The organism is Acidimicrobiia bacterium (assembly GCA_040881685.1).
Lineage (GTDB): Bacteria > Actinomycetota > Acidimicrobiia > IMCC26256 > PALSA-555 > SHVJ01.
The window spans coordinates 33,415-90,463 of sequence record JBBECS010000002.1 but is presented as its reverse complement, the minus strand read 5'-3'; the positions used below and the strand labels follow the sequence as shown (position 1 = coordinate 90,463).

58 protein-coding genes, 1 tRNA gene, 1 pseudogene and 1 riboswitch (1 of these 61 cut by a window edge) are annotated in these 57,049 nt (G+C 68.9%); of the genes and pseudogenes, 50 read left to right on the top strand and 10 right to left on the bottom strand.

The annotated features are described in order from the left end of the window. The 17 genes from ftsH to WEE69_00605 all read left to right on the top strand — a co-directional run. Positions 1–1,350, top strand: the 3' portion of a protein-coding gene (ftsH, locus tag WEE69_00685; protein ID MEX1143812.1) for an ATP-dependent zinc metalloprotease FtsH. Its footprint begins 531 nt before the window's first position; the window shows 1,350 of its 1,881 coding nt (coding positions 532–1,881); its start codon lies beyond the left edge, outside the window; its stop codon occupies positions 1,348–1,350. Then, a complete protein-coding gene (folE, locus tag WEE69_00680; GenBank protein MEX1143811.1) occupies positions 1,347–1,934 on the top strand; it encodes a GTP cyclohydrolase I FolE in 588 nt (195 codons plus the stop codon). The genes ftsH and folE overlap by 4 nt, the downstream gene beginning before the upstream one ends. Positions 1,935–1,988: 54 nt before the next feature. Beyond that, entirely contained in the window at positions 1,989–2,843 is an 855-nt protein-coding gene (folP, locus tag WEE69_00675; protein MEX1143810.1) for a dihydropteroate synthase, read from the top strand. A gap of 138 nt (positions 2,844–2,981) precedes the next feature. Further along, on the top strand, positions 2,982–3,506 hold the full coding sequence (locus WEE69_00670) for a hypothetical protein (GenBank protein MEX1143809.1): 525 nt from the start codon (positions 2,982–2,984) through the stop codon (positions 3,504–3,506). Between the two features lie 16 nt (positions 3,507–3,522). After that, on the top strand, positions 3,523–3,873 hold the full coding sequence (gene folB / locus WEE69_00665; GenBank protein ID MEX1143808.1) for a dihydroneopterin aldolase: 351 nt from the start codon (positions 3,523–3,525) through the stop codon (positions 3,871–3,873). 44 nt (positions 3,874–3,917) lie between these two features. Beyond that, complete coding sequence (gene folK / locus WEE69_00660; protein MEX1143807.1) at positions 3,918–4,676, top strand: 2-amino-4-hydroxy-6-hydroxymethyldihydropteridine diphosphokinase; 759 nt, start codon at positions 3,918–3,920, stop codon at positions 4,674–4,676. Positions 4,677–4,811: 135 nt separating this feature from the next. Next, on the top strand, positions 4,812–5,612 hold the full coding sequence (locus WEE69_00655) for a Rossmann-like and DUF2520 domain-containing protein (protein MEX1143806.1): 801 nt from the start codon (positions 4,812–4,814) through the stop codon (positions 5,610–5,612). Next, entirely contained in the window at positions 5,609–6,517 is a 909-nt protein-coding gene (gene panC / locus WEE69_00650) for a pantoate--beta-alanine ligase (GenBank protein MEX1143805.1), read from the top strand. The genes WEE69_00655 and panC overlap by 4 nt, the downstream gene beginning before the upstream one ends. Positions 6,518–6,520: 3 nt before the next feature. Then, entirely contained in the window at positions 6,521–6,910 is a 390-nt protein-coding gene (gene panD / locus WEE69_00645; GenBank protein ID MEX1143804.1) for an aspartate 1-decarboxylase, read from the top strand. Between the two features lie 4 nt (positions 6,911–6,914). After that, complete coding sequence (gene nadB, locus WEE69_00640) at positions 6,915–8,492, top strand: L-aspartate oxidase (GenBank protein MEX1143803.1); 1,578 nt, start codon at positions 6,915–6,917, stop codon at positions 8,490–8,492. After that, complete coding sequence (gene nadC, locus WEE69_00635) at positions 8,489–9,355, top strand: carboxylating nicotinate-nucleotide diphosphorylase (protein MEX1143802.1); 867 nt, start codon at positions 8,489–8,491, stop codon at positions 9,353–9,355. The genes nadB and nadC overlap by 4 nt, the downstream gene beginning before the upstream one ends. Before the next feature lie 126 nt (positions 9,356–9,481). Then, complete coding sequence (locus tag WEE69_00630) at positions 9,482–10,246, top strand: type III pantothenate kinase (GenBank protein MEX1143801.1); 765 nt, start codon at positions 9,482–9,484, stop codon at positions 10,244–10,246. Beyond that, a complete protein-coding gene (lysS, locus tag WEE69_00625; GenBank protein ID MEX1143800.1) occupies positions 10,243–11,760 on the top strand; it encodes a lysine--tRNA ligase in 1,518 nt (505 codons plus the stop codon). Before WEE69_00630 ends, lysS begins: the two co-directional genes overlap by 4 nt. Continuing rightward, complete coding sequence (locus tag WEE69_00620) at positions 11,757–12,725, top strand: NAD-dependent epimerase/dehydratase family protein (protein MEX1143799.1); 969 nt, start codon at positions 11,757–11,759, stop codon at positions 12,723–12,725. Before lysS ends, WEE69_00620 begins: the two co-directional genes overlap by 4 nt. A 163-nt stretch (positions 12,726–12,888) precedes the next feature. After that, positions 12,889–13,635, top strand: a complete 747-nt coding sequence (locus tag WEE69_00615) for a hypothetical protein (protein ID MEX1143798.1) — start codon at positions 12,889–12,891, stop codon at positions 13,633–13,635. Further along, a complete protein-coding gene (locus WEE69_00610) occupies positions 13,635–14,459 on the top strand; it encodes an alpha/beta fold hydrolase (GenBank protein MEX1143797.1) in 825 nt (274 codons plus the stop codon). The genes WEE69_00615 and WEE69_00610 overlap by 1 nt, the downstream gene beginning before the upstream one ends. After that, positions 14,456–15,157 carry an SGNH/GDSL hydrolase family protein gene (locus WEE69_00605; protein MEX1143796.1) on the top strand — a complete coding sequence of 234 codons (702 nt, stop codon included), beginning with the start codon at positions 14,456–14,458 and terminating at the stop codon, positions 15,155–15,157. Before WEE69_00610 ends, WEE69_00605 begins: the two co-directional genes overlap by 4 nt. Here the strand turns inward: WEE69_00605 and WEE69_00600 are convergent. After that, on the bottom strand, positions 15,154–16,131 hold the full coding sequence (locus tag WEE69_00600) for a polyprenyl synthetase family protein (protein ID MEX1143795.1): 978 nt from the start codon (positions 16,129–16,131) through the stop codon (positions 15,154–15,156). The genes WEE69_00605 and WEE69_00600 overlap by 4 nt on opposite strands. A gap of 246 nt (positions 16,132–16,377) precedes the next feature. Between WEE69_00600 and WEE69_00595 the strand changes: the two genes are divergently transcribed. From WEE69_00595 to WEE69_00560, 8 genes are all read left to right on the top strand, one after another. Next, a complete protein-coding gene (locus WEE69_00595; protein ID MEX1143794.1) occupies positions 16,378–18,879 on the top strand; it encodes an ATP-dependent Clp protease ATP-binding subunit in 2,502 nt (833 codons plus the stop codon). Positions 18,880–19,032: 153 nt separating this feature from the next. Then, entirely contained in the window at positions 19,033–19,836 is an 804-nt protein-coding gene (locus WEE69_00590; protein MEX1143793.1) for a hypothetical protein, read from the top strand. A gap of 49 nt (positions 19,837–19,885) precedes the next feature. Beyond that, a complete protein-coding gene (locus WEE69_00585) occupies positions 19,886–20,071 on the top strand; it encodes a hypothetical protein (GenBank protein ID MEX1143792.1) in 186 nt (61 codons plus the stop codon). A gap of 191 nt (positions 20,072–20,262) precedes the next feature. Then, a complete protein-coding gene (locus WEE69_00580; protein ID MEX1143791.1) occupies positions 20,263–20,955 on the top strand; it encodes a response regulator transcription factor in 693 nt (230 codons plus the stop codon). Continuing rightward, positions 20,952–22,295, top strand: a complete 1,344-nt coding sequence (locus WEE69_00575) for a HAMP domain-containing sensor histidine kinase (GenBank protein ID MEX1143790.1) — start codon at positions 20,952–20,954, stop codon at positions 22,293–22,295. The genes WEE69_00580 and WEE69_00575 overlap by 4 nt, the downstream gene beginning before the upstream one ends. Before the next feature lie 27 nt (positions 22,296–22,322). Further along, the gene (locus WEE69_00570; protein ID MEX1143789.1) at positions 22,323–23,294 is read left to right on the top strand and encodes a methyltransferase domain-containing protein; all 972 of its coding nucleotides are present in this window, start codon (positions 22,323–22,325) and stop codon (positions 23,292–23,294) included. A 213-nt stretch (positions 23,295–23,507) separates the two neighbouring features. Continuing rightward, entirely contained in the window at positions 23,508–24,581 is a 1,074-nt protein-coding gene (disA, locus tag WEE69_00565; protein ID MEX1143788.1) for a DNA integrity scanning diadenylate cyclase DisA, read from the top strand. Between the two features lie 38 nt (positions 24,582–24,619). Further along, positions 24,620–25,360, top strand: a complete 741-nt coding sequence (locus tag WEE69_00560) for a dienelactone hydrolase family protein (protein ID MEX1143787.1) — start codon at positions 24,620–24,622, stop codon at positions 25,358–25,360. Here the strand turns inward: WEE69_00560 and WEE69_00555 are convergent. After that, positions 25,357–26,019 (bottom strand): Crp/Fnr family transcriptional regulator, encoded by a 663-nt coding sequence (locus WEE69_00555; protein ID MEX1143786.1) that lies wholly within the window; start codon positions 26,017–26,019, stop codon positions 25,357–25,359. The two genes, WEE69_00560 and WEE69_00555, sit on opposite strands and share 4 nt — an antisense overlap. Positions 26,020–26,147: 128 nt before the next feature. On the opposite strand from WEE69_00555, the pseudogene WEE69_00550 reads away from it, so the two are divergent. The 6 genes and pseudogenes from WEE69_00550 (at position 26,148) to WEE69_00525 (ending at position 30,288) form a co-directional block, all read left to right on the top strand. After that, positions 26,148–26,624: pseudogene (locus tag WEE69_00550) on the top strand (CarD family transcriptional regulator). A 156-nt stretch (positions 26,625–26,780) separates the two neighbouring features. Beyond that, positions 26,781–27,422: a 2-C-methyl-D-erythritol 4-phosphate cytidylyltransferase gene (gene ispD, locus WEE69_00545; protein MEX1143785.1), complete on the top strand. Its 642-nt coding sequence runs from the start codon at positions 26,781–26,783 to the stop codon at positions 27,420–27,422. 20 nt (positions 27,423–27,442) lie between these two features. Further along, positions 27,443–27,925 (top strand): 2-C-methyl-D-erythritol 2,4-cyclodiphosphate synthase, encoded by a 483-nt coding sequence (ispF, locus tag WEE69_00540; GenBank protein MEX1143784.1) that lies wholly within the window; start codon positions 27,443–27,445, stop codon positions 27,923–27,925. A gap of 23 nt (positions 27,926–27,948) precedes the next feature. Continuing rightward, positions 27,949–29,343 carry a cysteine--tRNA ligase gene (gene cysS, locus WEE69_00535; protein MEX1143783.1) on the top strand — a complete coding sequence of 465 codons (1,395 nt, stop codon included), beginning with the start codon at positions 27,949–27,951 and terminating at the stop codon, positions 29,341–29,343. 143 nt (positions 29,344–29,486) lie between these two features. Continuing rightward, the gene (rlmB, locus tag WEE69_00530) at positions 29,487–30,203 is read left to right on the top strand and encodes a 23S rRNA (guanosine(2251)-2'-O)-methyltransferase RlmB (GenBank protein ID MEX1143782.1); all 717 of its coding nucleotides are present in this window, start codon (positions 29,487–29,489) and stop codon (positions 30,201–30,203) included. A 12-nt stretch (positions 30,204–30,215) separates the two neighbouring features. Further along, positions 30,216–30,288 (top strand) — tRNA-Thr (locus WEE69_00525). 72 nt (positions 30,289–30,360) lie between these two features. Here WEE69_00525 and WEE69_00520 read toward each other — a convergent pair. Beyond that, complete coding sequence (locus tag WEE69_00520) at positions 30,361–30,789, bottom strand: cyclic nucleotide-binding domain-containing protein (protein ID MEX1143781.1); 429 nt, start codon at positions 30,787–30,789, stop codon at positions 30,361–30,363. A 49-nt stretch (positions 30,790–30,838) separates the two neighbouring features. Between WEE69_00520 and WEE69_00515 the strand changes: the two genes are divergently transcribed. The 3 genes from WEE69_00515 to otsB are packed head-to-tail and all read left to right on the top strand — an operon-like array spanning position 30,839 to position 32,421. Further along, on the top strand, positions 30,839–31,144 hold the full coding sequence (locus tag WEE69_00515) for a DUF3263 domain-containing protein (protein MEX1143780.1): 306 nt from the start codon (positions 30,839–30,841) through the stop codon (positions 31,142–31,144). Then, complete coding sequence (locus tag WEE69_00510) at positions 31,141–31,623, top strand: LytR C-terminal domain-containing protein (protein ID MEX1143779.1); 483 nt, start codon at positions 31,141–31,143, stop codon at positions 31,621–31,623. Before WEE69_00515 ends, WEE69_00510 begins: the two co-directional genes overlap by 4 nt. A gap of 9 nt (positions 31,624–31,632) precedes the next feature. Then, positions 31,633–32,421 (top strand): trehalose-phosphatase, encoded by a 789-nt coding sequence (gene otsB, locus WEE69_00505; protein ID MEX1143778.1) that lies wholly within the window; start codon positions 31,633–31,635, stop codon positions 32,419–32,421. On the opposite strand, the gene WEE69_00500 is transcribed toward otsB, so the two are convergent. Further along, positions 32,399–33,784 (bottom strand): trehalose-6-phosphate synthase, encoded by a 1,386-nt coding sequence (locus WEE69_00500; GenBank protein MEX1143777.1) that lies wholly within the window; start codon positions 33,782–33,784, stop codon positions 32,399–32,401. The two genes, otsB and WEE69_00500, sit on opposite strands and share 23 nt — an antisense overlap. Then, positions 33,781–35,055: a glycosyltransferase gene (locus tag WEE69_00495; GenBank protein ID MEX1143776.1), complete on the bottom strand. Its 1,275-nt coding sequence runs from the start codon at positions 35,053–35,055 to the stop codon at positions 33,781–33,783. The genes WEE69_00500 and WEE69_00495 overlap by 4 nt, the downstream gene beginning before the upstream one ends. A 19-nt stretch (positions 35,056–35,074) precedes the next feature. Between WEE69_00495 and WEE69_00490 the strand changes: the two genes are divergently transcribed. Further along, entirely contained in the window at positions 35,075–36,100 is a 1,026-nt protein-coding gene (locus WEE69_00490; protein MEX1143775.1) for a glycerate kinase, read from the top strand. Positions 36,101–36,161: 61 nt separating this feature from the next. Here the strand turns inward: WEE69_00490 and WEE69_00485 are convergent, their stop codons facing one another. Further along, positions 36,162–37,067 carry a glucosyl-3-phosphoglycerate synthase gene (locus WEE69_00485; protein MEX1143774.1) on the bottom strand — a complete coding sequence of 302 codons (906 nt, stop codon included), beginning with the start codon at positions 37,065–37,067 and terminating at the stop codon, positions 36,162–36,164. A gap of 48 nt (positions 37,068–37,115) precedes the next feature. Next, positions 37,116–37,234, top strand: a riboswitch (SAM riboswitch). Between the two features lie 88 nt (positions 37,235–37,322). Between WEE69_00485 and WEE69_00480 the strand changes: the two genes are divergently transcribed. Further along, complete coding sequence (locus WEE69_00480) at positions 37,323–38,552, top strand: threonine synthase (GenBank protein MEX1143773.1); 1,230 nt, start codon at positions 37,323–37,325, stop codon at positions 38,550–38,552. Between the two features lie 58 nt (positions 38,553–38,610). After that, positions 38,611–38,886, top strand: a complete 276-nt coding sequence (locus WEE69_00475) for a MoaD/ThiS family protein (protein MEX1143772.1) — start codon at positions 38,611–38,613, stop codon at positions 38,884–38,886. Positions 38,887–38,892: 6 nt separating this feature from the next. On the opposite strand, the gene WEE69_00470 is transcribed toward WEE69_00475, so the two are convergent. Further along, entirely contained in the window at positions 38,893–39,552 is a 660-nt protein-coding gene (locus tag WEE69_00470; protein MEX1143771.1) for a metal-dependent transcriptional regulator, read from the bottom strand. Between the two features lie 23 nt (positions 39,553–39,575). On the opposite strand from WEE69_00470, the gene WEE69_00465 reads away from it, so the two are divergent. The 12 genes from WEE69_00465 (at position 39,576) to WEE69_00410 (ending at position 53,737) form a co-directional block, all read left to right on the top strand. Further along, a complete protein-coding gene (locus WEE69_00465) occupies positions 39,576–40,637 on the top strand; it encodes an ABC transporter ATP-binding protein (protein MEX1143770.1) in 1,062 nt (353 codons plus the stop codon). 39 nt (positions 40,638–40,676) lie between these two features. After that, positions 40,677–41,705 (top strand): iron ABC transporter substrate-binding protein, encoded by a 1,029-nt coding sequence (locus WEE69_00460; protein ID MEX1143769.1) that lies wholly within the window; start codon positions 40,677–40,679, stop codon positions 41,703–41,705. A 4-nt stretch (positions 41,706–41,709) separates the two neighbouring features. After that, complete coding sequence (locus WEE69_00455; GenBank protein ID MEX1143768.1) at positions 41,710–43,344, top strand: iron ABC transporter permease; 1,635 nt, start codon at positions 41,710–41,712, stop codon at positions 43,342–43,344. 32 nt (positions 43,345–43,376) lie between these two features. Further along, a complete protein-coding gene (locus tag WEE69_00450) occupies positions 43,377–44,777 on the top strand; it encodes a protein kinase (protein MEX1143767.1) in 1,401 nt (466 codons plus the stop codon). 190 nt (positions 44,778–44,967) lie between these two features. Next, positions 44,968–46,614 (top strand): chaperonin GroEL, encoded by a 1,647-nt coding sequence (gene groL, locus WEE69_00445; protein ID MEX1143766.1) that lies wholly within the window; start codon positions 44,968–44,970, stop codon positions 46,612–46,614. Positions 46,615–46,931: 317 nt separating this feature from the next. Beyond that, complete coding sequence (locus WEE69_00440; protein ID MEX1143765.1) at positions 46,932–47,300, top strand: hypothetical protein; 369 nt, start codon at positions 46,932–46,934, stop codon at positions 47,298–47,300. 14 nt (positions 47,301–47,314) lie between these two features. Then, complete coding sequence (locus tag WEE69_00435) at positions 47,315–48,097, top strand: chlorite dismutase family protein (protein ID MEX1143764.1); 783 nt, start codon at positions 47,315–47,317, stop codon at positions 48,095–48,097. 62 nt (positions 48,098–48,159) lie between these two features. Then, on the top strand, positions 48,160–48,639 hold the full coding sequence (locus WEE69_00430) for a hypothetical protein (protein ID MEX1143763.1): 480 nt from the start codon (positions 48,160–48,162) through the stop codon (positions 48,637–48,639). Positions 48,640–48,944: 305 nt separating this feature from the next. Continuing rightward, positions 48,945–50,189, top strand: a complete 1,245-nt coding sequence (locus WEE69_00425) for an ammonium transporter (GenBank protein ID MEX1143762.1) — start codon at positions 48,945–48,947, stop codon at positions 50,187–50,189. A gap of 17 nt (positions 50,190–50,206) precedes the next feature. Further along, positions 50,207–50,545, top strand: coding sequence for a P-II family nitrogen regulator (locus WEE69_00420; protein ID MEX1143761.1), 339 nt, complete (start codon positions 50,207–50,209; stop codon positions 50,543–50,545). Positions 50,546–50,632: 87 nt separating this feature from the next. Beyond that, complete coding sequence (locus WEE69_00415; GenBank protein MEX1143760.1) at positions 50,633–53,023, top strand: ACT domain-containing protein; 2,391 nt, start codon at positions 50,633–50,635, stop codon at positions 53,021–53,023. A gap of 21 nt (positions 53,024–53,044) precedes the next feature. Beyond that, the gene (locus WEE69_00410) at positions 53,045–53,737 is read left to right on the top strand and encodes an NUDIX hydrolase N-terminal domain-containing protein (GenBank protein MEX1143759.1); all 693 of its coding nucleotides are present in this window, start codon (positions 53,045–53,047) and stop codon (positions 53,735–53,737) included. On the opposite strand, the gene pyrE is transcribed toward WEE69_00410, so the two are convergent. Genes pyrE through WEE69_00395 form a run of 3 tightly spaced genes read right to left on the bottom strand, consistent with a single transcriptional unit; the run spans position 53,734 to position 56,511 of the window. After that, a complete protein-coding gene (gene pyrE / locus WEE69_00405; protein MEX1143758.1) occupies positions 53,734–54,252 on the bottom strand; it encodes an orotate phosphoribosyltransferase in 519 nt (172 codons plus the stop codon). The genes WEE69_00410 and pyrE overlap by 4 nt on opposite strands. Continuing rightward, complete coding sequence (locus tag WEE69_00400) at positions 54,252–54,746, bottom strand: hypothetical protein (protein MEX1143757.1); 495 nt, start codon at positions 54,744–54,746, stop codon at positions 54,252–54,254. Before WEE69_00400 ends, pyrE begins: the two co-directional genes overlap by 1 nt. A 1-nt stretch (position 54,747) precedes the next feature. Then, the gene (locus WEE69_00395; GenBank protein MEX1143756.1) at positions 54,748–56,511 is read right to left on the bottom strand and encodes an acyl-CoA dehydrogenase family protein; all 1,764 of its coding nucleotides are present in this window, start codon (positions 56,509–56,511) and stop codon (positions 54,748–54,750) included. 57 nt (positions 56,512–56,568) lie between these two features. Here WEE69_00395 and WEE69_00390 point away from each other — a divergent pair. Beyond that, on the top strand, positions 56,569–57,049 hold a 481-nt coding region (locus WEE69_00390; GenBank protein ID MEX1143755.1), incomplete at its 3' end, for a hypothetical protein.

Below are 57,049 nucleotides of genomic sequence, written 5' to 3'. Positions count from 1 at the left end.
CCGGACAAGTTCCGTGACATCGGCGCCAAGATCCCCAAAGGCGTCCTGCTCTACGGGCCGCCGGGCACGGGCAAGACGCTGTTGGCCCGGGCCGTCGCCGGTGAGGCCGGGGTGCCGTTCTTCTCCATCAGCGGCTCCGACTTCGTCGAGATGTTCGTGGGTGTCGGCGCGTCACGCGTGCGCGATCTCTTCGAACAGGCAAAGGCGGCAGCACCGGCCATCGTCTTCGTCGATGAGATCGATGCCGTCGGGCGCCACCGCGGGGCAGGGCTCGGCGGTGGTCACGACGAGCGCGAGCAGACCCTCAACCAGCTGCTCGTGGAGATGGATGGATTCGACCAACGCACCGGCGTGATCCTGCTCGCGTCCACGAACCGCCCCGACATCCTCGATCCCGCGCTCTTGCGCCCGGGGCGGTTCGACCGACAGATCGTGGTCGACCGACCCGACCTCGAGGGCCGCAAGGCGGTGCTGTGTGTGCACGCCAAGGGCAAGCAAATCGCCGAGGGCGTCGATCTCGACGTGATCGCCCGCCGCACTCCGGGATTCACCGGTGCCGACCTTGCCAACCTGATGAACGAGGCCGCGCTGCTCTCGGCGCGCCACGATCTCAAGCTCATCGGTTTGCCGCAGCTCGAGGCCGCGACCGAACGCGTGATCGCCGGCCCTGAACGCAAGAGCCGCGTCATCTCGGAGCGCGAGCGTCGGGTCATCGCCTATCACGAGGGTGGCCATGCACTCGTCGCCCATGCACTGCCGAACTCCGACCCTGTGCACAAGATCTCGATCATCCCCCGCGGCCGCGCGCTCGGCTACACGCTCACGCTGCCCACTGAGGACAAATTCCTCGTGACGAAGAGCGAGCTGGTTGACGAGCTCGCGATGCTCATGGGCGGGCGCACGGCCGAGGAGATGATCTTCGCCGATCCGACCACGGGCGCACAGAACGACATCGACCGGGCCACGACCGTGGCGCGTCAGATGGTCACGGAGTTCGGCATGAGTGAGGAGCTGGGGCCGTTGCGCTTCGGGCAACCCCGCGGTGAGGTCTTTCTCGGCCGTGACTTCACCACCACGCCCGATTACTCCGAATCGGTGGCCGCGAAGATCGACGCCGAGGTCCGCCGTCTCGTCGACGACGCGCACCGCGTTGCGCGCGAGATCCTCGAGGCGAACCGTCCCGTGCTCGAGTCCCTTGCGGCCGAGCTCGTGGCCGACGAGACGTTGGAGCTCGAACGCGTGCAGGAGCTGTTCAAGGGTGTGCAACCCTTTACTGGGAGCGGGCTCGGTCGGATATCGAGCGCCGCAGCCAGCGAGACGTCGGTGCCACCGCGGAGAGGAACATCGTGAGCGAACCCATCGACACCGCCCGGATCGAGAAGGCCGTGCGCGAGATCCTGATCGCGATCGGTGAGGATCCCGACCGTGACGGGCTCCAGCGCACTCCCGAGCGCATGGGCGCGATGTACGCGGAGATCTTCGGCGGCCTGCACGAGAACCCCGCTGACCATCTGACCTGCACGTTCGAGGCCGACCATGACGAGATGGTCATGGTGCGCGACATCGCGATGCTCTCCAACTGTGAACACCACCTCGTGCCGTTCGCGGGGAAGGCGCACGTCGCGTACATCCCGGGGCCAGACGGTCGCATCACCGGCATCTCGAAGATCGCCAGGCTGGTCGACGGCTTTGCCCGCCGGCCGCAGGTGCAGGAGCGCTTGACCACGCAGATCGCCGACGCCCTAGTGGAGGTGCTCGAGCCCGAGGGCGTGCTCGTGATGATCGAGGCCGAGCATTTCTGCATGTCGATGCGGGGAGTGAAGAAGCCCGGCGCGCTCACGGTCACGTCGGCGGTTCGCGGCCTGTTCAAATCCAACCCAGCCACCCGGGCCGAGGCCATGAGCCTCATCACCCACCCCGGGAACCGGCTCTGACGCTGGATTTCGCCGACCACGGAGGGCGCGCGGCACCGGTACGCTGCGGCCGCGATGTTCGAGTGGTCGGTGGCTTGTGGCGCACGTCCCGCGGTGATGGGGGTTGTCAACGTCACGCCCGACTCCTTCTCCGACGGCGGCCGCTACCTCGACGCAGGAGCAGCCGTTGCCCACGGGCTCGACCTGGTCGCCGCGGGCGCTGACGTGCTCGATGTCGGTGGCGAATCGACCCGTCCTGGTGCCGAACCCGTCGACGAGCTCGAAGAGTTGCGCCGGGTCGTGCCGGTCGTGCAACGCCTCGCCGTCGAGGCCGGCGTGCCGGTGAGCGTTGACACCACCAAGGCGGCCGTGGCCGCCGCCGCGCTCGACGCCGGTGCCGTGATCGTCAACGACGTGTCGGCCGGCCGCTTCGCGCCCGAGATCCTCGAGGTCGCGGCTGCCGCAGGCGCCGGCTACGTCCTGATGCACATGTTGGGTGAGCCGCGGACGATGCAGGACGACCCCCGCTATGGCGACGTGGTCACCGAGGTGGGCGACTTCCTGGTGGGGCGCCTCGACGCGGCACGAGCGGCCGGGATCCACGAAGCTTCCCTCGCGGCCGACCCCGGCATCGGCTTCGGCAAGACGCTCGAGCACAACCTCACGCTTTTGGCGCGACTGCGCGACCTCTGCGACCGTGTCGGCGTGCCCGTCCTGGTGGGAACGTCCCGAAAGCGCTTCCTCGGCCAGATCGTCCGGGGCGTCGGTGGTCTCGGCGACGATCCCTCGGCCGCGGACCGCGACGACGCCACGTTGGCCACCGTCGTCTGGGCGATCGATCACGGGGCGCGCATCGTGCGCGTCCACGACGTTCGTCCAGCCGCCCGCGCCGTTGCACTCCTCCAAGCGATGGAGGAGGTGGCCGCGTGAGCGGCACGCGAGCGAGCGCCCGCGGCGCGGGTACCCTGCGCTGCAGCGAGCGAGCCATGGAGAAGGCGTGAGCGGCACGCGAGCGAGCGCCCGCGGCGCGGGTACCCTGCGCTGCAGCGAGCGAGCCATGGAGAAGGCGTGAGCGCGCCGTTGCGCGGTCGATGGGCTCAAGGTCTCGAACCGCGCGGGTTCGCGTGGATCGTCACCGACCGCTTGGCTGCGTCGGAGCGCCCCGGCGGGTTCGCGCGCAACCATCGCAAGGTGCGCCGTCAGGAAGAGCTGATCTGGCTCGTCGGGCACGGGTTCACCCACGTGCTGTCGCTGCTCGACTCGCCCCACAACCTCCACGCCTACGACGAAGCCGGCTTGCCATACGAGCATGTGCCGCTCGGCCGGCACGACGACTGGCCGCAATCACTCGAGCGCACGTTCACCACTCTCAAGAAGTGGCTGGACGACCCGGTGGAGCGTGTGCTCATCCATCACGAGGAGTTCGGTGAGCGCCTGGTGGGCGTCTTGACGGGTTACCTGCTGTTCGCCGGCGTCGTCGCCGAAGGACCGCACGCCATCGTGATGATGGAGAAGATCACCGGTCGCGAGCTCGGCGCCCCCGGACGCGAGATCGTGGCCACAACGATCGACGCGGGACTCGTCCACCCGTAGCTTGAAAGGGCGCGACATGGGTCGGATCGTGATCGCGGGATTGCGCGAGCTGGGTGTGCACGGAGTGCTGCCCGAGGAGCAGACGCGTCCGCAACCGTTCGAAGTCGATGTGGAGCTCACCGTCGACCTCGGTTCGGCCGGTGAGTCCGACGCCATCGAAGACACCGTTGACTACTCCGCGGTGTCCGAGGCGATCAGCCGCGTCGTGCGCTCCGAGCGGTATCAGCTGCTGGAGCGCCTAGCAACGCGCATCGCCGAGGTCTGCCGCACCGACGAGCGCGTCACCGGCGTCGTCGTCACCGTGCGCAAGCTGCATCCGCCCGTGCGCGCCATGGTCGACCACGTCGCCGTCCGCATCGAGCTGTGACCGGGAGCCGGGACGCTCGAGCCACAGATCGCTTTCGTGCTCGCGTGGAGTTCACCCGCGCGGACGGCGCGTTGGGCAGGTGGCGCGCCGCGGTGGCCGTCTTGCTGGGATGGGTCCCGCTAGTCGGCGACGTCGTGGGCTCGATCGGGGACCGGAACGTGTCCCTGCGGTTCCGCGACACGTCTGGTCGCGTTGTGCACCACATCGACTTCGCTGATCATTACAACGAGGCCAAAGAGGCCCTCGCACGAGCACGCGAGCGCTTGAGTCTCATGACGGTCAGAGAGTTCGAGAGCTGCTACGGGTTTGGCACGCATGCTTTCGGGCGTCGCAAGGCGTACCTGGGGATCGGATCGAACCTGGGCGAGCGGCTCGCAAACCTCCAGTCGGCAGTCGATGGGCTGGCGGCGATGGATGACATCGACGTGGTCGCGGTGTCGCCGGTCTACGCAACGGACCCGGTCGGCGGACCCGAGCAAGGTGAGTATCTGAACGCGGTCGTGGCGATCGAGACGGACCTCGATCCTCGCGAGCTGCTCGGCGTCGCGAACGACTTGGAGGCCGGTGCGGAGCGCGTCCGAGGTGAGAGGTGGGGGCCGCGCACGTTGGACGTCGACGTGCTGCTGGTTGGCGACGACGAGTTGCACGAGCCTGATCTCGAAGTGCCACATCCGCGCATGTGGGAGCGGGGCTTCGTGATGGTGCCGCTCGCCGACCTCGATCCTCAGATCGGGGCCATGGTGGAACCCGAAGGCGGCTGGCCCGGGGTGCGCCCTACCGATCTATCCTTGAAGTTGCCGTAAGAGGCGAGGATCAACGGCGCAGGTATCCGGCGCCGCCGAGCCGTGGCCTTGCGGCCCGGCGCCGCAGGCGCCAAGAGCACAAGGGAGAACCCAGGACCGGCACCCCGCATGGGGGCTGGATCGAGAGGGTTGCCAGTGGACATCGCGCTCGTCGGCCCGGGTCGTGCCGGCACCGCCCTCGCCGTCGCATTGCTCGGCGCGGGGCATCGCATCATCAGCGTCGCCGGCCGGACACCGGACGCGGAGTCGACGCGGGTGGGTGCCGCTCGATTCGATGCCCGCGCCGTGCCCGTGCAGTACGCCGGGCGCGGCGCCGCCCTTGTGTTGATCGCCACGCCGGACGACGCGATCACAGCCACTGCGCGTGCGATTGCACAGTCACTGGAGTCGGGCGCGCTCGTGCTGCATCTTTCCGGGTCGCACGGGCTCGACGCCCTCGCGGCGATCTCAATCGAACGCGGTGATGTGCGGGTCGGCGCGTTCCACCCGCTCCAGACCATCCCGTCGGCAGAGTCGCCGCTGAACGGGGCGTGGGCCGCCGTGGCCGGGCCTCCCGAAGTCGCGGAGGTCGCGCGCGAGGTCGGGATGCACGTGTTCGAGGTTGCTGACGCCGACCGCGCGATGTACCACGCCGCCGCGGTCATCTCCTCGAATCACCTGGTTGCTCTCTTGGGTCAGGTGGCGCGACTCGCTGCGGCGGCAAAGGTTCCGTTCGCAGCATTCGAGTCCCTGGCGCGAGCTGCGCTCGAGAACTCGTTCGCGTTCGGGCCCGTGGAGGCACTCACAGGTCCCGTTGCCCGCGGTGATGTCGCGACAGTGGAACGCCACCTCGCGGCGCTACCGCATGACGAGCACCGGGCCTACTCCGCGCTGGCCGACGCCGCGCAACGACTCTCGGGTCGCGACGATCCCGCGATGCGTGAAGTTCTCGCATGATCACGATCGAGCGGATCGCAGCAGTACGCGCTCGCTGCGATGAGTCTCGCCGCGCCAACGACACGGTCGGACTCGTGCCCACGATGGGGTTCCTGCACGAAGGGCACCGCGCGCTCATGCGGGCCGCACGTGCCACGAATGATCTCGTCGTCGTCAGCCTCTTCGTGAACCCCATCCAGTTCGGTCCGAACGAAGACCTCGATGCGTATCCCCGCGATCCCGAGGGTGACGCCCGTGCCGCGTCCGAGGAAGAAGTCGACGTGCTGTTCTCACCCCCGGTCTCGGAGATGTACCCCACCCCCGGCCTTACGAGCGTCAGGGTGGCTGAGGTGACCGACGGGCTGTGCGGCGCGTCGAGGCCCCACCACTTCGGCGGTGTGGCCACCGTGGTCACGAAGCTGTTCTCGATCGTGGGGCCGTGCACCGCGTACTTCGGCAAGAAGGACTTCCAGCAGCTCGTGGTGGTGCGACGGCTCGTCGCGGATCTCGACCTGCCAGTAACCGTGGTCGGGGTGCCGACGGTTCGCGAGATCGACGGCGTCGCGTTGTCGAGTCGCAACGCATATCTCGCGCCCGACGAACGTCCCGCCGCCACGGTGCTCTACCGGGCGCTCCAGTGTGCGCTCAAGACCGTGGCATCGGGCGAACGCGACCCCGCCCGCGTGCGTCATGCCGCGCTCGACCTCGTCGGCGCAGAGCCCCTTGCCAGGCTGGACTACGTCGAGGTCGTGCGGGCCGATGACCTTCGTGCCGTCGACCGCCTCGACGACGACGTCGAACACCTCGTTGCGGTGGCGGTCTTCATCGGAGGGCCGCGCCTCATCGACAACGCAACCTTCACCGTGAGTGGATCCGACGTCCGCGCTGACCTTCCCGGGTTCGACCCGACCGAACAGGAGAGCTGATCGATGCACCGCATCATGATGAAGTCGAAGATTCATCGAGCCACCGTGATCGCCGCCGACCTCAACTACGTCGGTTCAATCACGCTCGACCCGGCGCTGATGGAGCTCGCAGACATCGTCGAGCACGAGCAGGTTCACGTGCTCGACATCGACAACGGCGCCCGGTTCGAGACCTATGCGATCACTGGGAGCAAGGGTGACGTCATCGTCAACGGAGCCGCGGCCCGCCTCGTGCACCCGGGTGATCGCGTGATCGTGATTTGCTACGCGCACTACGGCGCGGACGAGCTCGAGCGATATGCCCCGCTGGTCGTCCACGTCGACGAGCACAATCGACCCGTGGGTCCGAGCTACGCGCCCTCTGATGCGCAGCGTGACAAGGCTTTAGGCTGAACCGATGTACGACGTGCTGGTCCTCGGCGGCGGTGTGGCCGGTCTTTCGGCCGCGGTCCGCGCCGCGCGTGTGGGCCGCTCGGTCATCGTGGTGACCAAAGACGTTCTCGGAGCGTCGGCGACTCAGTTCGCGCAGGGGGGTGTTGCCGCGGTCTTGGGAGACGACGCGAGCACACCCGACACGCCGGAGCTACATCGTTCCGACACGATGACCGCGGGCGCCGGACTGTGCGACGAGGACGCCGTGCGCATCTTGGTGTACGAGGGTCCCGATCGAGTTCGCGAGCTCGTGGAGCTCGGAGCCGAGTTCGACCGCCGTGACGGGGATGCTTACGCGCTGGGCCGCGAGGGAGGTCATTCGGCCGCGCGCATCCTGCACGCGGGTGGGGACGCGACCGGTGCCGAAGTCGAGCGCGCGCTCGTCGAGGGAGTGCGTGCGACGGCGGCGGAGGTGCGGGAGCGCTGGTTCGCGCGCGACCTGCTGGTAGGGAAGGCCACTGGGCGGGCAGCTGGCGTCCTGGCGCTGGACGCCGCCGGCACTGAGCACGAAATCGAGGCCCGCCACACCATCATTGCCACCGGTGGTGCTGGGCAGTGCTTCGCGGTCACGACCAACCCCAGCCTGTCGACGGGCGACGGGACGGCCATGGCTCTGGGGGCCGGCGTGGCGGTGGCCGACGTCGAGTTCATGCAGTTCCACCCAACCGCCCTGCACCACCCGTCGATGCCCCGGCCGCTGCTGTCCGAAGCGCTGAGGGGCGAGGGCGCGGTATTGCGCGACGAGAAGGGTGTCGCGTTCATGGCCGATGAGCATCCTCGCGGCGATCTGGCGCCGCGCGACGTCGTCTCTCGGGCAATCGCGCGCCGGCTCGTCGAGCGAAACCTGGACCATCTGTGGCTCGATGGCACGAGCATCCCGGACTTCGAGCACCGCTTTCCCACGATCTGGCGTGCGTGCACGGGCATTGGCCTGGACCCTACGAAGGACTGGCTTCCGTGCGCCCCCGCCGCGCACTACGTGTCGGGCGGCGTGTGTACCGACCTCGACGGTGCCACGTCGTTGCCGGGGCTCTGGGCGTGTGGCGAGGCAGCCAACTCGGGGGTGCACGGCGCGAACCGGCTCGCGTCGAACTCGCTCCTCGACGGGCTGGTGTTCGGTGCCCGGATCGTCGAGGCCATCGAAAGCGGCAAGGATGCGCCCGAATCCGCCGGCGTGCTCGGTGACTATCCCGGCGCGACGGGTATTGGCTTCGAAGTTCGCGACACCGGCGACGTGGCGCGAGAGTCGATCCAAGACCTCATGACGAAGTACGCCGGCGTCCTGCGCGATCGGACGAGTCTCCGTCATGCACTCGACGAGCTCGGCGCAATGCCAAGCCCCCGCGATCCCGAGGTGGGCAACCTCCACACGGTTGCCACAGCGCTGGTGCAAGCCGCGTTGGCCAGGAAGGAGTCGCGGGGCACGCACACCCGTCTCGACTTCCCTGATGCTTCCGATCGATTCCTCGGTCGTTTCTTCTTCGGCGTGCACTTCGGCAAGCCCAAGTTCGCGCCGCTCCACACGGTTGCCGCCACACGATGAACGAGTACGACCCTCCGATCCAAGCCGTCCGCGACGCCGTCGCTCGCGCGCTCAGCGAGGATCTCGGTCCGCTAGGCGACATCACGGCAGCACTCCTGCCCGAAGGTGCGCTCGGGAGCGCGACATTCGTCGCTCGAGCAGCTGGCGTGCTCGCTGGCACTGCGTGCGTCGAGGAGACGTACGCGCAGCTCGACGACGCGGTGAGGGTCACCTGGGCACTCGGCGACGGAGCGACGTTGGAGACCGGCGCGTTGATCGGGCGCCTCGACGGTCGGCTGCGATCACTGCTGACTGGAGAGCGGACCGCGCTCAACTTCCTGTGCCATCTCTCCGGAGTCGCCACGCTGACACGACGATTCGTAGAGGCCGCCGCAAGACGGGCACAGATCTGGGATACGCGCAAGACGCTTCCCGGGTTGCGCGCGCTCCAGAAGGCCGCGGTGCGCGCCGGTGGTGGCGCAAACCATCGCGGGTCACTCTCGGAGATGGTGCTCGTGAAGGACAATCACCTGGGGTCGCTCGGCGTGGCCGGAGCGGTGAAGCAGGCCCGTGAGAGCTGGCCAGGTCGTCGCGTCGAGGTCGAGTGCGACCACGCCGATCAGGTCCTGGAGGCGGTCGCCGCCGGAGCCGACATGGTCATGCTCGACAACATGACCCCCGCCGAGGCCGCCGACTGCGTGGGCCTCGTACGTGAAGGCACACGCCCGGACACCCTCGTCGAGGTGTCGGGGGGCATCACGCTCGAGAACGTCGCCGACTACGCCGGAACCGGCGCGGATCTCATCTCGACCAGCGCGATCACGCAGTCGGCTCCCGCGTTGGACATCGGCCTCGACGTCGCGCCCCAAGCGAATGGCCCGTAGGGCGGCGGCAGGTGACGGGTGGCTTTGCCGCCCGTCACCGGAGGAGACGGAGCCGGCCGAGTCGACCAGGGATGCAGGTACCCTGCCGCCGAATGAGTGCGCGATGTTGAAGGAGTAGCCGCTCTCATGCTGCTCTGCATCGACGCCGGGAACACCCAGACCGTCATCGGGCTGTTCAACGACCAGGACCTCGCCGACCATTGGCGCATCGCGTCGGTGGCCGAGCGCACCGCCGATGAGCTCGCACTGATGATCCAGCAGTTCCTCGGGTTTCACGGCTTCTCGTTCGAGTCCCAGATCAGCGGCGTCGCCATCTCGTCGGGCGTGCCGCGCGTCACCACCGAGCTTCGACAGATGTGCGAGCGCTACTTCGGGTTCCCCCCGCTCGTCCTCGAACCCGGGATCCGAACCGGTATGCCGATTCTCTACGACAACCCCAAGGAAGTGGGCGCCGACCGCATCGCCAACGCCGTCGCCGCGTACGACCTCTACGGCGGCCCGTCCATCGTCGTGGACTTCGGAACTGCGAACACGATCGAAGCGATCAGCTCCGACGGTGAGTACCTCGGCGGCGCAATCTTCCCTGGCATCGAGATCTCCATGGACGCGCTCTTCGAGCGCGCCGCCGCATTGCGACGGGTCGAGCTCGTCGAACCGCGCCAGGTGATCGGCAAGTCGACGGTGGAGTCGATCCAGTCTGGTGCCCTCTACGGGTTCAGCGGACAAGTCGACGCGCTCGTCGAGCGGTTCCAGAAGGAGCTGGGCGACTGCACCGTCGTCGCCACCGGAGGCCTCGCTGTCTCGATCATTCCGCACTCGCGCACGATCCAGCACTATGAACCGTGGCTCACCCTCCAGGGCCTGCGCATCATCTTCGAGCGCAACCAATGAGCGACGGGCCGATCGACGAGCGCGCGCGGCGGATCGCCAAGCTGGACGCGCTCCGGGCTGCGGGGATCGACCCGTACCCGGTTCGGTTCGACCGCACGCACACGGCGGCAGAGGTGCACGAGCACTGGGCCGACATCGAGGACGGGTCGGAGACAGCCGACGAGGTGCGAGTCGCGGGCCGGCTCTTGCTCGTTCGGCGCCAAGGGAAGCTCACCTTCGCCACGCTGCGCGACGGCACGGGCTCGGTGCAGCTCTTCGTGTCGCGTTCCGAAGTCGGCGACGACGTGCACGAAGCGTTCGACGACCTCGACCTCGGCGACTGGATCGGTGCCAGCGGCACCGTGATGAGGACGAAGAAGGGCGAGCTGTCGGTGAAGGTGCGCGACTTCGTGCTCCTCGCTAAGGCGCTCCGTCCGCTGCCGGAGAAGTGGCACGGCTTGAGTGACGTCGACACCCGATTTCGCCAGCGCTACGTCGACCTGATCGCGAACGACGATGCCCGCCGCGTGTTCGCCATCCGGTTCGCGGTGATCGCGACCATCCGACGAGTGCTCGCCGAGCACGGTTTCGTCGAGGTGGAGACCCCGGTGCTGCACGTGCAAGCCGGTGGCGCCACCGCGAAGCCGTTCGACACGTATCACAACGCGCTCGACATGCCGCTCGTGCTGCGCATCGCGCTCGAGCTCCATCTCAAGCGCCTCATCGTGGGCGGGCTCGAGCGCGTCTTCGAGATCGGGCGGGTATTCCGCAACGAGGGGCTGTCGACCCGTCACAACCCCGAGTTCACGATGCTCGAGCTCTACCAGGCGTTTGCCGACTACACGGACATGATGAGCATCGCCGAGGAGCTCGTCAGCCAGTGCGCGCGCGACGCCATCGGCACGACCGTCGTCGAGGTCGAAGGCGTCACCATCGACCTGACGCCGCCGTGGCCGCGTCGGCCGATGCTCGAGCTCATCAAGGAGCACGCCGGCGTCGATGTGCATCCAGCCAACGCTCTCGCCGATCTCGAGCGCGCGTGCGACGACGCGCGCGTCCCACACGAACCGGGTTGGGGACCAGGGAAGCTGGTGCTCGAGCTCTACGAAAAGACGGTCGAGCCCAACTTGGTTGGTCCCGTTTTCGTCATCGACTACCCCCGTGAGGTGTCGCCGCTCGCGCGTACTCACCGATCCGATCCGGATCTCGTCGAGCGCTTCGAGCCCGTTGTGCTCGGTCGCGAGCTGGGGAACGCGTTCAGCGAGCTCAACGATCCGATCGACCAGCTCGAGCGGTTCGAAGCGCAGGCCAAGCTCGCCGCGGCAGGCGACGACGAGGCGCACGGCGTCGACGCCGACTACGTGCGCGCGCTCGAGTACGGCCTCCCGCCCTGCGGCGGGCTCGGGATCGGCATCGACCGCCTGGTGATGCTGATCGCCGGGGTCACCACGATCCGGGAGGTCATCCTGTTCCCCCACCTGCGCCCCGAGGCCGGGCATGATGAACCCCCAGCAGGGGGAGAGAACCAGTTATGAAAGTGCTGGTCACAGGCATGGGCGGCGTGCTGGGCACGAAGGTCGCCCAGATGCTCGAGGCGCGTACTGACATCGACGAGGTCGCCGGCTGCGACTTCGTGCCGCCGCGGCGGCGGTTGCACCGGGCAACGTTCACCCGGATCGACCCGAGCGATCGCGATCGCCTCACGGAGTTCGTCACCGACTTCGCACCGACGGCGATCGCGCACATGGGCGTGTACGAGCCAGACGCGCGCGTCGAGCCGCACGAGGCCGCCCGCGCGACCGAGACGTGCACGGTCGTGGCGCTCCACGCCGCGACGCGCGCCGGACGGCTCGATCGGGTTGTGCTGCGCAGCGGTCTCGAGGTGTACGGCCGCGGCTCCGGCAGGCCCAAGCTCCCCGACGAGCGCGCGCCGCTCGCGCCTACCACGCAGTACGGCCGCATGCTGCTCGAGGTCGAGGCGATGGCGTCCGATCTGGCTCGCCGCGACGGGATCGCGGTCTGCGCGCTGCGATACGCCGTCGTGGCCGGCTCGCATGCGCCGAGCCCGCTGGCGCGGCTCCTTCGGCTGCCGGTGGTTCCGGTGCCCGCGTTCGCCGACCCGCCCTTCGCGTTGCTCCATCACGACGACGCCGCGCGCGCCATGGTCGAGGCGCTCGTCCGTGGGTACGACGGTCCGCTCAACGTCGTCGGGCCTGGCGCAACGAGCCCATGGCAGGCGGTGCGCCTCGGCGGTCGGGTGCCGCTGCCCGTGGTCGGCCCGGGATGGGCCGCGGCTCGCCGTCTCGTCACCGTCGCGGGTGCCCCGATTCCCGACCACGTCGAAGAGGTGCTGCACCGCGGGCGCGTTGCCGACGGCAGCCGTGCCACGGACGTGCTCGACCTCGGCTTCGTGCACCCGACGCAGGAAGTGCTCGTCGACGTGTTCGACTGGGCCACCGTGACCCCAATCGCCGCGACCGAACGCGCGGAGGTTGCATGATCGGCGGCGAGCGAAGCGAGCTCGCAGACGCTGGCGAGCGTCCCGTAGGGCGGCGGCGATTGGCGAGGGGCTTTGCCGCTCGTCAATCAGGAGACGGAGCCTGCGGAGTCGACCGGCAAGCTGGTTCCCGCCGCCGAGCGAGCGCGGCCAGAAGGCGGGTTGCGTGACAGGGACCGCGATCAAGCCGAACTACGGCATCGACGCAGACCGAGTGCTCGCGGTCGACGCGCCGCTCGATGCGCTGCGCCGTCGCTTCGACGGCCGCTACGCGGTAGACGAGCTCGGCGCCGATCCCCACTTCATGGACGTCGTCGCGCCGCTCGGCGCGCCGATTCGTGTGCACGTCAAGCGCGCCGAGAACCTCCCGCAGGTCGGACCCGCGCTCCTCGTCGCGAATCGTGGTCTCGGACTGCTCGAGCCGATCGTGCTCGTGCTGGGTGTGCGCCGAGCGACCGGCCGCCGCTTGCGCGTCGTCGGCGCACCCGATCTCCCGGTCGTCGGGCCCATGCTCAACAAGCTCGGCGCGATCGGCTCGCTCCCGAGCGACGTCGCCGCGCTCCTGCGCGCCGGCCACCTCGCGGCCGCGCCGCTCGCTCCCTCCTGGCTCACCAGGGGACGCGGCGGCGTGTGGCTTGGCCATCCGTCGCCGCAAGAGACGAAGCCAGCGAAGTCGACCAGGGGAGCGGGAGAGCCGCCGCGGGCGCTGCTGGCGGCAACGCTCGGGTTCCCCGTGATCCCGGTGGCGGTCAGGCCCGGTGGCCCGCTCGGCCTCCCTGTGCGTCGGTGGCGGGTGCTCGTGGGTGAGCCACTGCTCCCGCCGTCGGGCACGGAGGCCGACGACCAGCTCGCGGCGGCCGAGATCTCCGAGGCCGTGCGCGACGCGGTCCACGACTTGCTCCGCGAGGTCTGATGCGCACGACGACCGTGAGCGACGGGACGACGATCGCGTATCACACGTACGGTCGCACGAACGGCGAGCCGGTCCTCATGCTCCAAGGCCTCGGTGCCGACTCGCGGGGTTGGGCACTCCAGCGCATGGCGTTCGGCCGACGGTTTCGCTGCATCGCCGTCGACAACCGCGGCGTGGGTGGCAGTGCCGGCGCACCGCGGCCGTACTCGCTCCTCGAGATGGCCGATGATGCCGTCGCGGTGCTCGACGCAGAAGGCGTCGAGTCTGCGCATGTGATGGGCGCGTCGATGGGTGGAGCGATCGCGCAGTTCCTCGCAGTGGAGCACGCCGATCGGGTCCGTTCCCTGGTGCTCGCCTGCACCGCCTGCAAGCACCATGACTGGCGCCGGGAGTTGCTCCAGGAGTGGGCCGACGCGGTGCTGGAGCGCGGTACGGGCGCGCTGGCGAGCGACGGCCTGCACTGGCTCGTCGGGCCCAGGCTGCGGCGCCGGTTCGGCGGATGGTTGAACCTCATGGCGCGCGTCCTGCTCCAAGCCACGCCCGAGGCGTTCGCCGCGCAGGTGCAAGCGATCCTGGACGCGCCAGACGACGTGCGCTTTGATCTGTGCCGCGTCGCGGTGCCCGCGCTGGTGATCACGGGTAGTCAGGATCTGCTCACGCCGCTCGGCGACGCCGAGGAGCTCAATGAGCTGATCCCCGGCTCGCAGCTGTTCGAGCTGCGAGGCGCAGCCCACGCGCTCATGGTCGAAGCACCCAACGCCTACAACGCGGCGGTGCTCGACTTCCTCAAGGAAGTGGTGGCTCCGTCCCGACTCGCTTCGTGACCCGACGCCGACGCGGCGTCCTCGGCGTCGCCCTGCTCGCCATCGCCTCGATCGCCGTCGCATTCGCGACCTCAGGGTGCTCGACCGACCCCGCCGGCCGCTCCACGACGACGACCACGCGTGAACCGATTCCATCCTCGCCACGCGTCCTGGTGATCGGGGACTCGAACCTCTTCGAGTCAGGGGCCGACGTCGACGCCGCGTTGCGCAACGTGGGCATCGAACCGACGCTCCTCGGTGTCCCTGGCTACGGGCTCAAGGACCTGGACGCTTTCTGGATGCAGAAGGTGCCGCCCTTGCTGGAGAGTGATCCCGACGTCGTCGTGGTGGGACTCGGCACCAACGACGCGCTCGAGCCGGCCAACGTGTTGGCGTTCCCGGCGCGTCTCGATCAGATGATGGAGCTCGTAGGTGAGCGGCCGGTGGTCTGGCTGACGCACGTGGACGACCGACCGGCCGCGCCCCCGCCTGCCGGTCGCGCGATCAACGAGCTGATCCGCGACGCGACCGAACGCTGGTCGAACCTGACGGTGGGGGACTTCAGTGCGGTGATGATCGAGGACCCGACCATCCTGCGCGGTGACGGCCTGCATTTCTCGCCGGCGGGGAAGCGCGCGTATGCCGGGTTCATCGCGCAAGCCGTCAACGACACGCTCGAGGCCTGCGGCGAGCTCGTCGAAGGTCGTTGTCCGGATTAGCGATCGCGGCTGACGAGGCCTTGCACGAGGCGCCGGAGCCCCGCGGTCACGGTCGCGTCGAGGCTCTCCGCGCCGGCGAGTGCCTCGCTGGCCTTCGTCGCGTGGTCGTGGGCCACGTCCAGCGCCGTGGGGATCGCGCCGTCTGACGTGGCAAGCGCGCGCGCTTCGAGCAGCCGCGCCGAATCCAACGGCGCGCCGAGCAGGTCGCGCAGCGGATCGCACGCTCCGAGCGCGTAGATCACCGGCAGGGTGTAGATGCCCTCGACGAGGTCCTGGCCCGCGTGCTTCCCGAGGGTCTCGTCGGTGGCGGTGAGGTCGAGGCAGTCGTCGACGATCTGGAAGCACATGCCGAGGTGGTGCCCGTAGCGGGTGAGCGCGTCAAGCGTCGGCTCGTCGACGTCGTTCACCATTCCGCCGATCCGGCAAGCCGTCGCGAACAGGGACGCCGTCTTGCCTTCGATCGTGGACTGGTAGTCCTCTTCGGAGCGGCCCACGTCGTACAGGTGCTGCAGCTCCAGCACCTGACCCCGGCACAGCTCCCCGATGGTGTCGGCGAGCAGCCCGGCCACGTCGGCACCGAGCGATGCCGCGAGCGCGGAGGCCCGGGCCAGCAGGTAGTCCCCCGAGAGGATCGCGACGATATTGGACCAGCGGGCGTTGACGCTCGGCACCCCGCGACGGGTCTCGGCCTCGTCGATCACGTCGTCGTGGTAGAGCGAGCCGAGGTGCACGAGCTCGACGGCTACCGCCCCGGTCACCGCCTGCTCGGAGGCTGGCGCATCGCCGGTGGTGGCCGAATACGCGGCACAAAGGGTGAGCGTCGGGCGGATGCGCTTCCCACCCGCGGTGACCAGGTGCGAGGCGATCTCACCGAGGAAGCGGTCGGGGTGACGCACCGAGTCGTGCAGCCGGGCCTCGACGCGAGCGAGGTCGTCGGCCAGCGGAGCGAGCTCGAGGGTCTCGGCCGGCCTCATACGCCGTCCACGGTACGCAGGAGGAGGCGATTTCACCAACCGGGGCGGGAACAATCCTGGCGTGCCTGGCGCTGGAAGAAGCATCACTGGCCCTCTCGCGCGGTACCTGGGATGCCGATGTGACGCGAGAGCGTGGTACAGAGCGAAGGGGTCATCGAGACCCCGATGGGTACACTGAAGTTCTCGGCCGGACCGGTTTGCAACGAATCGGGCCTGACCGCCCCCCGATCAGGAAGGTCCACCAGGGTGTTCGAACGCTTCACCGACCGGGCACGGCGAGTCGTTGTGTTGGCGCAGGAAGAAGCACGCCTGCTCAACCACAACTACATCGGCACGGAGCACATCCTCCTCGGTTTGATCCACGAGGGTGAGGGTGTTGCGGCGAAGGCGCTCGAGTCGCTCGGCATCTCCCTCGAGGCTGTGCGCGCGCAGGTCGAAGAGATCATCGGCCACGGCGGGCAGGCACCCTCGGGGCACATCCCGTTCACGCCGCGCGCCAAGAAGGTGCTTGAGCTGTCGCTGCGCGAGGCGCTTCAGCTCGGACACAACTACATCGGCACCGAGCACATCCTGCTCGGGTTGATCCGCGAAGGCGAAGGCGTCGCCGCGCAAGTGCTCGTGAAGCTCGGCGCCGACCTGTCTCGCGTGCGCCAGCAGGTCATCCAGCTCCTGTCTGGCTACGCCGGCGCCAAGGAAGGCGCGGCACCCGGCGGAGGGCCGGGTGGCGAGGGTCAGCCGTCGGGCTCGCTCGTGCTCGACCAGTTCGGTCGCAACCTCACCCAGCTCGCCCGTGACAAGAAGCTCGACCCCGTCATCGGTCGCGAGAAGGAGATCGAGCGGGTCATGCAGGTGCTGAGCCGGCGCACCAAGAACAACCCCGTGCTGATCGGTGAGCCGGGAGTCGGCAAGACGGCCATCGTCGAGGGCCTCGCCTCCGACATCATCGGCGGCGACGTGCCCGAGACCATCAAGGGCAAGCAGCTCTACACGCTCGACCTCGGCGCGCTCGTGGCCGGGTCGCGCTACCGCGGCGACTTCGAGGAGCGCCTCAAGAAGGTGCTGAAGGAGATCCGCACCCGCGGCGACATCATCTTGTTCATCGACGAGCTGCACACGCTCGTTGGTGCCGGCGCGGCTGAAGGTGCCATCGACGCGGCCAGCATCCTCAAGCCGATGCTGGCGCGCGGTGAGCTCCAGACGATCGGTGCCACCACGCTCGACGAGTACCGCAAGCACCTCGAGAAGGACGCCGCGCTCGAGCGTCGCTTCCAGCCGATCAAGGTGGAGGAGCCGACGGTTCCCCACACGATCGAGATCCTCAAGGGTCTGCGCGACCGCTACGAGGCGCACCACCGCGTCACGATCACCGACCAGGCGGTCGTGGCCGCGGCGAACCTCGCCGACCGCTACATCTCCGACCGCCACCTCCCAGACAAGGCGATCGACCTGATCGACGAGGCCGGCTCGCGACTACGCATCCGCCGCATGCAGGCGCCGCCCGACTTCCGTGAGCTCGAAGACGAGATCGCCAAGGTTCGCAAGGACAAGGAAGAGGCGATTGAGGGGCAGCAGTTCGAGCGGGCCGCGTCGTTGCGCGACCGCGAGAAGGAGCTGCTCGAGCAGCGCGCGGCCAAGGAAGCCGAGTTCCAGGCCGAAGGCGTCGATCTCTTCAACGAGGTGAGCGAGGAGTCCATCGCCGAGGTGCTCGCGCTGTGGACCGGCATCCCCGTCTACAAGCTCACCGAAGAAGAGACGGCCAAGCTCCTGCGCATGGAAGACGAGTTGCACAAGCGCGTCATCGGCCAGAACGACGCCATCAAGGCGGTCTCGCAGGCCATTCGCCGCACGCGCGCGGGCCTCAAGGACCCGAAGCGCCCCTCGGGCTCGTTCATCTTCCTCGGCCCTTCGGGCGTCGGGAAGACGGAGACGGCCAAGACGCTCGCGGAGTTCCTCTTCGGCGACGAGAGCGCGCTGATCCAGCTCGACATGAGCGAGTACATGGAGAAGCACACCGTGTCGCGCCTCGTCGGCTCGCCTCCTGGCTACGTCGGTTACGACGAGGGCGGCCAGCTCACCGAGGCTGTGCGGCGCAAGCCGTTCTCGGTCGTGCTCTTCGACGAGATCGAGAAGGCACACCCCGACGTGTTCAACACGCTCCTTCAGATCCTCGAAGACGGGCGCCTCACCGACGCGCAGGGCCGAACGGTGGACTTCAAGAACACCGTGATCATCATGACGTCGAACCTCGGCACCGCCGACCTGCGCAAGGCGAACATCGGGTTCGGTCCCGCCGACGACGCGGTGAGCTACGAGAGGATGAAGGACAAGGTGATGGACGAGCTCAAGAAGAGCTTCCGTCCCGAGTTCCTCAACCGCATCGACGAGGTGATCGTCTTCGCCGAACTCACCCAGCAAGAGGTCACCGAGATCGTCGACCTCATGATCAAGCGCGTCCAGGACCAGCTCGAGAGCCAGAGCATCGGGCTCGAGCTCACGCCGGAAGCGAAGGTGCTGCTCGCCACGAAGGGGTACGACCCGCAGCTCGGAGCCCGGCCGTTGCGACGCGCCATCCAGCGCATGATCGAGGACCCGCTCTCCGAGAAGATCCTGTGGAAGGAGTTCCACGCCGGCGAGAAGATCGTGGTCGACGCCGACCCCGACTCTGACGACGTCACCTTCCGCTCGGTCGAGGGCGTCGAGCCGCCGCCGCCCGTCGAGGTTGCCGGCACCTCCGAGGGTTCCGGCTAGAACCTTTCGATCACTCCACATCCCACGCGCTCGTTCCGTTCCCACCGCACGGCGCGCCGAGCGGTCGTCGCGCTCCTCGTCGCGGTCCTTGCCGCTGGTTGTGAGGTCAACGCGACCGTTGACGTGCGGGTTCGGGAGAACGGGTCTGGGGTCGTGCGCGTTCTTGTGGACGCGGACGCGGAGGCGGTGAAGGCCGCAGAGTCGGGCGGGCTCGCACTCGAGCAGGCGGTTCGCCTCGATGATCTCGGGGACGCCGGGTGGCAGGTCGGTGCGTGGGTGCGGGCTGAGGACGGGTCGGCGTCGATCGTCTTGTCGAAGCCGTTCGATTCGGTCGAGCAGGTCGCCGACATCATCAACGAGGCGAGTGGCGACGACGGACCACTCCGTGGCGTGCGCGCTACGCGTGCCGTCGGGTTCCTCGCCACCGAATACGGCCTGGACGGTGACATCGACCTCGAGAACGTCGCCACTGGTGTGCCCACTGATCCGGAGTTGCTGGCGAATCTGACCGCGCAGAGCGTCGATCCCGCGGTCATCGATCTCCAGCTGCTGGCGCAGGTGAAGTCATCGTTCGGGTTGACGATCACTGCGCGGCTCCCCGGTGCGAAGCCGCAGACGGTCGTGGCCAAGCCTGGGGAAGCGACGCCGATCACCCTCACCTCGAGCGTGCGCGACACGACGCGACTCGTGTTCCTCGTCGCGGCGCTCGCGCTCGCCGTTCTCGCGGTTGTTCTCTGGGTTCGAGGCGGGCGTCCCCGACCCAAGAGACGTCCCAAGCCCCGCCCGCGCCCGCCATCAGGTCAGGGCCCCCGGCGCGGCCCGCATCTTCCGCACGTGCCCCGTCCCCACGTCCCGCACCCGAACCTGCCGCATCCTCATCGGCCGGGCCGCTCGCGCCCCGACGCGCCCCCACCGCCACCGCGCCGCCCCCCGATGATCCCGCCCGGCATGACGTAGGCCGCGCCCTCGCTTTGACGGGCGCGACGCGATGCCCAAGAGTCCACGAATGACAGACGAGACCCTTCAGCAGTCCGTGCAGCGCCGACGCAACGAGGCCGTGTCCGCCTCGGTCACGCTCGCTCACCCTGATCCGACGGCCGCCGCCATCCAGGGCGTCGGCATCAACCTCGCGGCAATCTGGGACGCCCTCGACGAGATCGCCGCAGCCGTCGACCAGGGTGGCGCGGGCTAGGCCTCAATCCGCTCTGCACGTTCCATCGTCGCTACAAGCACGCATACAAGCCGCGGCTGGTCGGTGAAGGTACGAACAAGCGATTCGTGCCGGCGGCGACGTGGACCGGACCAGATCCGCCCCGTCGGGAGTAGGGGCGCTTGCCAGGATCCTTTCAGCAGACTCTCAGATCAACGCGTCAGACTCCCGTAATGCGGGTGCTGCTCGTCGACGATGACCGCGCGGTGCGCGAGTCGATCGAACGCGCCTTGCACCTGGAAGGGTTCGACGTCGAATGCATCGGAGCAGGACTTCCGGCGATCGAGCGGCAGCGCGCGGAGCCGGCCGACGCGGTCGTGCTCGATCTGCGGCTGCCCGATATCGACGGGCTGGACGTCTGCCGCCAGCTTCGGACCAAGGGCGATCGCACGCCGATCCTCATGTTGACCGCCCGTGACGCGATTGACGAACGCGTCGAAGGACTCGATGCCGGCGCCGACGACTACCTGGTGAAGCCCTTCGCGCTCGCCGAGCTGCTGGCGCGCCTACGGGCGCTGTTGCGACGAACCGACGAGGGTCCGAACGGGAGTGGACTTGGGGAGGAGCAAGTGCTCAGGTACGCGCATCTGTCGCTCGATCCCGGCACCCGCGAGGTCCATTGCGGTGATCGTCTGCTCGAGCTCACGCGGACCGAGTTCGCGTTGATTGAGTTCTTCCTCGAGAACCCCCGCCAGGTGCTGCCACGCTCGCTGATCTTCGAACGGGTGTGGGGCTACGACTTCGGGCCGGCGTCGAACTCGCTCGAGGTCTACATCGGATACCTGCGACGCAAGACCGAGTCCGACGGCGAGCCGAGGGTGATCCACACGGTGCGCGGCATCGGTTACTCGCTGCGCGAGCCGTGAGCCTCCGGGCGCGGCTCGTGGTCGCCGCAGCCGTCGCGGCGACGCTCGCCGCGGTCGGAGTTGCACTCTTCGCATACGACGCCACCGGCCGCGAGCTGCGAAACAACGTGGATGACACGCTCGAGGAGCGCGCTGATCAGCTCGTCCGCCTGCGCGCCAACCGGCGACCCGGCGCGCCCGACCGGCTGCCCCCACCCGCGCTCGGCGCGGCAGGAGGCTTCGCCCAGATCGTCGACGAGAGCGGCAGCGTGCAGGTGTCGAGCGGCGTGGGCGGACCGCTGCCGGTCAGCACGGCTGCCGAAGCCGTGGCCGCCGGCGAGCGTGACGCCTTCTTCTCGGAGACCGAGATCGGCGGGACGTCCGTGCGCGTGCTGACCGTTCCATGGACGGCCGGCACCGCGCTGCAGGTCGCCCGGCCACTCGACGAGATCGACGACGTGCTCGGTGGCCTCCGTTGGCTGCTTCTCGCCGCGGCCCTCGTGGGTGTGGCTGTGGCCGCGGTCCTCGCATTGCTGGCCGCGCGCGCCACATTGCAGCCCGTCCACCGGCTCACGGAGACCGTGGAGGACGTGACCGCGACCGGCGACCTCTCGCGCCGCGTTGACGCCGATCAGGTCGGCCTCGGGGGTGATGACGAGCTGTCACGACTCGCGTCGAGCTTCAACGCAATGCTCGCCGCACTCGACAGCTCGATCACCGCGCAGCGGCGCCTCGTCGCCGACGCGTCCCACGAGCTTCGAACGCCGATCACGAGCCTGCGCACGAACATCGAAGTGCTCGCGCGAGAAGGTGAGCTCGAGCCGTCTGATCGCGAGCGCTTGCGACGAGACATCGACAGCCAGCTCGTCGAGCTCAGCGCGCTCGTCGGTGGTGTCATCGACCTCGCCCGGGGAGAAGAGCCGGTCGAGCAAGTCGAGCACGTTCACCTCGACGAGGTGGTCGCGGAGGCCGTGGAGAACGCAGAGTTCCACTGGCCCGACGTTCGCTTTGAGTCGCGGCTCGAGGCGACCGAGGTGACCGGCGTGCCCGACCGGATCGCGCTCGCGGTCACGAACCTGCTCGACAACGCAGGCAAGTGGAGTCCCGCGGGATCGGTCGTGGAGGTGGTTGTCGAAGGGTCGGAAGTCTCGGTGCGCGACCACGGTCCGGGCGTTGACCCGGCCGACGCCCCGTTCGTCTTCGACCGCTTCTGGCGGGCGCCGACCGCCCGCAGTCTCCCTGGGTCAGGGCTCGGGCTCGCGATCGTGCGTCAGGTGGCCGAGGCCCACGGCGGATCCGCCGCGGTCGAGGCGGCCACGGGCGGCGGTGCTCGCTTCCGCGTCCGCTTCGCCTCCAACTGACCTCGAGATACAGGCAAGACTTCGGCGGTGAGCAGCGCCGAACGAATAATTGGCGACTACGGGATCGATTCGCCGCGGGTCGTTCGGGGTCTCGGCGCCGTCAGCGTCGGTTCGTTACTCGTGACCATCGTGGCCGGGATCGTGGACGCCGTCACGGTGATGGCCGGCGCCCTTGTGGTCGCGGTGCTCGTCTCGATGGCCGGCCTGGTGCTCGTCCGCTCGAGCCGTGTGCACAAGATCCGTGAGCGCGTTCGCCTCGTCGACCGGCTCGACCTCACCGGCGGAGAGCGGGTGCTCGACGTGGGATGCGGGCGCGGTTTGCTCCTGATCGAGGTGGCTACTCGCCTCGATGAGGGCGGACGAGCGATCGGCGTGGATGTCTGGCGTTCGAACAAGTGGCGTTCAAACGAGCTCGCCGACGAGATCGATCACGTGTTCGACAATGCGGCCATCGAAGGAGTCGACGAGAGACTCGACGTGACGAACGCCGACGTTCACGCGCTGCCCTTCGCGGACGCGTCGTTCGATGCGGTGGTGTCGGGCCTCGCGCTGCACCACATCGAGGGGTTCGACTCGCGGGTGCACGCGCTGCGCGAGATCGCTCGGGTCCTCGCGCCCGAGGGTCGGGCGGTGCTCATCGATCGATTTCACACCCGCACGTACGTAGACGCCTTGCGGTCGTGCAACCTCGTCGACGTCGCGCGCTCTCGGCGGGTATGGCGCCTCCTCCCGCCGGCGCGATACGTCATCGGGAACAAGCCCTCAGTGAGCGCGATGGCGCGGGCCAAGGCGCGTGAGATCGAGCGCGTCGCCGCGCTCCCAGTCGCCGATGAGCCGGCTTCCGCTCAGCCGGAGCAACCAGACCAGCTCGAGCTCCACGCGTCCTTCGAGCTCGCGGATCCCGGGAAGGAGGAAATCCCGGAGAGCGCGCCGGTGGTCACTGTTCTAGGGGGGCGCGATGGTGCCTCCGATGAAAGCGAAGACGGCACATCGGTGTGAAGCGTGCGGGGCCGAGGTCACGTCCGTGGCCTCCTCGGTGAGGCCCGGCGCGCCGTGTTGGGCGAGGTGGCAGCGGTTCAGGGAGCGCTGGGTGCCAGAGCGGGCGAAACTGGAGTGGTGGGAGCCCTGGTCTCACCTCCCAGAGCGGCCTGATCCAGGGGTATCGTTTCCCCTCGCCGCTCCCGCCCGACGGCCGGTCGGCGGCCCAGCCTCATGCCAGCCCCGCCGCGATCCGAAGCCCTGCTGGTCGCCCTCCGCCTCGTCGCGCCGGGCACACAGTTGCGCGACGGCATCGAACGCATCATCCAAGCCCGGATGGGTGCCCTCATCGTCGTCGGCGCCGGGCCCGACGTGCTCTCGGTTTGCTCGGGTGGGTTCCTACTCGACGCCGAGTTCACGCCCCAGCGCCTGTCCGAGCTGGCGAAGATGGACGGAGCGATCATCCTCACGGGCGACTGCCAGCGCATCGTGCGGTCCAACGTGCACCTTGTCCCGGACCCCAACATCCCCACCGCCGAGACGGGGACCCGCCACCGGACCGCGGAGCGCGTCGCCCGCCAGATCGATGTGCCCGTCATCACCGTGTCCGAGGACCGCAGCGAGGTCGAGATCCACGTGCGCGGCCTCAAGCGAGCCATCGAGCCCACGCCGCGCGTGCTCGCCCGCGCCGACCAGGCGCTCCAGATCCTCGAGCGCTACAAGGCGCGGCTCGACGCGGTGAGCGGATCGCTGTCGGCACTCGAGGTCGAGGACCTCGTGACGGTTCGCGATGTCGCCACGGTCCTCCAGCGCGCAGAGATGGTCCGGCGCATCGCCGAGGAGATCGAAGGCTATGTGATCGAGCTCGGTGCCGACGGCCGGCTCGTGATGCTTCAGCTCGACGAGCTGATCGGCGGGGTCGAGGACGACCGCCGCCTGGTCGCGAAGGACTACTACGTTGCCGCGCCCGGCTTGGAGCTCGCCAACGTGATGTCGCGCCTCGCCACGCTCGACGACGAGACGTTGCTCGACCTGCCCGAGGTGGCCGACGTGCTGCACCTCTCCGGCGATCTCGGACTGGACAGCACGGTGCAGCCGCGCGGGTTCCGCTTGCTGCACAAGATCCCCCGCCTCCCCGAGATCGTGTCCGACCACGTGGTCGAGCGCTTCACGAACCTCCAGAAGATCATGCGCGCGAGCGAGACCGACCTCGTGCAGGTCGAGGGCGTCGGCGACGCGCGCGCGAAGGCGATCAAGGACGGGTTGGCCCGACTGGCCGAGACCAGCATCCTCGAGCGGTACACCTAGAGACCGGCGGAGCCGGGAAGGCCTGGGGGAGTTGGGGAGTGGGAGCGCTTGCACGGGGTTCACGCGCCGCAACCGTCGGGCGCGTCACGCTCACCGGCTCCGACGGCGCGAAGGTCGAGGCGATCCACGCGACGCCCACCGACGGCGTCGCCGACGCTGGGATCGTGCTGCACCCCGACATCATGGGTGTGCGCCCGCTGTTCGACGACCTCTGTGAGCGCCTGGCCACGCACGGCTTCGCCGTCTGCGCACCCGAGCCGTTCGCACGCGCGTCGGACGAAGTGCGAGCGACGGACGACCCGATGGTTCGGATGGCCCACATGCCCGAGCTCGACGACGCCCTTCAGCTGGACGACCTGACGCGCGCGGGCGACTACCTCGAAGAGTACGACGGTGTGTTCGACGTGCTCGCGCTCGGGTTCTGCATGGGCGGGATGCAGATCCTCAAGGCTGCGGCCACCGGTGAGTTCGAGCGCGCCGTCGCCTTCTACGGGATGATCCGCGTGCCCCAGGAGTGGCGCGGGACGCGCCTGCGCGAGCCCTTGGCCACGGCCAAAGACGTGTGCTCCACGTTGGCGATCTTCGGTGGTGCCGACCCGTGGACCCCCGCCGCCGACATCGATGCGCTGCGACGCGCGTGGGGCAGCCGTCCCGACTGCGAGATCGTCGTCTATCCCGAGGCTGACCACGGGTTCGTGCACGCGCCCGAGCGCCCCACCCACCGACCCGACGACGCGGCCGACGCCTGGCAGCGCACCCTGGCTGTTCTCGCGAGCTAGAGCGTGGCTCGGTCCTCGAGCGCCTCTCGGTCGATGATGCGGTAGTTGCTGCGGCCCTCGATCTCGAGCCAGCCGAGCTTCACGAAGAGCGAAATGGCCTTGTTGACGCGCTCTCGACTGGCGCCGACCATCGCCGCCAGCTCCTCTTGGGTGACCGGCAGCGTGAACCGGGGTTCGTCCCCTGCGAGCTCCAACAGGCGCTTGGCCGTCCGGGCGGGCACGTCGAGGAACACCGCATCCTCGAGCGCTTCGTTCGTGGTGCGCAGCCGCTGGGCGAGGAGTCGCACGATGATCCAGAGCAGCGCCGGTCGCTTGTCGAGCACCGCGCGTACCGGCTCGTAGCCGAGCTCGATGACGGTCGAGTCGGTGAGCGCGCGGGCGTCGGCCGAGCGGGGCTCGTCATCGAAGAGCGGAAGTTCACCGAACAGCGCTCCGTCCTCGAGCACGGCCAGCACGGACTCGCGACCATCGCCCGACTGCGCTGCGATGGCGATGCGACCCTCCTGGATCACGTAGAGCGCGTCCGAAGCGTCACCTTGTTGGAACACCACGTCGTTGCGCGTGAACGTACGAACAGTCGCGCGCGCGCGTAACTCGTCGAGTACGTCCTTTGGAAGCGGTGCGAACAGGTCGGTGGTGTCCAGCAGTCTGCGTTCCAAGGCGCCACCCCCCTGTCGCAGAATAGCGGTCGGTCTTGGAAGCTCTCTCACGGGTTCGCCGGTGGTCGTCTGGTACAATTGGCGTCCGCCTTCCCTTCTGCTGCAATCCTTTGCGCGCGAGGAGCATCATGTCGTTCGCCGTCGGTGACAAGGTCGTCTACCCGCACCATGGTGCCGCGATCATCGAGGGCAAGGAGAAGCGGGTCTTCGACGGCCACAAGACGGACTACTTCGTCCTTCGTATCACGTACGGCGATCTCAAGGTCTCGATCCCGGTCGAGAAGGCCGACGAGATCGGGCTGCGCGACGTCATCAACGACGAAGAAGTCGAAGAGGTGTTCGCGGTCCTTCGCAAGAAGGAAGCTCGCATGCCAACCAACTGGTCGCGGCGCTTCAAGAACCATGTCGAGAAGCTCAAGAGCGGCGACATCTACCAAGTTGCCGAGGTTGTTCGAAACCTCTCGTTGCGGGAAGCCGACAAGGGGCTCTCCGCGGGTGAGAAGCGGATGCTCGCGCGGGCTCGTCAGATCCTCGTGTCGGAGCTGACCTTCGCACTCAACGTCGACGAGGAGATGGCGGAATCCCGCCTCGACGACGTGCTCGCGGGTCGCGACGTGCCGGCGATCACCCCCCGCAAGCGACCGGCGGCGAAGAAGGCGGCACCTCGCAAGGCGCTCATGGGCAAGCCGGCGGCCAAGAAGGCGCCGGCCAAGAAGGCGGCGAAGGCCACCGCCAAGAAGCGCTAGGCGGGCGCGACGGGCGTGGCGCGCACCTCCGCGGTCGTCGTTGCCGGCGGTCGCGGCGATCGTTTTGGGGCCACCAAGCAGTTCTCCGACGTTGGCGGGGCCCGTCTCGTGGACCACGCCGTCGCTGCAGCCGCAGCTGTGTGTGACGAGGTCGTCGTCGTTCTTCCTTCCGGCGTTGCGTGGGACGGCACTCCCGTCCAAGCCGTGGTCGCGGGCGGCGCCACTCGCTCCGAGTCCGTACGCGCCGGTCTCGCTGCCGTTGCCGACGATGCGGAGGTCGTGGTCGTGCACGACGCGGCTCGTCCCCTTGCAACCGCCGAGCTGTTCGCGCTCGTGGTCGACGCAGTCCGAGCCGGCGCCGACGGCGCGGTGCCGGCGCTCGAGGTGTCCGACACGCTCAAGCGGGTCGACGGTGGGCGCGTGATCGACACCGTCGCACGCGATCAACTCGTCGCGGTACAGACCCCGCAAGCGTTTCGCGCGTCCGTGCTCCGTGACGCGCATGCGCAAGGCGGCGAAGCGACCGATGACGCCGCGCTCGTCGAGGCCATGGGTGCCACCGTGGTGGTGGTGCCGGGCGATCCGCGCAACCTGAAGGTCACCACGGTGGCCGACCTCGTACTGGCGACGACATTGCTGGAGGCGCAGTCGCGATGAATGTGCCGAGCGCAGCGGGATTGCGGGTGGGCCTCGGCTTCGACGTTCACGCCTTCTCAGGCGATGGCCCGCTCGTGCTCGGCGGTGTCACCATCCCCGACGCGCCAGGACTCGCCGGCCACTCCGACGCGGATGTCGCGGCGCACGCGGTCGCCGATGCCGTGCTCGGTGCCGCGGGCCTGCCCGACCTCGGGACGTTGTTTCCCGCTCCCGACGACCGCCTTCGCGATGCATCGTCGATCGGGTTGTTGCGCGAGGTGATGGAGCGACTGCGCGCCGAGGGGTGGTCGGTCGTCAACATCGATCTCGTGATCGCTGCAGAGCGACCCCGTCTCGCCGACCATGTTGCCGCGATGGCGACCTGCCTCGCCGAGGCCGTGGGCGCACCCGTCAACGTGAAGCCCAAGCACGCCGAAGGCGTCGGCGCGGTCGGGCGCGGCGAGGGCATCGCCGCGTGGGCCGTCGCGCTGCTCATGGCGAGCGAATCCGGCACCGCGATCTGACGCCGGCTGCGTACGCTCGGACGATGACCGTCCACGTCTACGACACGATGCAGCGGGCGAAGGTGGAGCTCGCGCTGCGCGATCCGGGCAAGGTCGCGATCTATGTGTGCGGTCCCACCGTGTACGACGTGCCCCACGTGGGCCACGGGCGCACAGCGGTCGTGTTCGACGTCGTTCGTCGCTACCTCCACTGGTCGGGCTTCGACGTGCACTACGTGAGCAACGTCACCGATGTAGAGGACAAGATCATCGCCCGCGCGGACGAGTCGGGAGGCTCGGAGTCCGAGGTTGCGCAGCAGTTCGAAGCGGCGTACTGGGAGCAACTCGATCGGGTCGATGTGCAGCGACCGGACGAAACCCCTCACGCTACCGATTACGTCGAGCAGATGATCTCGCTGATCGGCGAGCTCATCAGTGCCGGCCACGCGTACGTCGTCTCAGAAAGCGGCGTGTACTTCGACGTTGCGTCGTTCCCGTCATACGGCGCACTGCCGCACCGCACGCTCGAGCAGCTGCTCGAGTCGGCGGGCGCCCGCGTGGACATCGACGAAGGCAAGCGCAGTCCGGTCGACTTCGCGCTCTGGAAGGGAGCGAAGCCCGGTGAGCCCGTGTGGGACTCGCCGTGGGGCCCAGGCCGCCCGGGCTGGCACATCGAGTGCTCGGCGATGTCGCTGGATCTGCTCGGTGAGGGATTCGACCTTCACGGCGCCGGTGACGACCTGGTCTTCCCCCATCACGAGAACGAACGCGTGCAGGCCGAGGGGGCTGGGCATCCGTTCGCGCGGCACTGGATGCATTCGGGGATGGTGGTGACCGATGGCGAGAAGATGTCGAAGTCACTCGGTAACTTCACGACGCTCGAGCAAGCACTCGACGCCCACGGAGGTCGGGCCTTTCGGCTCGCCGTGCTCCAGACGCACTACCGCAAGGCGACGGAGCTCGGCGACACCGAGCTTTCCGACGCGGCCAAGGGAGTTGCGCGCCTCGACGCGCTGGCGCGTCGTGCACCCGCAGCCGGAAGTCCGTTCGCCGACGCACCACTCGACGGCGAGTGTGTCGGCCGGTTCCAGGCCGCGATGGACGATGACTTCGGAACGCCGGGCACACTGGCGGTCATCTTCGAGGCGGTGACGGCTGCGAACCAGGCGATCGACGACGGCGAGAAGGATCGTGCCGCGTCGCTCACCGCGACGGTCGTCCACCTCGCCGACGCACTGGGGGTGACGGTTGACGTTGCCAAGGCCACCGATGCCGACGTCGACGGACTCGTGGCGGAGCGCGAGGCGGCCCGCGCGGCGAAGGACTTCGCGACCGCCGACCGAGTCCGCGACGAGCTCGCCGCCCGAGGCATCACCCTCGAAGACACCCCCACCGGCACCATCTGGCACAAGCAGGCGGCGAACGAGCGCAGCGAGTGAGCTCGCGGGAGCGGCGAGCGTCCGCGGGGCGCACGCCGAGTGGCTCCGCCGCTCGGCGTGCAGGAGGCGGAGCCCGCGGAGCCGACCAGCAGGCTGGTTCCCGCCCCGCAGCGAGTGCGACCAAGGATCTGGGCGGAGATCGCGTGCCTGGGCGGCGCGCGGTGCGGGAGCTGCTCGTGGCGGGGAAGCGTCATGTGCAGACGGTGTGGATGGCCCGCGGCCAGGACGCGAGCCCGCTGCTCGACGAGATCGCCGAGCTTGCGGCCGCAGCGAGCGCGACCATCCGCCTTGTCGACGCCGACCGCGTGCGCGCCGAGTCGCGCATCGAGGCCCCTCAAGGGGTTGTGGCGCTCGCCGCGCCCGTTGCCGCAGTCCCGCTCGGTGATCTGACCGCTCGGCCCGACATCTTCCTCGTCGTGCTCGATGGCATCACCGACCCCCGCAACCTCGGTGCGGTGCTGCGCGTCGCCGAGAGTGCCGGCGTCACGGGTGCCGTGCTGCCGCGCCACCGCGCCGCGTCGCTCAGCCCTGCCGCAGTGAAGGCCGCGGCGGGCGCGGTCGAGCATCTCCCGATCGCACTCGTCGGCGGTGTGCCTGCGGCGCTCGAACAGATGTCGCGGGCGGGGGTGTGGACTGTCGGCTGGGATGCGGATGCCCCGTCATCCGTGTACGAGCTCACGGTGGCGGACGGGCCCGTCGCGCTCGTGTTCGGTGCCGAGGGTCGTGGTCTGTCGCGCTTGGCAACCGAACGCTGTGACGTGCTCGCGGCAATCCCGCGTCACGGTCATGTCGAGTCGCTCAACGTGTCCACCGCGGCCGCCGTTGCGTGTTTCGAGGTCGCCCGCCATCGTGCCCGGTAGCCTTGTTGTCGCGCCGGGTTAGCTCAGTTGGTAGAGCACTGCTCTTGTAAAGCAGATGTCGTCGGTTCGAGTCCGACACCCGGCTCCGAGAATTCCGCTGTACCCTCCGCCGATAAGACGGAAGGGCTTCGCCGCGCACGCGCTCTAGAGCAGACGTTCAGGCTTTGCCGTCGAGCTCGTGCAGGCGGCGGGCCATGCCCGTGAGCAATGCGTCACGAATCGCCGCGGAGTCACCTAGCAGCTTTCGGAACGCGTCACGGGTGAGAACGATCGCCGCGAGTGGCGTCGTGGCCGTGACCGTTGCGTTTCGCGGTGCGAAGTCGAAGAGCGCGAGCTCACCGAAGTAGGCACCGTCGTCGAGCGTGGCGACGACATCGCCGCTCCTGCGCACCAATGCAGACCCCGAAGCGATCACGAAGAACTCCTCGCCGGCGTCGCCCTCGTGCACGAGCTCTTCACCAATGTTCACGGTGCGTGGTGTCGCGAGGTCCGCGACCTCTTCGAGCTCCCGTGTCGAGCATGCGCTGAACAAGGGCACCCGCGCGAGGTACATGAGGTACACACCCCGGTCGTAGCCGCTGCTCATCCGTCCCCCTGGTTCGCGTGGCGCCGAATCGTAGTCCTGGGCGGTTCGCGTGGATATCCACGGACTCGCACAGCATGGCGGCCATACTCGGCCCCCGGTGGAACTCTCGGCGCGTGATCGCGCCATCCTCGATTTCGAACGCTCCTGGTGGCAACTGCCCGGCGCCAAGGAGCAAAACATCCGCGCGCGGTTGAACATGTCGACGACTCGCTACTATCGGCGTCTCGGCGAGCTGATCGAACATCCACTTGCGCTCGCCTACGACGCCTTGACTGTGAAGCGCATCCGCCGATACCGAGACCTCCGCCGGCGTGCCCGGTACGAAGGTCCTCGCGCCGATCCGAGAGCGCGATGACGTCAATCGCGCACGCACGGGGGCGTTCCGCGAGCGATCGTCTGCTCCGCACCGCGGCGCGGGGCGGGATCCTCATCGGTGTCGCCGTGGTGATCGGGATCGTCCTGCTCCAGGTCGTCGAGGAGGGTTCGCCCCTCCCGGGGAGCGCATCGGGCAACGGCAACGGCAAGGTCACCACGACGACGGGCAGCGACGCTCGCGTCCCGCAGGAAGTCATCGTGGCGGTGTACAACGCCTCCGGCGTGAGCCAGGCAGCGGGAGTGCAGGCAAACAAGCTCCGTGGTCTCGGCTACCAGACCCCGACGGTCGAGAACGCGGCCCAGGAGCAGACCGGCTCCACGGTCGCGTGCCTAGCGGGCTACGAGAAGGAAGCGGAGCAGCTCTTGACGGTGGTGGCCAACTCCACGATCGTCGAGTTCCCCGCGGCGCCGCCCGCCGGTGCTGAGTTCGTCAACTGCATCGTCGTCGTCGGCAAGTAACCCTGCGGCGTGACGCTGCCCGCACGCCTCGAGTACTTCGCTCGACCACTCGAACAGCGCACCAGTGCGTTCGTCTCTGACTTCGACGGCACGCTCGCGCCGATCGTCAACGATCCCGCCACCGCCGCGCCACTTCCTGAATCGCTCAGCGCGCTTCGAACGCTTTCCGAACACCTTGGTCTCGTCGCGGTGGTGAGTGGCCGCCCGGTCGAGTTTCTCCGCGAAAAGATCCCGATCGACGACGTCGTGCTCATCGGTCAGTACGGATTGGAACGCCTTGTCGACGGTCGCGTCGAGCTCGATCCGCGTGCCGTCGAGTACGTGGGTGCCGTCGCCCGAGCAGCCGCGCAGGCCGAGGAGCGATGGCCGGCGCTCCGGATCGAGCGCAAGGGCGAGATCGCGTTCACCGTCCATTGGCGCACTGCACCGAACGATGAGCCCGATCCCGACGACCTCTCAGCGCTGGCCGTCGAACACGGTCTCGCGATGCAGCCCGGCCGCAAGGCCTGCGAGCTACGCCCGCCCGTGCCCGTCGACAAGGGGACGGTGTTCCAAGGGCTCGCATACCGGTATGAGAGCAAGGCGTTCGCGGGAGACGACTCCGGCGATCTCGCCGCCTTCGCCCAGGAGTTCGGCGACGTGGATCGCACGCCACAGGCCGTGCGCATCGCGGTGCGTTCCACCGAGGCGCCACCCGAGCTGCTCGAGCTGGCCCACGTGATCGTGGACGGACCGGCCGGGTTGGCCGCGCTCTTGACCGAGCTCGCCGACGCGGTCAGCGCGCGCCGGCAGCCTTGAGCTGGTCGTCGAGCCAGTTTCGGGGGGTGCGCGCCGCCGTCAGCTCCCGCAACCGACCCGCGCGGCTCGAACGTTCCTTCGCGGGCATCGACAGGGCTTGATGCAATGTGTTGGCCGTCTGCTCCAAGTCGAACGGGTGGATGGGCAACGCCGACTCACCGAGCAGGTCCCAAGCACCGGCGTCGCGTGACAAGCACACGACGCCGTTGCGATCGTTCACGAGGGGACCTTCCATCGCCACGAGATTGAGTCCGTCCTTCAGAGGATTCACGAGCAGCACGTCGGATCGTTTGAGCACGGCGACAGTTCGCGGGTAGTCGTCCGTCGTATCGAGCACCACGGGCTGCCAGTCCTTGGTCGCCCACCGCTCGTTGACCCGCGCCGCTGCCTGCTCCACCTCGTTGGTGTATGCGAGATACTCGGGCAGTGTCTGGCGCGACGATGTCAGTCGAGCCACGAACACGATCTGTTCTCGCCATTCCCGATGCTCGGTGAGCAACAGGTCATATGCCGCGAAGCCTCGAGCGATGTTCTTCGAAGGATCGATGCGGTCGACGCGCACCACGAGCTGGCGGTCCCCGACGATGTCGTCGATCTCAGCGCCCGCCGTCGTCGCCTCTGGCGACTCGGCGACCCGTGCGAGCTCATCGGGGTCGGGCGCGAGGGGAGCCACGAACGTCGGGCCAAGCTCCGCCTCATCCCCGAGCACCTCGCGCGCGGATGCCTCGTAGGCGCGCGCCCAGCGGACGGAGTGGAAGCCCGCGGCGCTGCATGCCATCGAACGACACAGTGAGGCCGCGACCTCGTCGGGGAGCACTCGAATCGAGTTCGGACCACAGAACGCGGTGTGCGTGAAATGCACGACGCGCAGGTCGGGACGCAGCCGGTTCACCATCTCTGCGACCAGCGCCAGGTGGTAGTCCTGCACGAGCACGGTGTCGCCGTCGCCCGCGAGCTCGGCCACCGCGTCGGCGAAGCTGCGGTTCACCAGCTCGTAGGCGGCCCACGCCTCGCGGAATCGGTGGTCGAAGCGCGGCCGGCGCACGAGATCGAAGAGGCCGTGGTGCAGGAACCACAGCGTTCCGTTCGAGACGACGTCGTAGTAGAGCCGGTGGACGTCGGGGTCGTGGTCGAGCAGTCGGAGCGCGATACCGGGTACATCCGCGGCTCCCTCGCGCGACGCGGCGCGGTCATCGTCATCGAGCGCGGCGGCGATCCACGTGGCGTTGGGCCCCGCCGCGCCAGAGGTCAGGAGGGGGCGCAGCGTGCTGGCGACTCCTCCGGACCCGGGCTTGGCCTCGAAGCCACCGTCGCTCGTGCGCGCGAACTGGAACGGTCCGCGATTGGAGACGACGACGGTCACGAGCTTGCGGGCGATGGCGCGGGCTTCGAGAGCGCAGTGAACAGCGTGAGCCAGTCGGTGAGCTCGCGGGTCGCGAGGAAGTTCTGACGCACGTGCTCGCGGCCTTGCTCGCCCATCTTGCTGGAGCCCTCCGGGTCAGCGAGCAGGTCGACAGTTCGTTGCGCACACTCTTCGACCGAGTCCACGAGGTACCCGTCGAAGCCGTCGCGGATCTGGAGCTTGATGCCACCGGCACGCCCACCGACGACTGGGCGTCCCTTCCACAGCGCTTCACTCACGGTGAGCCCGAATCCCTCACGCAACGACTTCTGCACGGTGACGTCGGCGATGCGCTGGAACGCATTGATCTGGACCGCGCCGACCTGGTGCAGGTTGGAGAGCAGGTGGATGTCGCGATCGCCGGCGCGCGCTTCCTCGGTCTGATCCCAGACCCGAAAGCCCTCCGGGTCGTCCGTCGCCATCGAGCCGGCGAGCAGCAGCTGAGCGTCGGGGATCTGCTCCCGCACGATCCGGTACGCCTCGATGACGCCGACCGGGTCCTTCCACGGGTCGTACCGACTGACCTGGCACATGATCGGCCGGTTGGGATCGATCCCGTACTGCTTGGTGATCTCCACGCAGAACGGCATCGGTAGGTCGAGGTTCTTCACCGAGAGCGGGTCGATGCACGGCGGCGCATGTACGACGCGGTCCATCTTCAGCGACGGGGGCACGAACTCCGGCATCGTCCACACGGACGCGTGGTACTGCTCGACGAACGGGCGGAAGAACTCCCAGACCGCGGGATTCGCGACGGTGAGGTCGATGTGACAGCGCCACATCCACCGCGCCGGCGAGCGTGCGAGTGCCGAGTCGTGCAAGAAGCTCAGGATCGCGGCCGGCTGTGGATCGTGGACGATGACGAAGTCCCACCCGTCCCGGAGCGCGAGCGCGTTGTCGAGGTTGCGCTCGAGGTACGTGCGTTGCATGGCCGGCGTCCACTCGATCTCGGCACCCTGGAGCGCGTTGTGGACGTGCTTCGTGATCGCGAAGAACTCGTCGCTCCCGTGCATGACCTGCCATTCGGCGTCCATGCCGAGCGAGCGCAACAGGGGCACGTGCGTGGCCAGGAGCTCGGCGACCCCTCCGCCATACGCCGTGGCGTTGATGTGCAGGACCCGAGCCCCCTTCAGAGGCTCGGCCAGGCGCGTGATCTCGGCCATGGCTTCGTCGCCGACGATCGCTGCGTAGTCCGCGAGCTCCTTTTCCAGGAGCGGGACACGCTCGAGCATCGCGGCCAATCTATCCACCGTGCCCTTCGCAATCGCGTGTCCGGACAAGTTCCGAGGCACCCTCACGGCCTCGGAGGCTGCGGCCGCGATCGCCCGAGGCCTCGAGCAAGCCGGCTTCGACGACGTGCTCCAGATTCCGCTCGCGGATGGAGGGGAGGGCACGCTCGATGCGCTCGTTGCCGCGCGCGGTGGATCCGCTCGAACGGCGCGGGTCACCGGCCCATTGGGGGACCCGGTCGAGGCGGAGTATGCGGTGCTTCCCGACGGCACGGCCGTGGTCGAGATGGCGAGGTCGAGTGGGCTCTCACTCGTGAGCATGCGCAACGACCCGCTCCGGGCGTCGACGCGTGGCACCGGCGAGCTGATTGCCGCCGCTCTTCGCGGTGGCGCGACACGCGTCGTCGTCGGCGTTGGCGGGAGCGCGTCGACCGACGGTGGGCTCGCCGCCGTCGAGGCGCTCGACTGGTCACTGGCCGGTGCCGACGTGACGGTGGCGTGTGACGTCACCACGCCGTTCCTGGACGCGGCGAGCGTGTACGGCCCGCAGAAGGGCGCCAGCGCGGCGCAAGTCTCGCTCCTCGCGCGCCGGCTCGAACGGCTGGCCGACGAGTTCCGCGCCCGTACCGGGGTCGACGTCACCGAGCTCGAAGGCGGCGGCGCGGCCGGCGGCCTCGCAGGGGGGCTGGCCGCGATCGGCGCGCGCCTCGAACCCGGGTTCGAGGTGGTGGCCGCGGCGGCCGGGCTCGAGGATGCGATGAGCAACGCCGACCTCGTCGTCACCGGCGAGGGGAGGCTCGACCTCACGAGCTTCGACGGCAAGGTCGTGGGCGGAGTGATCGAGTGGGCCGCCGAGGAGAACGTCGAGCACCGCGCCGTCATCGTCGGGCAGGCCAGTGCTGAAGGTCGCGAGGAGCTGTCGGTCCTTGGCGCGATCGACCTCTACGTGCTCACTGACCGCGTTTGGCAGTCAGGCGAGGCGTACAGCCGCGCCGCAGCCCTCGTCGAAGAGTCAGCCATCGAAACTGGCTGCAAGATATTGACTTGAACCCGGGTTACCGTGATCACGTGCGCGCCCCGCACGGCAAGCTTGCTCAGCCTCGACTGACTCAGGCCGTCAGCTCGCGGCCGAGCTTCGTTCGGTAGGCGGGAATGCTGATGATCGGGGGGCGCTCGCGTGCTTCGACGGGCAGGAGCGTCCTTTCGTGGTTCTCGTCGAAGCGCACGAGTGTCGCGGGCACGTCACCGCGGTTCACACCCGCGCGGCGGAGCGCGGTGAGCATGACCTCCATCGCCATGGGTGCGAGCTCCTCGATAGGGCGATTGCGGTGCTCACGGACTCCGAGGTCTGCCTGTCGGATCGTTCCGACGCCGAACGATGTCGCGATGTCGATCAGCAATCCGAGCTCCACGCCGTAACCCTCGACGAAGGGCACGGTCTCGAGCAGAGACCGTCGCCCTGCGTACTCACCACCGAGTGGCTGCACGATGTGCGTCAGCTGCGGGAAGAGTGACGAGAGCAGCGGTCGAGCCACGAGCTCGGTCACGCGCCCGCCACCCGTCGGTCGTCCGAAGAGCGGCCGGCGGTAGTAGCCCTTGACGAAGCCGACATCGGGCTCGACCAGCAGTGGCTCGACGAGTCTCGTCACGAAGTCGGCGCGGAAGTTGCGGACGTCGGCGTCGACCCAGCAGATCAGGTCGCCGGTCGCAGCGAAGAGCGACAACCACAGGGCGTTGCCCTTGCCAAAGCCGGGGCCGGCGTCGGGCAGGATGTCGGCCGCCGCATGCACCGTCGCGCCCTCCCAGCGTGCCGCCTCGGCGGTGGCATCCTTCGAGCCGTCGTCCACCACCACGATCTCGTCCACCAGAGGGACCCGCTCCACGAGGTTTCGGCGAACGGTGGCCACGATGTGACCGACGGTCGCCTCTTCGTCACGCGCCGGAAGGCACACCGAGATCCTGGTGTGCTGGGTGGCCTTGATCTCGGCCAAAGCCGCGGGGTTCAGAGCCGTCATCGGGCTGGAAGCCTAGAGGGGGCCCCGGCTATCGTCTCTCACAGCACGCGCTCATCGAGAGCGGCCGAGGGACAGGCCCGTAGACGCCGCGGCAACCAGCATCCGAGGTTGATACCCCGGGAGCCAGGTGCCAATGCCTGCCAGGCAAGATGCCTGAACGATGAGTCAGCCAAGAGCGGTCCTCCGCTCGAGGCGCTCGGAGCGCGTCGAGGAAGCGCAGGAGAGCGCCAGACCAGGAGGGCGACCGTGACCCACGTGCAATCCCTGAGGTGTCGAGAGTGCGGCCGCACCTACGACATCGCCCCGATCTACACCTGCGAGTGGTGCTTCGGCCCCCTCGAGGTTGCGTACGACTACGACGGCATCCAGGCCGAGATCAGCCGCGAGAACATCGCCGCCGGCCCCGAGACGATCTGGCGCTACGCGCCGCTGCTGCCGGTCGACCCGCCCGGCGAGTCCACGCTTCCGGTCGGGTGGACGCCGCTGTTGCGCGCCGACCGCCTTGCTGCGGAGCTCGGTCTCGGGGAGGTGTGGGTGAAGGACGACACCCGCAACCCCACGAACGCGTTCAAGGACCGTGTCGTGGCCATTGCCCTTGCGAAGGCGCTCGACTTCGGCATGAAGACGCTTGCGTGCGCGTCAACGGGCAACCTCGCCAACGCGGTAGCAGCACATGCCGCGAGAGCCGGGCTGCGCAGCGTCGTGTTCATCCCGGCAGATCTCGAAGCGGCGAAGATCCTCACGACCGCGGTGTACGGCGGCACGGTCGTCGCGATCGACGGCAACTACGACGATGTGAATCGACTGTGCGTCGAGCTCGCGTCGGAGCGACCGTGGGCGTTCGCGAACGTGAACATGCGACCGTTCTATTCGGAGGGTTCCAAGACGTTGGCGTTCGAGACGGTCGAGCAGCTCGGCTGGGAGGCCCCTGATCACGTGGTCGTCCCGGTGGGGAGCGGATCGCTGCTCACGAAGATCCGGAAGGGCTTCGACGAGCTGCACAAGGTGGGCTTGCTCGACGCGCCGCCCGAGGTGCGCGTGTCGGGCGCGCAGGCCACAGGGTGCTCACCGGTTGCGCAAGCCTTCGCCGATGAGAGCGACACGATCACCCCGGTGCGGCCGAGCACGATCGCCAAGTCGATCGCGATCGGGAATCCGGCTGACGGCTACTACACGCTCGACGCGGTCCGCGAGACGGGCGGCGGGTTCGCCGCGGTCACCGACGACGAGATCGTCGAGGGGATGCGGCTCCTTGCCCGCACCGAGGGCATCTTCGGTGAGACCGCAGCCGGCGTGACGATTGCGTCGCTCAAGCGCCTCGCTGAGGAGGGAGTGGTTCGGCCCGACGAGCGAGTCGTCGTGTACGTCACCGGACACGGGCTCAAGACGCTCGACGCGGTTGCACCCCACGCTGGCGTGAGCGCGACCATCAAGCCCACGCTCGACGCGTTCTACGAAGCATTCCCCGACTCGGAGAAGGAGTGAGGCGCAGCACAATGGCGAAGCCCGCGGCGCGAGCCGAACGACTCATGAAGGAGGACTGATGGCCGTCGCGGTGCGGATCCCCACCCAGCTGCGCACCTTGAGTGGCGGTGCGTCGGAGGTGACCGTCGAAGGTGCCACGGTCGCCGAGGCCCTCAAGGCACTCGACACCGCACACCCGGGCTTCGCCGAGCGCCTCTACGACGAGTTGGGCAACCTGCGTCGTTTCGTGAACGTGTTCCTCGCCGAGGACGACATCCGGTTCCTCAGCGGGGTCGACACGCCCGTCACCGACGGTCAGACCATCAGCATCGTCCCCGCAGTCGCCGGGGGCTGACCGAGGTCAGGCGGCGTAGACGTAGACCTGTTCGGCAACGGCGCGCGGGATCTGGTGGTCGCCCGCCCGTGTCCGAACCGTGACTCCTTCGGGTCCGCGGCCCACCACTGTGGCTGCCGCTCCCGGGATCATCCGGGTGCGGGCGAGCAGGCGGAGGCTGTCGTCCGAGAGCTCGAGCTTCTCTGAGATGCGAGCCACCGTGACCGGTCCCGGATTGGCCTCGGCCAGCACCACCGTCGGGGTCGTCGGCGCCGTGCGCTGCGAGCCGGGGATCGGGTTGCCATGTGGGCAAGTCATCGGATCGCCGAGGAGCTCGACGAGCTTCTGCTCGACGTCGGCCGAGATGGCGTGCTCCCAGCGGTCGGCCTCGCGGTGCACCTTCTCCCATTCGAGGCCGATCACGTCGAGCAGGAGTCGCTCGGCCAGGCGGTGACGCCGAACCACCGTCGTGGCGAGCGTTCGGCCCTTGCCCGTGAGCCCCAGGCTGCGGTCGTCGTGCATCTCGACGAAGCCGTTGTCGACCAGACGCCCGACCGTTTCCGACACCGAGGCAGCCGAGAGGCCGAGGCGCTCGACCAGCCGAGCGCGCAGTGGCGTGACGCCCTCTTCCTCGAGCTCGATGATGTGCTCGAGGTACTCCTCGGTGGTGTCGTGCATCTCGGCCATTCAGGTGAGGATACCCTGACCTTGTGAGCCCAGGTTCGGCCGTGGTGGAGAGCCGAGGCCTCCGGAAGTCGTTCGACGTTGTGGTCGCCGTCGATGATGTCGACCTCGACGTGTTCGCAGGGGAAGTCCTCGCGCTGCTCGGGCCCAGCGGGTGCGGCAAGACCACCACGCTGCGCTTGGTCGCCGGCTTCGAACGCCCCGACGCCGGCACGATCCGCCTCGACGGGACGCAGGTCGCTGGCGATGCCGTGTTCGTCGCCCCCGAGCGACGCCGCGTCGGGGTCGTGTTCCAGGACTATGCGCTCTTCCCGCACCTCAATGTGGCGCAGAACATCGGCTACGGCGTCCGCAGCCGCGACACGCGAAGCCGCCGCGTCGCTGAGATGCTCGACCTCGTCGGCCTCGCGGCGACGGCAGATCGGCTTCCGCACGAGCTGTCGGGCGGCCAGCAGCAACGAGTTGCGTTGGCGCGCGCGCTCGCGCCGGAGCCGAGCCTCGTGCTGCTCGACGAGCCCTTCTCGGATCTCGACGCATCGCTGCGCGCCCAGGTGCGTGACGAGGTGCGGCAGATCCTGCGCGAAGCGCGGGCAACCGCGGTCGTGGTCACACATGATCAAGAGGAGGCGCTGAGCATCGCCGATCGGATCGCCGTGATGAACGAAGGCCGCGTGCTCCAGGTCGATGCGCCGTCGGCGCTCTACGCCCATCCACAGGACCGGTTCGTCGCCACCTTCGTCGGCGACGCCGACGTGATCCCAGGCCACGCCGATCGGGAGTCGGCCGTCACCGCGCTCGGCCGGCTCCCGCTTGCCGAGACGGGCGGGACCGGCGCCGTCGAGGTCGTGGTGCGGCCCGAGTGCGTGCGCCTCCGTCTCGACAGCGCGGGCGAGGGCGTCGTACGCGACATCGTCTACTTCGGCCACGACCAGCTTGTGGCCGTCGAGCTGGTGGACGGCACCGGCGTCCGGTCCCGCATGGGCCCGGGCCGTGCGTTCGAGCTCGGGGATCGGGTGAGCGTCTCGGTCATCGGCGACGTGCTGGCGTTCCCAGCAGCGCCTCCGCCGACGCCGGGGATGGTTAGGTGAGGTTGACCTGATCTAACCGGTTAGGGCAGACTCACCTTCATGACCAACCGACGCATGCGCCTCATCGCCCTGACCCTGGTCCTCGCAGTTGCGACGCTCGTGGCTGCCGTAGGCCCCGCCTCGGCGGGCACCGGTGGGACCCTGACCGTGTACTCCGGGCGCACCTCGGAGCTGATCCAACCCCTGCTCGACGAGTTCTCGGCCGACACCGGCGTCGAGATCGAGGTCCGGTACGGCGATTCGGCCGACCTGGCGCTGCTCATCGACGAGGAGGGCGACCAGACCCCCGCCGACGTCTTCATCTCGCAGAGCCCCGGCGCCACCGGGTACCTCGACGGGATCGACCGCCTCCGCAAGATCGACCAGGACGTCCTCGACCTCGTGGACCCGCGCTACCACGCCGCCGACGGTCGATGGACCGGCGTCTCCGGCCGAGTGCGGGTGCTCGTCTACAACACGGACCTTGTGAAGCGCGGCGATCTCCCTGACTCGGTCTTCGCCCTCACGAAGCCGAAGTACGAGGACCAGGTGGCCGTGGCCCCGACGAACGGCTCGTTTCAGGACTTCGTGACTGCGATGCGCGAGCTCGAGGGTGAGAAGCGCACCAAGAAGTGGCTCGCGGGCATGGAGGCCAACGGCGCCCGCGCGTACGCGAGCAACTCGGCGATCGTCGAGGCGGTCGGCCGCGGCGAGGTCCCCATGGGGCTCGTGAACCACTACTACGCCGCGCTCGCGAAGGCTGCCGACCCGTCCACCCCGGTCGAGAACCACGTGTTCGCGAACGAGGACGTCGGTTCGGTGATCCTCGTGACGGCGGCGGCGGTCATCGACCAGACCGACGACCGGAAGCTGGCCGAGAGATTCGTGCGGTACCTGCTCTCAAAGGCGGCCCAGACCCACCTGGCCGAAGACGAGTTCGAGTACCCGCTGGCGCGGGGTGTGAAGGCCTTGGGCGACCTGCCGCCACTCTCGAAGGTTGATGCGCCGCAGCTCGACCTCAGCACGCTCGGCGGCGGTTTGCTCCGCACCCGCGAGCTCATCGCGGAGAGCGGACTCGAGCAAGCATGACCTCATGACCACGACGGCGCCGGCATCGACCCCCTCGGTGCCGGCGCCGCTCGCGTCCGGGGGCCGAGTGCCGCGCGCTCCGCGGTCCCTGGTCGCCGCGGGCGCGATCGTGGCGGGGCTCTTCGCCGGGCCGCTGCTCTACCTCGCGATCCGGACGGTCGGGTTCGGGAGCGGCGCGCTCGATGTGCTCGCGTCGGACGACGCGGCCGGGCCGCTGTTGCGAACCTTGCTCCTCGCCGCGTCCGTGTCGGCCGCGTGCGCGGTGCTCGGCACGAGCCTGGCCTGGCTCGTCGTCCGCACCGACCTTCCGGGCCGGCGCGTCCTGAGAGTGCTGCTGGTGCTGCCCCTCGTGATCCCGTCCTTCGTCGGCGCCTTCGCCCTTCAGGCCGCCTTCGCGCGCGGTGGGCTCGTCGACAGGCTCCTCGACTTCGGCGTCCCGCCGCGCATCGAGGGGTTCTGGGCCGCGTTCGGCGTGCTTACGCTGCTGAGCTACCCGTACGTGTACCTGCCGGTCGCGGCGCGTCTGGCGGTGCTCCCGCCCGCACTCGAGGAGACCGCTCGCTCGCTCGGCCGCACGCCCGCCGAGGTGTTCCGCACCGTCGTGCTCCCGCAGACGACGGGAGCAGTCGCCGCCGGCTCGCTGCTCACGTTCCTGTACTGCGTCAGCGAGTTCGGCGCCGTGTCGTTGGTTCGCTACGACACCCTCACGCTTCGTATCGAGGCAACTCGCCTGTTCGACCGCGAAACCTCGATCACGCTGAGCTTGCTGCTCGCGGTCGTGGCGCTCGCCGTCGTGCTGGCCGAACGTGCGCTTGCACGCCGGCGCGCGCCGATCGAGGCCGTGGGCGCAGGGCGACGCGCGCACCAGGCGTTCCTCGGGCGGTGGCGCGTTCCGACGCTCTGCGGGGTTGGCATGGTGCTGATGGTGGCGCTCGTGGCGCCGGTCGCCGTGCTCGCAGAGTGGGCGGCCCGCGGCGACGGCACGCGCTTTGGCGGCACCGGTGATGCCGCAGATCTGCTCGAGCCCGTGCTCAACACCGTGGGCGTGTCGACCGTCACCGCACTCGTCGCTACGTTCTGCGTGCTCCCGCTTGCGTACCTGACGGTCCGGCACCGATCGCGCGTCGGCGGCGTGGTGAACATGCTCGTCGTCGGTGGGTTCGCGCTGCCGGGCCTGGTGATCGCGCTTGCCCTGGTGTTCTGGGTGCTCGGTACCCCGGTCGTCAGCGCGCTGTACCAGAGCTTCCCGCTGCTGGTGTTCGCGTACGTCGTGCACTTCGGAGCGCAAGCGATGCGCGCCTCGCAGGTCGCGGTCAGCGGGCTCCCGCGGCGCGTCGAGGACGCCGCGCGCGCACTCGGCGCGGGACGTTGGCGGCGGCTGCGCACGATCGAGCTGCCGCTCATCGCTCCTGGGTTGGCGGCCGGTGCCGGGCTGGTGCTGCTCGCGACGATGAAGGAGCTCCCGGCGACGTTGCTGCTCGCGCCGACCGGCTTCGAGACCCTCGCAACCCGGATCTGGAGCGCGTCCGAAAGCGGCCTCCTGGCCCGGGCGGGGCTGACGGCGCTCGTGCTGGTGGCTCTGTCCGCTCTGCTCACCTGGCTCGTGACCATCCGTCGTATGGACCGCCTCGATCGTTGATCGGCGCCGCACCGCCATAGGCTGTCGACTGGATGACCGCGCTTGATGCTCGGTACGAGCTCGGCCATCGCATCGGCGGGGGCGGTATGGCCGATGTCGTAGAGGCTTACGACCGAAAGCTGGATCGCCGCGTCGCAGTGAAGCTGCTGCGCGACGGCTCCAGCGACCCGCGCGCGCGCGAACGCTTCGTCCACGAAGCCCAGGCCGCGGCGCGCTTCACGCACCCGAACGTCGTCGCCGTGTACGACGTCGGCGAGACGGGCGGCCAGCCGTACCTCGTGATGGAGCTGATCGAGGGCCGCACCCTCAAAGAGGTGCTCGCCGAGCACGGTCCGCTCCCCGTCGAGCAGGCCCTCGCGGCTGGCGACGCCCTGCTCGCTGCGCTCGGAGCCGCGCATGTGCACGGCTTGGTCCACCGCGACGTGAAGCCGGCCAACGTGCTGATCGGAGCCAACGGTCGGGTCAAGCTCGCCGACTTCGGCATCGCCAAGGCGATCCAGGGCGCGACCGCAGGACTCACCGCGACCGGGGAGATCGTCGGCACCCCCGCCTACCTGTCACCGGAACAGGTGGAAGGCCGCGACGCGACGCCTCGCACGGATCTCTACGCGGTTGGCGTCGTGCTCTACGAGATGCTCGCCGGCACCCCGCCCTTCCAGGCCGACCAGGCACTTGCCGTTGCGCTGGCGCACCGGGACGACCCCGTCCCTCCACTTGAGGCCCACCGAGCCGACCTTCCCGCGGGCCTCTCGCAGGTGATCGGGCGCGCGCTCGAGAAGGATCCTGAACGACGCTTCACCGACGCCGGCGAGATGCGCAACGCCCTCAAGTCCGTGCGGAACGGCACGGGCCACGCCGCCGATGACGCCACGATCGTCACCGCCCTCCCCGGCGCGACGCAGACACTTCCCGCCGCACCGACGACGAACCCGCCGCCGGCGACGAACCCGGCACCAGCGAAGCGCCCGACCCGCCGCGCGCCTACGCGCCGCTCGGGCAAGGGCGTGGGGCTGCTCGTGTTCATCGTCGCGGCCGTGGTCGGCCTCGGCGCCGGCCTCCTCATGTTCCGCGGCGACTCCCCGCTGCGACGAGGTGAACGCGCAGCCGGTGTCGCCCAGCCTCTCGGGGCGTCCGTCCCGACGTTGGTGACGACCACGACCTTCCAGCTGCCCACCACCGTCGATGGCCTGATCGCCTTCCTCGCCGCCGCTCCCGATGCGTTCGGCGAACGGGGCAGCGAACTGCTCGAACGGCTCCTCGAGCTGCGCGAGGACTCGGAGCACGGACGCGACGCGGAGCACCTGGCCCAGGACATCGAGGGATGGGTAGAGGATGGGGAGCTCGACCCGACCATGGGCGCGCTAGCGCTCCAGATCCTGGGCGTGAGCTTCGATGCCCAGGGCGAAGGGGGTCCGGGCAACGACGGGGACTGATGGCATGAAGTGCGGCGCTGGCAGGCGCTCGCCAGGGAGCAAGCGGCCGCGGGACGGGTATCCCGGCCCGAAGCGAGCGACCGAAGCAGGGCGGTTTGCACTCTCGGCTCGCGACTGCCAACATGGCGACTAGCACTCACCCCATCCGAGTGCCAATTTCCGGACCCCACGACCCAAGGACGCTGAACCGATGCCAAAGCAGATCGCCTACGCCGAGAGTGCGCGTCGCTCGCTCGAGACCGGCATGAACAAGCTCGCCGACGCGGTGCGCGTCACGCTCGGCCCGAAGGGGCGCAACGTCGTGCTCGAGAAGAAGTGGGGCGCACCCACGATCACCAACGACGGTGTCTCCATCGCCAAGGAAATCGACCTCGAGGACCCGATCGAGAAGATCGGCGCCGAGCTGGTCAAGGAAGTCGCCAAGAAGACCGACGACGTGGCCGGCGACGGCACCACGACGGCCACCGTGCTGGCGTGGGCCATGGTCCGTGAGGGCCTGCGCAACGTCGCGGCGGGCGCCAACCCGATGGTCCTGAAGAAGGGCATCGAGTCGGCGGTCGCGACCGCGGTCGAGTCGATCAAGGCCGACTCGAAGAAGGTCGAGACCGACCCCGCGCAGATCGCCAACGTCGCCGCCATCTCAGCGGCCGACACGGAGATCGGCTCGATGATCGCCGAGGCGCTCGAGAAGGTCGGCACCGACGGCGTCATCACGGTCGAAGAGAGCCAGACCTTCGGGATGGAGCTCGACCTCGTCGAGGGCATGCGCTTCGACAAGGGCTACATCTCCCCGTACTTCGTGACCGACCCCGAGCGGATGGAAGCCGTCCTCGACGACGCGTACATCCTGCTCGTGTCCTCGAAGATCTCGGCGGTGAAGGACCTGCTGCCGGTGCTCGAGAAGGTCATGCAGGGCGGCAAGCCGCTGGCGATCATCGCCGAGGACGTCGAGGGCGAGGCACTTGCCACGCTCGTCGTCAACAAGATCCGCGGCACGTTCAAGTCGGTGGCCATCAAGGCTCCTGGCTTCGGCGAGCGGCGCAAGGCGATGCTCGAAGACATGGCGATCCTCACCGGCGGCCAGGTGGTCTCCGAGGAGGTCGGCCTGAAGCTGGAGAACGTCGGGCTCGACCTGCTCGGCAAGGCACGCAAGGTCGTCGTCACCAAGGACGAGACGACGATCGTGGAGGGTGCCGGCTCGCACGAAGAGGTGCAGGGTCGCATCAACCAGATCAAGCAGGAGATCGACAACACCGACTCCGACTACGACCGCGAGAAGCTTCAGGAGCGCCTCGCCAAGCTGTCGGGTGGTGTCGCGATCATCAAGGTCGGCGCGGCCACCGAGGTCGAGCTCAAGGAGAAGAAGCACCGCATCGAGGACGCCGTCCAGACCACGAAGGCTGCGGTCGAGGAAGGCGTTGTCGCCGGCGGTGGCGTGGCGCTCCTGCGGGCCCAGGCCAAGGTGCTCGACGCGGCCAAGGCGCTCGACGGTGACGAGGCGACCGGTGCCCGCATGGTGGCCCGTGCGCTCGAGGAGCCGCTCAAGCAGATCGCGCTCAACGCCGGTCTCGAGGGTGGCGTGGTCGTCGAGAAGGTGCGGAGCCTCAAGGGCGCCGAGGGCCTGAACGCGGCGACCGAGGAGTACGAGGACCTCATCAAGGCCGGCGTCATCGACGCGGCCAAGGTGACCCGCTCGGCGCTCCAGAACGCGGCGTCGATCGCGGCGCTGTTCCTCACCACTGAGGCGGTGGTTGCCGACAAGCCCGAAGAGAAGGGTGCCGGCGGCGGCATGCCCGGTGGCATGCCCGGCGGCGGCATGGGAGACATGGACTTCTAAATCGGTCCGAACGCGGAGAAGGGCGCCCCTTTCGAGGGGCGCCCTTTCTCGCGTGTGCGCGATGAGTCGGTGGCGCTCACAGCCCAAGGCACGCAGACGCTGCGAACGGTCTGAATGTGGAGATGTTCGACTTCGGCGTCCCCGTCGAAGTCGTAGCCCCGCCGGCTGACCAGATCACCGAGTTCGCCGATCTCCTCGCTCGGCAAGCGGTCTGATCAGGCTCCGCGTCTCGACGTAGCCCGCCGGGCAGACTCTGGGGCATCGAGGAACGGCGGATCTGCTCGCTCGTCCTGCACAAGTGGGGCGACTACAAGCCGGTGCTCCCCGCCGCATCGCTGCGCTTCCTCGAGCGTGACGCCTATCTCGACGCGGCCCGCGCCGATGCCCGCGTCCGCGACGAGATGGTCATGGGCTGGTTCTCCGACTTCGAGCAGGAGTTCCGCGATCCGGTACTCACCGACGTCGATCAGGAGCTGGTGACCGTCTGCCCGCCCATGATGCGCGACATCGTGGAAGCCGAGCCGCCGAGGATCCAGCGCGCGTATGTCGAGGGCGCGTTCATGCGTCGCATGTTCCGCCTGCTCGTGGAAGGCGAGGGCTGGGAGGCCGATGCGCAAGTGCGCGACGTGATGGCCCGTCACTACTCGTTCCACCTCGCCGCAGTCGAGGCCGTCGAGGCGGGCTGACTACCCTCGATCCCGTGGATTCGGTGGAACCGTCGGCCGGGTGGGGGGTGCTGCACCTCTTCTACCGGGTGGACGCACGGCGGGCGGAAGAAGAGCCGGGCGGGGCCAAGCGCGTGCTCGACGCGGTCGACGCGTTCGTGGACGGCACGCACCAGGTGCTCACGTTCGCGGTGCTCGGCCACAAGGCCGACCTCGGCGTGATGGCGGTCGGACCCGACCTGGCCCGTCTCCAGGCACTCCAGGCTGATCTTTCCCGTGCGCCCCTCGTCCCGACCTGGTCGTACCTGTCCCTGACCGAGCTCTCCGAGTACGGCGCCACCGAGGACGACGAGCGTGCCCGCCTCGCGGCGGAGGAGGGCGTCTCCGACGCCGCCGCGGTCGAAGAGCGGCTCACGGTCTGGCGGGAGCGCATCGAGCACTACCGGGAGCAGCGCTTGCACCCGCAGCTGCCGGCGAAGCGGGCCATCTGCTTCTATCCGATGTCGAAGCGCCGGACCGGGACGGACAATTGGTTTGCACTCGACTTCGACGAGCGCAAGCGGCTCATGGCCGGCCACGCGCGGGTCGGGCGTGGGTACGCCGGGCGGGTGCTGCAGCTCATCACAGGGTCGACCGGCATCGACGACTGGGAGTGGGGGGTCACACTGCTGGCCGACGACCCGGCCGCGCTCAAGGAGATCGTCTACGAGATGCGCTTCGACGAGGTCTCCGCCCGATTCGCCGAGTTCGGCCCGTTCTTCACGGGACTCGTGCTCGAGCCCGCGGACGCGCTGCGCCGGGTGGGCCTCGAGGTGTGAGTGCCGACCGAAGCGCAGCCGTGGCCGGAGGCCGGGACGACGGAGCGTAGGGACCCGGTGTGATGGACGAGCGCACTGCGCTCGAGCGGTTGCGCACCACCGGCGAGACGATCGTGGCCGGGATCGAGGCGTGCATCCCCGACTGGATCGCGGCCCAAGTCACTCGTGTGCTCGATGCGTGGGACGGGCTGGACGGCGCGGACCGAGCTCGCGCTGACGACGAGGCCCGTGCCGCCGGAGCCGCCGCCTCGGCCCGCATCGTCGAAGACCTGCGCGCGCTGCTTGCGGTCGACCCGGCCCAGCAGTCGGCCACGCCGCTCGAGGTGGTTCGCACCGTGACCCGCGAACCGACGGCCGTGCTCGATGGCTTCGGTGTTCCGCCGGTCGTGCGCGACGCGTTCGAGGAGCGGGCCTTCCCGGATGACGTCTACGGCCTCGTGCCCCACACGCTGGGCGATCTTGGCGCCGAGTCGCTCGCCCCGCTACATCTCGCCTGGGGAGTGGCGAAGGCGGCCGTGTTGCGAGTGCGCGCGGCGCCCTGACCACCAACGGCCGTGCGAACGCCCCATCCTGGTGTGCACGCCACCACGGATCGCGGCCACCGCGGCACGCTTGCGCTCGTCGTCGACCTTGCGGCCGTCGAGGTCTGACACTTCGAACCGGTCGATCACCACGTCGGCCCCGAGGGTTCGAAGGTCCTGGCCAAGGCACCAGGCGGGTCACCCGCGCCCGTTCACCTTCCCGAAACATTGTCGCGACCTTCGGGAAACAGCGCCCGGTGATGCTGCTGCCGAACCTGACGTGAACGTGTCCGGTCGCGCACTGGACGATGGTGGAAGGGGAGGGTGTGGATTTCAACACGGGCGATACCGCCTGGGTCCTGACGTCGGCGGCTTTGGTCTTGTTCATGACGCCGGGCCTGGCCCTGTTCTACGGCGGCATGGTGCGCACGAAGAACGTGCTCGCCATGCTCATGAACAACTTCTGGTGCATGGGCATCGTGAGCGTGCTGTGGGCCGCGGGGGTGTACTCACTGGCGTTCAGCGGGGACGGCGACCTCATCGGCAACTTGGACCTCGGTTGGATGAGCGGCGCGTTGCACACACCCGCGACCGGGCTCGAAGGATTGACCATCCCGCCGTTCGCCTTCATGGCGTTCCAGCTCATGTTCGCGATCATCACTCCGGCGCTGATCACCGGCGCGATCACCGACCGCGTGCGGTGGGCCGCGTGGGCCTGGTTCGTGCCGATCTGGCTCGTGCTGGTCTACGCGCCGATCGCGCACTGGGTGTTCTCGCCGTCGGGCTGGCTCTTCAAGGAGGGTGCGCTCGACTTCGCCGGTGGGACCGTGGTCCACATCAACGCCGGTATCGCGGCGCTTGCCGCCGTCCTGGTGCTCGGGAAGCGCAAGGGTTGGCCATCGCACCCGATGCCGCCGCACAACCTGCCGCTCACGCTCATCGGCGCGGGCATCCTGTGGTTCGGTTGGTACGGGTTCAACGCCGGCTCCGCGCTCGCTGGGAGCGAGCTCGCAGCCACCGCGCTCGTGAACACGCACCTGGCCGCGGCGGCAGCCCTCTGCAGCTGGCTCCTCGTCGAGCGGATTCGCGGCGGTCACGCCACGACGCTGGGCGCGGCGTCTGGCTTGGTGGCCGGACTCGTGGCGATCACGCCGTGCGCCGGTTTCGTCGGTGGGATGTCGCCGGTGTACATCGGCCTCATCGCCGGTGCCGTCTGTGCGCTCGCCGTCGGGTTGAAGAACAAGTTCGGCTACGACGACTCGCTCGACGTGGTGGGAGTGCACCTCGTCGGCGGTCTGATCGGCTCACTCCTCGTCGGCGTGTTCGCGGACACCGCGTACAACTCCGCGGGCACGGACGGACTCGTCGAGTCAGGGAGCTTCGACCTGCTCGGGAAGCAGCTGCTGGCGGTCGGTGCCACGTTGGTGTGGTCGTTCGCAATCACGGCTGCCATCCTGCTGGTGCTCAAGAAGGTGCTGCCCAAGGGGATCCGTGTCTCCGAGGAGGATGAGGACACAGGGCTCGACCTCACGCAGCACTCCGAGACCGGCTACGCCCTCGACCGAGTCTGAACGGGAGAATCGATCACATGAAGCTCATTGTCGGCATCATCAAGCCGTTCAAGCTCGACGACGTGAAGGACGCGCTCAAGGACCTCGGGGTCCAGGGCATCACCGTGTCCGACGTCCAGGGCTTCGGACGCCAACGTGGTCACACGGAGGTGTACCGCGGCGCCGAGTACACCATCGACTTCGTCCCCAAGGTACGGATCGAGATCCTGGTCGACGACGGCGACGTCCAGCGCGTCACCGACAAGCTCGTCGAAACGGCCCGCACCGGCAAGATCGGTGATGGCAAGGTGTGGGTCGTGCCGGTCGAATCGGTCGTGCGCATCCGCACAGGAGAAGCGGGAAGCGACGCGCTCTAGTTGTGTGGCGGGCTTCCCGGCCCCGCGAGCGTGCGCCCGCGGGCCGGGTACCCCGGCTCGCAGCAAGCGAGCCATCATGCCGGTGCCATGAGCGGGAAGAGGAGCGTTGCGCTGCGTGACGCGCAGACCCGGGCCGTAGCTGACCCGGGTCTGCGCGGCAGCGCGTTCGGGCGCTCGCTGGCCGAATCCATCGACGAGGCCTGTCGTGGGGCGGCAACGGACGTCGATCTTCCCGGCCGCTGGGCTGTCGTTGCTCTCGGCTCGTACGCGCGACGCGAGCTGTGTCCAGGCTCCGACGTCGACCTCATGCTCGTTCACGACGGCACCGCGCGCGGCAGGCTCGCAGCCGCGGCGGCCGAAGCGCTGTGGTACCCGCTGTGGGACGCGGGGTTCGTGCTCGGGCACGCGCTGCGCACGCCGAAAGAGGCGCTCGTACTCGCTCGCGACGATGTCGACACGCTGACTGGCCTGCTCGACCTCCGCATCGTTCACGGCGACCACGACCTCGCCCGCGAGGTCGTGCAACGCGCCCGAGAGCTGGCTCGCAAGCGATGTACGTCGGTGATCGCGAAGCTCGCCGATGCCGCGGAGGCGCGCCACGATCGCCCTGGACCGATCGCGGAGATGCTCGAGCCCAACCTCAAGGAAGGTGCCGGCGGCTTGCGCGACCTCCAGGCGCTCACGTGGGCGGGGTGGACCCTCGGTGAGCCCGGCGGAGTGGATGCGCTGGTCAGCGGCGGCTTCCTCCAGTCCAGTGACCCCGCGATGCTCGATGCCGCCCGCGAGCGGCTCCTCGACGCGCGCGTCGAGCTGCACCGCGTCACCAGCGGCCGGTCCGACGTGCTGAGCCTCCAGGAGCAGGACGCGGTTGCCCGCGCTCTGGGGGTCTCCGACGCCGACGCCCTCGTACGCGATCTGGCTGCCGCGAGCCGTGCTGTCACCTGGGTGACCAGCGAGGTGTGGCGTCGACTGCGCAAACCGCGACGGCGTCTGCTCCGACACCGTGCGCTCGCGGTCGGGATCGAGGCGCATGAAGGAGTGCTCGGACTGTCGCCCGACGCCAGCGTCACCCCGGCCACGTGTCTGCGTCTCGCGGCGACCGCGGCTCGTCTCATGCTGCCCCTCGAACGAGCTTCACTCGAACGGTTGCGCGCTCTCGATGCGACGACATGGGACGACGACGCACGCGCCGAGCTCATCGCGCTCTTCCGCACTGGGCACGCGGCGATCCCGGTGGTGGAGGCGCTCGACCAGGTGGGTGCGCTCGTCGCGCTCGTTCCGGAGTGGTCGTGCGTGCAGGCACGTCCGCAGCGAAATGCGTACCACCGGTTCACCGTCGACCGGCACCTGCTCGAGTGCGTAGCGGAGTGTGCCGGCCTTATGGAGGAGCGTGGCTTCGACGGTGACGCGGCGCGGCGCTCCCGGCCCGACCTGTTGCTGCTCGGTGCCCTGCTGCACGACATCGGGAAGGGGATCACGGGCGACGATCACTCGGTCACGGGTGCGCGGGCGGCCCGTGAGATCACCGAGCGCATGGGGCTCGACCCGCACGGCGTCGATGTCGTCGAGTGGCTCGTGCGCAACCACTTGCTCCTGGCTGACACCGCGACGCGGCGCGACCTGGCCGAGGAGAAGACGATCGTGCGCTTCGGTCGCGCCGTGCGCGACACCGAGCGCCTCGACCTGCTCTACGCGTTGACCGTGGGCGATTCGCGTGCCACCGGGCCGGCCGCGTGGAGCACCGGGAAGGCCGCGTTGGTGCGCCAGCTCTTCCTCGAGGCCGATGCGCTGCTCGAACGCGGTGTGGTCGGTCCCGGCCTCAGCGACGAGCGGATCGCCGCGCTCGAAAGTCACCGGGATGCGCTCGCGCGCAAGCAGCTCGCGGTCACCTGGGACGACCGTGACGACGGCCTCGTGGAGTGCACCGTCGTCGCGCCGGACCGCACCGGGCTCCTCGCGACCGTGACTGCGGTGCTCGCCCTGCACGGCTTCGACATCCGCGGCGCGTCCGCCTACGGCGACGAGTCAGGCATGGCGCTCGAGGTCTACCGAGGCGTCGACACCTTCGGGCGTCTGGATGCTGAGGGACGAAACGCGATCGAGGCCGATGTGGCGGCGGCGATCGCGGGGACGCTCCCGGTGCGCCGCAGGCTCGATGAGCGCATCCGCCGATACCGACGAGAACAGATCCGCGACGAGGCAGTACGCGTCAGCTTCGATCTCGATGCTTCGAGCGCCGCGACGGTGTGCGAGGTCCACGCTCCCGACGACGTGGGCCTGCTCGCCCGGCTCGCCGCGGTGTTCGCCGACTTGGAGATCGACGTGAACGCCGCGCTCGTGTCCACGCTCGGTGATCGCGTCGTTGACGTCTTCTACGTGCAGGACGCGCAGGGGGCGAAGCTCACCGAGCCACTCGCGCTCGATCGCCTACGGGCCACCATCGTGGCGCGGCTTACCGCCGACTCTCTCATCGCCTGACGCTCGATAGGGTCGGGCACGATGAGTGACGAGCACCAAATCTCGGCTATCGATCTGTTGCGCTGGGCCGAGTCCTTGGCCGGGATCGCCCGCACGGGACTGGGCTTCACGCAGAGCCTCTACGAGAAGGAGCGCTTCGAGGAGGTGCTCAAGGTCGCCGCCGACATCCGGTCGGCCGCGCTCGAGGAGGCCGAGGCCGACGCGCTGTTCGAGGAATGGCTTGCGACCGTCGGCGAAGGCGTCGCTGGGTACGTGACGCCGAAGGTCGCCGTCGCCGCAGTGGTTGGCAACGACAACAACGAGATCCTGCTCACCCAGCGCGCTGACTCGGGTGTTTGGCTCTACCCGGTGGGTTGGGCCGACGTCGGATACTCGCCGTCGGAAGTAGCCATCAAAGAGGTGTACGAGGAGACCGGCATCGAGGTGGAGCCGGTGTCACTCATCGCGGTGTTCGACGGTCTCCGCCTCGGCTTCGCGCGCCTGCCCCTGTACTCGCTCGTCTTTCACTGCCGCGTGCTCGGCGGCACGCTGGAAGGCCACCCGCTCGAGACCCGGGACGTTGGATTCTTCGCGCGCGACGCGCTGCCGTGGCCACTCGCGGGCGGCGCCCGTTGGGTCGAGACGGCGTTTGCCGCGATCGAAGGCGAACAACGCCCCGTCGACTTCGACCTGCCGAGAACTCCGCCGTGGCGCGGTGGCGAGGATGGTGCCTAGGGAAGCAAGTCGCTCATCGTGAACAGCGAGCGGAGCTCGACGCCGATGTGGGCGAGGGCCTCGGTGCCGCCAGCTTCGCGGTCGATCACGCACAGCGCCGTGTCGACGAGCGCGCCCTGGTCGCGGAGGTCGCCGCACGACGCCACCACCTGACCACCTGACGTCACGACATCTTCGATGACGGTGAGGTGCTGACCGTCGATCTCGCCGCCTTCGGCGAGGCGGCAGGTGCCGTAGGTCTTGGCCTCCTTGCGGACGAATCGAGTCGGCAACCCCGTGCGATGCGAGAGCGCGGTCGCGAGCGGTACACCGCCGAGCTCGAGGCCGGCGAGCGCGTCGGTACCGTCGGGCACGAGCGCCGCGAGCAGCTCGGCGATGTCTCGGAGCAGTTCGGGATCGCCCTCGAACAGGTACTTGTCGAAGTACTCGTTGCTCACGGTCCCCGACCGCAGCGTGAACTCACCCGTCAGGTGCGCACGTTCGTAGATCGCGCGTGCGAGCGCGGCTCGGTCCATCAGTCCGCCTGGAGATCGTCGAGGAGCAGGCCCATGATCGACACCGCGCCCGGCTCGCGCTCCCACGCGTCACCGATGCGCTCGTGGTCGACCAGGCCGGATGCGTCGGGCGCGATCCCGAGCGCATCGCGGGCGGTCCCGGCGAGGATCGGCGGCTCCACCTCGTCACCGTACGCCGGGAAGCACTCGAGCCCCTCCCAGATCGAGGAGAGGGCTCGGAGCTCGGTTCCGATCGGCAAGTGCTCGGTGCCGCTTCCGGAGACGATCCCGCTCACGACGGCGTCCCAGACGTCGTAGATCGAGCAACCGGCCGGTTGCTCGTAGCGGGGCACCGGATGGAGGCGCCATTCGAGCGTGACGCCACCCGGATGACTATCGGTGAGCCAGGTCTGGGTGCCGTTCACGTAGCTGTCGACCGGGGCTCCGAGGTGCTCGTCGAGCGCGAGCACGAGCTCTGGCGAGACGTTCCACACCGCGGTGGGTGTGAGTGCCAACTCAGGCAGCCGCGGGATCGATCGCGCCGTACCGCACGATCGGCTCGAAGTGCTCGAGCACGGTTCGGTCGTCGTCGAGGAGCCCGCGCGCGCGGGTGGGAACGAGGCGGCGTGCGAACCGTCGCGCCACGACTGCCTTGCGGGCGTCGCCGTCGCGGGCGAGCTGCCACGTGGCCTCGTCGAGCAGGAGCGCACCTTCGGCGAGGTCGGCGAGGAGGTGGGTGACGCGCTTGGCGTTGAGGAGCTGCACGTCGTCCTCGGCCACCGAGAACCTCGCCAACGCCTCCTTGGCGTCGCCGAGCGTCGTCGCGACCGCGTCGACCACCGGTGCCAGCACCGCGTCGGTGCCTGCGCCGTCGAGCGCGCGCGTGACTCGGGCGAGGAGGGCCTCGTGCGCGTCGTCGCCGCGGATCGCGCGCCGCACGTCGAGGCAGCAGATGTTCTCTGTCCCCTCCCAGATCGTGTGGCATTGCGCGTCGCGCAGCTGGCGCGCCATCGGCCAGTCCTCCATGTAGCCGTTACCGCCGAAGACCTCGAGCGCCTGACTCGCCGCGTTCAGGGCCTCGCGCGTCGCGCGCACCTTGGCTATCGGCACGAGGATGCGCCGGAGCAGGCGCCCCTCGTCGGCTTCGGCGGTCGTGCGTGCAGCCGTGGCGCACTCGAAGGTGAGCGCCATCCCGGCCTCGAGCTCGACGAGCAGGTCGACGAGGGTCTCGCGCACCATTGGGTACGAGTCGATGCGCTGGCCCCACTGATGACGGTGTGCGGCGTAGATCGCGGCCTCCAGGAAGGACCGGCGGTGGATGCCGAGCCCCATCAGCGCCACCCCGAAGCGGCTGCCGTTGACCATCTCCATCATCCGATTGAGGCCACCTTCATTCGCTCGCTCACTGCGAGTCGGGTTACCCGCCTCGCGGTCGTTCGCTCGCTGCGAAGCCAACCACGCGCGTGCGCCGACGAGCTCGATCTCTGCCGTTGGCACCGCTCGCGTACCGAGCTTGGGCTTGAGCCGCTTGATCTGGAATCCGTTCGGCGCGCCGTCGGGGAGCACTCTCGGGACGATGAACGTGGCGAGGCCGCGCGTGCCTTCGGGAGCACCTTCCGGTCGGGCGAGCACGATGAACACCTCGGCGTCGGCGTTCGAGCAGAAGTGCTTCTCGCCGAAGATCCGCCACTCGTCGCCGTCGGGAACGGCGCGAGTGGTGTTCGCGCCCACGTCACTTCCACCTTGGCGCTCGGTGAGGAACATGCCGCCTTCCCAGGCCTCGTCGGGATCGAGGCTCGTGAGGCGGCGCAAGAAGTCGTCGCGCACATCGGTCGGCGCGTACCGCTCGACGATGTCGGCGGCACCCGCGGTCATGCCGAGACCGCAATAGATCGCGGTCTCGGCCTGGCTCACCAGGTAACACATCGCTGCCGTGACAACCGCGGGGACGGGCCGGTCGACGTGGTGCGCGAGCCCGGTGAAGCCGGCGCGCACGAGGTCGGCCTTGCTCTCGACCCAACCGGGGTGAAGCTCGATCTCGTCGACCTCCACGCCCCACTCGTCGTAGCGGCGCAGCACCGGGCCGTGCTGGTCGGACACCTCGGCGCGTCCCGCCAACGGTCCGCCGCACAGCGCGCCATACAGCGCGACGTGCTCCTCGGCGAAGTCACGGTCACCGCGATCGGTGAGGAGACGGTCGAGCAGCAACCGCAGGTTCGGGTCGGTCTCGTACCAGTCGAGGCCGATCGCCCCGTCGTGCGCTGCGTAGTCGGGGAGCACGGTGTCGAGGTTACCGGTCGGCCGCGCCGCAAGCGTCAGCCGGTAGCGTGCGCGGCGATGGGCACCCTGCGTTCGCGTTCTGCCGTGGCCGGCGCGCTCGTGGCCGGCTTCACGCTCGCGTCATGCGGTGGCCAGGCACGACTGACCATCGCCGAGTTCACCAACACCGCGAATCAGGAGTGTGCGTCGCTGAAGGACGCGAGCGACGAGTTCCGCAAGGCCCAGGACCCGTCGTTCACCGGCGAGGAAGTCGCGACCTTCGTGCACCGCGTCGCCGACCGGCTTCGGGGGCTCGTGGAGAACCTCGACGAGCTGGCGCCGCCGGAGGAGATGGAGACCGACGTCGACGAGCTGCTCGGAGTGCTCGGCGACTACGCCGACGGGCTCGACGAGCTGGCCGACGCGACCGGGCCCGGACAGACGTTCCAGGGCGTGCTCCAGGAGCAGACCGACATCGTGAACCGCTTGAACGGTCTCGCGCCGCGCGCGACGGTGCTCGTGAGCGAGCTCAGCCTCGTGTCCTGCATCCTCCCCTCCT

Excerpts from the sequence above, each read along its gene's own strand:
- cysS (MEX1143783.1), top strand. The coding sequence starts at position 27,949 with ATGACCGTCCACGTCTACGACACGATGCAGCGGGCGAAGGTGGAGCTC.
- nadC (MEX1143802.1), top strand. The coding sequence starts at position 8,489 with ATGAACGAGTACGACCCTCCGATCCAAGCCGTCCGCGACGCCGTCGCT.
- WEE69_00455 (MEX1143768.1), top strand. The coding sequence starts at position 41,710 with ATGACCACGACGGCGCCGGCATCGACCCCCTCGGTGCCGGCGCCGCTC.
- panC (MEX1143805.1), top strand. The coding sequence starts at position 5,609 with ATGATCACGATCGAGCGGATCGCAGCAGTACGCGCTCGCTGCGATGAG.
- pyrE (MEX1143758.1), bottom strand. The coding sequence starts at position 54,252 with ATGGACCGAGCCGCGCTCGCACGCGCGATCTACGAACGTGCGCACCTG.
- WEE69_00600 (MEX1143795.1), bottom strand. The coding sequence starts at position 16,131 with ATGAGGCCGGCCGAGACCCTCGAGCTCGCTCCGCTGGCCGACGACCTC.
- WEE69_00430 (MEX1143763.1), top strand. The coding sequence starts at position 48,160 with ATGGACGAGCGCACTGCGCTCGAGCGGTTGCGCACCACCGGCGAGACG.
- WEE69_00630 (MEX1143801.1), top strand. The coding sequence starts at position 9,482 with ATGCTGCTCTGCATCGACGCCGGGAACACCCAGACCGTCATCGGGCTG.
- lysS (MEX1143800.1), top strand. The coding sequence starts at position 10,243 with ATGAGCGACGGGCCGATCGACGAGCGCGCGCGGCGGATCGCCAAGCTG.
- folP (MEX1143810.1), top strand. The coding sequence starts at position 1,989 with ATGTTCGAGTGGTCGGTGGCTTGTGGCGCACGTCCCGCGGTGATGGGG.
- WEE69_00520 (MEX1143781.1), bottom strand. The coding sequence starts at position 30,789 with ATGAGCAGCGGCTACGACCGGGGTGTGTACCTCATGTACCTCGCGCGG.
- WEE69_00475 (MEX1143772.1), top strand. The coding sequence starts at position 38,611 with ATGGCCGTCGCGGTGCGGATCCCCACCCAGCTGCGCACCTTGAGTGGC.
- panD (MEX1143804.1), top strand. The coding sequence starts at position 6,521 with ATGCACCGCATCATGATGAAGTCGAAGATTCATCGAGCCACCGTGATC.
- WEE69_00415 (MEX1143760.1), top strand. The coding sequence starts at position 50,633 with ATGAGCGGGAAGAGGAGCGTTGCGCTGCGTGACGCGCAGACCCGGGCC.
- WEE69_00620 (MEX1143799.1), top strand. The coding sequence starts at position 11,757 with ATGAAAGTGCTGGTCACAGGCATGGGCGGCGTGCTGGGCACGAAGGTC.
- folB (MEX1143808.1), top strand. The coding sequence starts at position 3,523 with ATGGGTCGGATCGTGATCGCGGGATTGCGCGAGCTGGGTGTGCACGGA.
- WEE69_00410 (MEX1143759.1), top strand. The coding sequence starts at position 53,045 with ATGAGTGACGAGCACCAAATCTCGGCTATCGATCTGTTGCGCTGGGCC.
- WEE69_00460 (MEX1143769.1), top strand. The coding sequence starts at position 40,677 with ATGACCAACCGACGCATGCGCCTCATCGCCCTGACCCTGGTCCTCGCA.
- groL (MEX1143766.1), top strand. The coding sequence starts at position 44,968 with ATGCCAAAGCAGATCGCCTACGCCGAGAGTGCGCGTCGCTCGCTCGAG.
- WEE69_00585 (MEX1143792.1), top strand. The coding sequence starts at position 19,886 with ATGACAGACGAGACCCTTCAGCAGTCCGTGCAGCGCCGACGCAACGAG.
- WEE69_00580 (MEX1143791.1), top strand. The coding sequence starts at position 20,263 with ATGCGGGTGCTGCTCGTCGACGATGACCGCGCGGTGCGCGAGTCGATC.
- WEE69_00470 (MEX1143771.1), bottom strand. The coding sequence starts at position 39,552 with ATGGCCGAGATGCACGACACCACCGAGGAGTACCTCGAGCACATCATC.
- WEE69_00450 (MEX1143767.1), top strand. The coding sequence starts at position 43,377 with ATGACCGCGCTTGATGCTCGGTACGAGCTCGGCCATCGCATCGGCGGG.
- WEE69_00420 (MEX1143761.1), top strand. The coding sequence starts at position 50,207 with ATGAAGCTCATTGTCGGCATCATCAAGCCGTTCAAGCTCGACGACGTG.
- nadB (MEX1143803.1), top strand. The coding sequence starts at position 6,915 with ATGTACGACGTGCTGGTCCTCGGCGGCGGTGTGGCCGGTCTTTCGGCC.
- disA (MEX1143788.1), top strand. The coding sequence starts at position 23,508 with ATGCCAGCCCCGCCGCGATCCGAAGCCCTGCTGGTCGCCCTCCGCCTC.
- WEE69_00495 (MEX1143776.1), bottom strand. The coding sequence starts at position 35,055 with ATGCTCGAGCGTGTCCCGCTCCTGGAAAAGGAGCTCGCGGACTACGCA.
- WEE69_00610 (MEX1143797.1), top strand. The coding sequence starts at position 13,635 with ATGCGCACGACGACCGTGAGCGACGGGACGACGATCGCGTATCACACG.
- WEE69_00510 (MEX1143779.1), top strand. The coding sequence starts at position 31,141 with ATGACGTCAATCGCGCACGCACGGGGGCGTTCCGCGAGCGATCGTCTG.
- WEE69_00485 (MEX1143774.1), bottom strand. The coding sequence starts at position 37,067 with ATGACGGCTCTGAACCCCGCGGCTTTGGCCGAGATCAAGGCCACCCAG.